Source organism: Bremerella sp. TYQ1 (genome assembly GCF_020150455.1).
Lineage (GTDB): Bacteria > Planctomycetota > Planctomycetia > Pirellulales > Pirellulaceae > Bremerella > Bremerella volcania_A.
This window is the reverse complement of the sequence record NZ_CP083740.1, coordinates 4613185-4670855: the sequence shown is the minus strand read 5'-3', so window position 1 is coordinate 4670855 and position 57671 is coordinate 4613185. Positions and strand designations below refer to the sequence as shown.

Genomic DNA, 57671 nt, shown 5'->3' with positions numbered 1-57671 from the left:
TCAAGTTGAAGACTGCCTCGCGAACGCGTTCTTTCATCGGCCGAGTCCGGATATCGCCGGAGTATTCGATCTTCTTGTTCTTCAGCTGCCCACCAATAATCCGCATAGGGGCATCGACGCCTGCTTGGGGTTGCGCGGCAGGACGACGAGCGGGTTTCTTTTTGGCGGGGCGACGTTTGGCCATGAAAGTCCGATGAATCGGGGGAAAGACGCGAATGAAAGAAGTGTTTATAGTAGCATGGTCCTTCCACTTGCGCACCCCCACCTGAGCTTCTGGGATGAATGACGAGCAACGTGCCGCGATCGAGCGTTGGCGAAAACGACAGATCTACTGCGTTGCCGCGGGCAATCTCGCGGCGATCATGTTCCTGATGGGCATCGCCCTGGGAAGCCGAATCTTGCTGGGAATCGGGGCGGTCGTGTTCCTGGGTTGCCTGGGCGGCATCTTCGTGGGGGGCTTTTTCGCTTCGCAGGCAGCCAAATCGTCTTCGTCGTAGATGCTTGCATACGATCTCGTTACGCGCCAGAATGCATGCAGCCAAACGTTGAAGGTCTTCTTTTCTCAGGGCGGTTCTCCCATGTTGCGACTGGTAACTTGTCTTTCGTTGTTGACGCTGATGCTCGGCTGTGTCGAGCCGATCGAAGACACTCCGATCGAACCGAACAATCCCCCGGCTGAAACCACTCCAGCAAATAACCGGCCCAGCGAAACAGAACCGGCGCCTTCCCCGACGGAAGAAATGCCAGCCGAGCAGCCCGCCGAAGAACCTCCCCAGACGGAAGAGCCCAAGAGCAGCGAACCGAAGAAGGGGCTCATTCACCAAACGACCGATGAAGTCGTCGATGCCAAAGAGTGGCTTCAAAAGCCTGGCATTGAAGCTCGCGACGGTAAGATCGAAGGGGTCGATCCCTTCAGCCAAGCCGCCTCGGGGTATTTCACTCTCGCGGCGAAAGCGAGCACGCTTGGTCTGCAGCAGCAGATTCAGCACTACAAAGCACTCAACGGAAAGAACCCCAGCTACGACGAGTTCATGAAGATGATGCGTGATAATCGCATCGAGTTTGCCAAGCTGCGGTGGTACGAAATTTATGGTTATCACGAAGATACCGGCAACATCGTCGTGCTGATCGACACCGTGGCCAAAGAAGAAGGGCCCTAGTCGACAGACTTCGCGTGAGCCCTGGGTGGTGCCGCTTTTGACAACGGAACCGCTCAGGATGAGTGACCACTCGTTGAGAAGTCCGCTTCTTTCCTTCTCTATTATTCGCATCGCATACCGAGCCTGGTCGGTGCTGCATACCTCCTCTTTCGAGGCGTGCATTTCGCTTTGCACAAAAGCGGGAAAATTCTTTCGGCGTCTGCTCGATTCGTGAACTAGGTTTTCAATAGCAACTCATCCTTGCTCTCTTATGCATTGAATAAGACGCGGGATTCGTTGCGATGGAACCTAATCTGATTCACTATTCCGCGGTGATTCCGCACCCTAGAAGAGGCCCTCGCCATGTGGCGAAAGCGTCGCAATTCGCGCCAGGTATCAATCTTTTCGCACAACCGAAACGGGAAGCGAACCGGCGCTACGATTGTGGAAACAGCTCTCGTGATGCCGGTTTTTTTCATGTTCGTCTTCGCGATCATCGAGTTTGGCCATGCCACGATGATCAACAACGTGCTGAAGAACGCCACGCGCACCGCGGCTCGCTGGGGCTCGGCAACGGGGGCAACGACCCAGGAAGTGGAACAGTATGCCAGGGACCGCATGGGTGGCGCTGTCGATCCGTCGATGGTCACCGTTCTGATTAAAGATGCCAGTCAGTTCGACGATGGAGGCGACGCGCCCACATCGTCGGAAGACTTTCAAAATATGCCGGACATCGAGCTTTCCGATGCCGAACCGCGACAGCTTTTTATGGTTCGTGCTTCGATTCCGTACGGCAATGTATCGCTGATTCCGCAGCCATGGCTCAAGAACGTACTGCTCAGCGGCGAGACTTTTACTCGTCACGAATAAGCGACCTGATTTCGCTTGGCTGCCCTCGGGCAGAGCATGACGCGAGCGTTGGCAACTTACGCACCTCGGTGTGCTTTATAAAATCCTTTTCCCAATACAGTGCTATGAACCTCTTTCGACGACGCACGCGGAACGACCGACGTGGTAGTGCCACGGTGGAATTCGCCGTGATCGCTCCGGTTTTCCTGACGCTCATTCTGGGAATGTTGGAAGCGAGCCGCATGTTTGAAACATACGGTCAGCTGGCCCAAGTGGCTCGCGATGGGGCTCGCCTGGGAGCGATGGATCGCGCCGACTGGGTTGCCAACGGAATCGACTCGAACGACAAAATTATCTCGGACATCCGCAACAGCTTAGAAGCTTCCGGCTACGACCCGGAGAAGCTGCAAATCTATATCGAACCGGCTGGCCAGCCGGGGGAAACGTTTAACTTGGACGATCCCGCAAACGACCTCGACTTATTTCAGGTCCGTATCGCAGTGCCTGTATCACAGGTAGCAGCGATGCCGGTACCGAGCGAATTGGACTACGATCTTTCGACCGCCGTAACGTTCCGCAATACGAAGTCGACGATCGTACAGTAGCCCGATTCTTTCTTTTCCAAGTTTTCCCTTAACGTTCCAGGGCGACGGTTCGCCGTCGGCACTCCCCCGCAGGATCAGAGAGAAGTAGAACCATGGCCAGCACTCGCAATTCATCCCCTCATGTCCTTCAGCCTCGACGCGGTGTTTTCATCGTGCTGGCGGCTTTTGTCATGATCGTTCTGTTCGCTTTCCTTTCGCTCGGTCTCGACTCGGGGCTCATCGCGATGGAGCAAACGCGACTGCAAAACGCCGTCGACGCGGCTGCGTTGGCAGCTTCGCAAGAGATCACTTCGGCGGTGCAAAACGCCAGCGACGGAGGCGACCCGAACTCGATTTCGTTGGCGCATGCCAAAGAGATGGCCGTTGATGTGGCCAATCGAAACGGTGTGTACGTGAACCCTGATCGCGATGTGATCTTCGGCAAGCGAACCTACAACGAAGGAACCGGTAAGTGGGACATTACCTGGAACGAAGGGCCGTTCAACGTTGTCAAAGTGGAAGCCCACCGCGACCAGCCTGACATGAGTGCTCGCGATAGCAAATTGCCGTTAGCCTTCGGCTGGGCCGTTGGCACGCCAACGATTGACTTGAAAGCGGAAGCGATTGCGTTTGTTGAAGCTCGTGACATGGTCGTCGTGCTCGACTTCTCTGGCTCGATGAACGACGACAGCCGCTACAGCTCGATCAATCGACTCGGCCAAGATGCGATCGAAGCGAACATGGTCGACATCTTCAATTCCATGAACCCCAATGTGGGCGACCTTTCGTTTGATCAAGAGTATCTGACGATTGTGGGTGAACCGCCATCGCGCGGTAGTGAACCACAAATTGAAGTGACCTTCAAGGATCGCGAGATCTACGTTGAATCGACTAAGGACCTTTCCAATGTCGTGCTCGAATTCGACAACGGCCACCACTATAAATATGACGGTCTGTCAGGCCGAAGTCACACGTTCCGGGGAACTGGAAGCTACAACGGTCGAAAGATTGTCGGCTGCTGGGTGAAGTCGGGACGAAACGCTAGTGGTGATGGACCAGGCTACGGCGAACGTTTCCGGGACACCAACGAAGCCGTTAAAGAAGCATTTGGTTTAGACAAAGTCAGCTATCCTTATCGCCGCGGAAGCTGGGACGAGTACATCAACTATTGCCGGAACAACGTCGCCAGCAACAGTGGCAACCGACAGAAGTACGGCAAGCAGAACTTCGTCGACTACGTGCTGTCCAACCGTTATCACAACTATGAAACGGAAGACTTGTGGAAAGCTCCGCATTATCCGTTCCACGCGGTGAAGAATGGTTTCTCGCTGTTCCTCGACTTCCTGGAAGATCTCGACTTCGGCGATGAAGTCGGTATCGTCTCGTACGACGAATCGTCGCGTGTCGAGCATACGCTGAACGACGGCAACGCCTACGCCAGTTTGAACGGTAACTTGATTTCAGACGATTACGATTCGCTCGATACCATTCAGCGTCATAAGCAAGCCGGCCATTACGGAAGCTACACGGCGATTGGCTTTGGTGTGGAAGAAGCGAACGAACTGCTGATCGATCATGCTCGTCACGGGGCTCGCCCGACAATCGTGCTGATGACCGACGGGAACGCCAACCGCTACAAAAGTGGCTGGAGCCTGCCGCGTGACTGGGACTGGGACGACTACACCGACTACGACGGTGACGGGCGAGCCGATTACTCGACCAACGACCGCTCGAAGCAGTACGCCATTTGGGAAGCAGTCGAAGCCCACAAACGGGGCGTGACCATCCATACGATGAGTGTGGGTGCCAATGCTGACCGCAGCGTGATGACTGCCATCGCTAATGCGTGCGGAGGCATTCACATCAGCGTGCCTGGCGGATCGACCATTGCCGAGTTGGAATCGCAGATGCTGTCGGCATTCCAGCAAATTGCTGCCAAAGTCCCACCACCGCAGTTGGTGTATGACTTGAGTCAGGCCCAAGAGTAAATCATCGCGAGACACCACGACGTGTCCTGCAAGGTGGTTGTCGCCAAGGTTCTTCCTTGCGGCAACCACCTTGTGTTATTTCTTGTCGGCGCGATTGTCCGTTAAGATGAAAGGGACCGATCTCGAACCCTTTTCAGCCCCGATCAAGAGAAGCAGCACGTATGTCTCCCACGGACGACTCGATCCCTATCCAGCACAGCGAGAACTTCCCAGTCAAACCACCGGTCAGTTGGGTGATGTTTTCTCGTTGGCCAGAGGATGGCGACCATTGGATACATCCGGACGATCGCCATAAAGCCGAAGGCCTCATTCCCAGCGACTTCATCTTTCGACGCGAAGTCACCGACGACGACTGGTACCTGATCAGCTACGGCGACGTTCATATGAAGACGCGACCGGTAATGGTCGAAGAACTTCCCGAGCCGAAGTTCAAAATGGGTGAAATCGTCGAACTGGCCCATCAGTTTGATGTCGACAAAATGACCACCGCGACGATCTATGCGGTACGGTGGAGCGACTACCACCAAGAGCCGAACTACTACGTCACTCGCGGCAATCTAAAGAGCCAGAATGCTTACCTGGCTAAAGACTTGAAGCCCTTCGAACCACCGCAGGGCTTCCACGCGATGCACGAATACGAACCGTAAGAATTTCGTGCCTCTTGGGTGGTCCCGGTTCTCAAACAGGGTCCACCCGTTTCGATTTGATCGATCTCACCTATCGAGCCGTTGCCCCTGGGGCGGCGGCCAATGGTCCGGCGCCAGCTTCGGTCACACTGAACGTCGCCCAAACCGGCAAGTGATCGGAGACGTCCAATGCTTGCTCTTCGGTCAGCTTGAACGCGGCCATTAAATCGAGCACGCCAGCCTGGCCGGTGAACTCGGTCGTACGACGTTGATCGAAGACGATGTTGTCGTAGCTCTTTGTCTTCCGCGTGTTTGTCGGCGTGCCTTGGACGGTGGCGACGATCCCAGGAATTTGACCGAGCATGCCCATCTTCGTGTAGTCGACGTTCAAGTCACCTAGCAGAATCACATCGTCTTCGTTCGGATTCGCCTGTCGAACGACTTCAAACACTTCCGCCAAAGCGTCCAGTTCCTCGTCCGTTTCATCCGGATCGGTATGGATGTTGATCAGCGTAAAAGTAAACGGCTGCACGCCTGGTATGGTGCGGACATAGAACGACGCGACATGCGGCTCGCGATGCAGCAAGTCGTGCGGATCGTTGATCGTGAAATCGCTCTTCTCGACGAAGCCGATCTTCTCGGTGTTGTACAGAAAGACATACTGCTCGGTGCTGCTGGTACGTCCCAGTCGTGGTCCCACAAGTGAAGCCCACTTCGAGCCGTCGGCGTTGATCATCTCGAGCCAACGTGGAATGACGTCCTGCTCTTTGCTGCGAAGCTCTTGCACGGCGACAACATCAAACGATTTGACCACCTGGGTCAGCGTCTGCATGACATCCGGCTTGCCCATCTTCGATTGGCCAAAGACTTGAATGTTGAAACTCGCAACGCGAATCGAACTTCCTGGCTGCAGATCGCCTGGCTGAAAATTACCCGGCAGTGCAGCCCCAGGCTGAGCGGTCGACGTGGCCTGTGTCTGCGGACTTTCCGGCAGCTGTTCGAGGACTTGCTCGACATTACAGCCGGTAGCAGCAAAGAGACCTACCAGAAACGCCAGCGATGAAAATAGGAATGCACGCACGAGAAGCCTCCTTGCCATGTGCGGTATCGATTCGCGACAAGCACCGAACCATCCTTAGTCCGGGCCTGGGTATTGAGCGGGGCAACCTTAGCGAAACGTGTGCCCCACTTCCAGGTCAGTCGCTGGCAAGAAAGCAGAAAAGAGCTACCAACGCCCAAGAAACTGCTGATCACCGTGATAGCAGACCAAATTACACATGGATCAAACCAACGTGTGAAAGCTTCAGGAAAGCTTTGCCAAAGCCTTCGATGCCAGCCGAGCCGTGCGAGGGTTATCGCTTTGCGATGCTTTTTCGAGCGTGCTCTTGGTTTCTGCATCGGCCGATCCGATCTGCCCGATTGCCCAGATCGCACGATTCCGAACTTCCTCTGGCGTTGCCGATTGATCAATCAGTTTGGCCAGTGGCTTCGCTGCGGATATTGCATCCGCTTCCAAACGCCCGATCAATGTCACCGCCCAATAGGCAGTCATCTCGTTGCTATTGGAAAGTTCGAGCAGTGCTTCGAGTTCTTCCGCGGCCGGAGGACCGAGTTCTTCCAATGCGGCCTGGCTCCACTCGCGAACTTGCTCGTCGGCGTCGCCACAGCATCGGCAAAGCGGCACGACGGCGGGCTTCGCAATATCCGGATCTTTGGCACAAGCCTCTGCAGCTTGGCGGCGTTCCTCAGAATTCAAGGCCGTGAGGGCTTGGATTGCCTGCGAAGCTTCCATACATTTCTTCCTTTAGATGAGCTGAGATGGACTTAAGGGCAGATAAGGTTCATAAAGTTAGGAATTAGACAAATTCGCGCTGCCACGACCACCCACCTGGGGTAGAATACTTATTGAAGGGGCACTCGGTCTCTCTTACGAGGGATCCAAGTATCAGCGAAACCAACCGCAGCGCGCGGAGTTAAGTAGCCAACTATGAGTTCCCACTCCCTCGAACATTCGACACCATCCGCCGACGATTCGGAAGAGCCCGTCGTATCCGACGCCGTCGAGAACGAGGCTTCCAAGCTACCACCCCCCAGCGGCCAAGCCCAGGCCGATTTGTGGCGATACATCGACCATCTGGAGCATTGGCGACAGTCAATTGGATTTGAAATCCACGATGGTTTAACGCAGCAAATTACCGCCGCGCTGTTGTTTCTCGAATCTTACGAGAGCGAAAAGCCAGATAAGACGTCGCTCGAGCGATGCCGGGCCATTCTCGAAGAAGCACTTGCCGAGTCGCGCAGACTGATCCAAGGCCTGAATCCAAAGAAGCTGGACGAAGAAGGGATGGAGGCCGCTCTGCGTGACTTCCTCTCGTTACCGTCTCTTTCCATAGCTTCGGTCGAGCTTGATATCGCGGATGAACTGCCCGGACTTGCCCCTTGGCAGCGTTCGAGTTTGTTTCGCTTTGTTCAAGAGTCCATCACCAACGCCAGAAAGCATAGTGAAGCGACCGAGATTCGCGTTTCGCTTCACCCGCACGGCAATCGGCTCGTCGCCAAGGTGCAAGATAACGGCGTCGGCTTCGACTTAGAGTCAATCGAATTCGCCGGGCACGGACTGCAAGGGCTCAAGCAGAAGGCGGAACTTCTCGAAGCAGAGCTTTCGATCCACAGCACGCCAGGGGAGGGGACGACGCTCGAACTTTCGGTCCCCACAAAGCCGACGAACATTAAGAAACCGTGAAGCGCATTGCCGCCTGTCGAGTGATACTCAACAATCCTAAATAACTGGCCAGTCTCCAGAGTGGATTGTAACGGCACCAACATGGCATTCACCTTTGTTCTGGGTCTCGCCGCCCTATTCCAAGTGGTCGCAGTGCTTCTCGCACTTCGGCTGAACACGATATACCGTCGTCGGTATGCGTGGCTCTTCATTTCCGGAGCCGGCATCTTGATGACGCTGTGGATCGGGGCTGGACTATTCGAGACAATTCAAGATCCGCCGGGCCAAGTCGTCTGGGAACCGACACTCTGGGTTCAAACCTTGGCGACGCTTCTTACTGCGATTCTCTTCTTCTCTGGAATCGCCACTATCGAACCGTTGTTCAAAGAGAACGAAGCGGCGAGGGCTCTGCTGGCCACCGAAAACGCCATGCTCAATCGCGAAGTGCAGCATAGCCGCGAAGAGATGCAGCTCGCGCAGCGCGTTCAAGCGAACTTGCTCCCCAAACATGCGCCAGACTTTCCAGGACTCGACATTGCGTTTCTTTCACGTCCTGCCGAGTGGACTAGTGGCGATTACTTTGACTTCGTCCAGATCGATGAAGATACCCTGATTGTGACGGTCGCCGATGTGTGCGGCCATGGTCTTGGCCCCGCACTTTTGATGACGACATCGCGTTCGTACTTTCGTGGTATCGCACGGACACGAAAGGAGTGCCAGCCGATCGTTAACACGTGGAACCACGCCATTGCCGAAGACATCGAAGCCGGCGACTTCATGACCGCATTGGTCGTCCGACTCGACTTGGCACAAAAACGGATCGAGTATCTCGGCGCCGGTCAAAACGGCTTGCTTATTCAACCCGATGGATCGCACGAAGAACTAGAGCGCAGCGGGCCACCGCTGGGCGTGCTGGATGATTTTCAATATCCCGGTCCGCAAGCGTTGCCGCTTGAATCGGGACAAATCTTGGTGCTATGCACCGACGGTATTCACGAGACGATGGGGCATGATGAAACGCAATTCGGCACGCAGCGAATTGCCGATCTCATTTCCCAACACCGCGATCGCAATGCGGCGGAACTGGTCGAGAAGCTGGCCGCCGAAGTCCGTTCCTTTGCCGCCGATCCTCGCCCGCAGGATGATTTAACCGCGGTAGTCATCAAAATCAAATAACACGCGGTCTACTTCAACACTTCCAGCAAGTTGCTGAAGTTATCGGTCCACGGCTTGGCATAAACCATGTGCGGTCCCAGCTTCGTCGTGGCCGTCTGCATCGTATCGTCTGCGAGGAACTGCCGATTCTTCGAGGCGATAATCCACTGCGAGCCTGTCTGCTGCGTCGCCGCATCGGGTTCGGTCGTAATGTAGAGCGCCGGCAGATCGAACTCTTCGCACGTTCCCAAAACGACCGGCCGCAAATCCAAGTGTTTGTTGCTGACATGAATGGCCAGCACCCCATCTTCGGTCAAATGCCGCTGATAAATCTGGAACGCCTCGCGAGTCAAAAGATGAGTCGGAATGGCGTCGCCACTGAACGCATCGAGCACCAGCACATCGAAACGTTGTTCTGGCTCACGTTCAAGCGATAAGCGAGCATCTCCCAACACCAAGTCGTAGTCTGCTTCGCAGTCTGCGAGAAACGTGAAGTGCTCTTCCGCCATCTCGACGACATCGTCGTTGATCTCGTAGAAGCGGAAGTAATCGCCAGGCTTGCCGTAGGTTGCCAGCGTTCCTGCCCCGAGACCGACCACGCCGACACGCTTGCCTTCTGCTTGTGGCAAGCGAGCCATTGTCAGCCCGACGCCCGTGTTGCGTGCGTAATAAGACGTCGGTGTCCGACGTTTCTCGGGAGCCTGATACTGAAAGCCATGCATGATTCGGCCGTGATACATGGCCAAGATCGGATCCCCATTTTCTGTCGGCACTTCGCCGATACTCAACACGCCATAAAAGTTGCGTTGCGATTCCAAGTAGTCGGATCGGAAGCCGCGGAGTTGTCCGGACAGGGTAGCCAATACGGCGAAGAACATCAGGCTCATCGACCAAAGCGGGATCGAACCGAAATGCTTTTCGATAGCTCGCAAGCTGACAAACAACGCCAATCCCAAAGCCACGATCAAGCTTAACGGCATTTCGTAATACTGCGAAAAGATCAGTGGACAGCCGAGCGAGACAAACATGCCTCCCAACGCACCACCGCCAGAAATCATCAGATAGAACAGCGTCAGATGTTTCGGCGCTGGCTTCAAACGAACCAGTTCGCCATGGCAAATCATGCAGACAAAGAACATCGCGCCAAAGTAGGACACCGCCACCCAGGCAATATCCAGCATTCCACCGAACAGTTCCAGCACGCTGATCAACACGATACTGCCGATCGCCATCCAGCCGATCCAACTGCGGCGATACCAACCTTCGCCATCAAAGCAGAAGATAAACGTCAGTAGGTACAAGCTTAACGGAACGACCCACAGGAACGGCACGACGGCCATGTCTTGGCAAACGTGGTTGGTTGTCGCCAACAGCATCACGCACGCAAATGCCGGCAGGACCAGCCACGCCGCGAGTGTCCGCCAACTTGGCATCGAACTTTCGTCGGCTTCGGTTTTAGGTTCGTCATTTACCTCGGCTGCGACCGAGGAACGCTGGTTACGAACAATCGCCACGGCAATCGGAATGAGCAGCAATGCGAAACCAGCATAGCCAAAACTCCAGGCGACCGACTGCGTCGGCAACGTCCAGTTGGGTTCGACGACAAAGGGATACGTCAAAAGAGCGGCCAGCGAGCCGATGTTCGACAATGCGTACAGTCGGTAGGGAATCTTCCCTGGAGCAAGCTCACTGAACCAATGCTGCAGCAATGGACCATTCGCGGCGAGCAGGAAATAAGGAAGCCCCAAATGCGAAACCAACAGCAGCAAGATATAGCCCGGCGGCCAAACGTCGGCGGACGGCTTCCAGTTTTCGCCTGGGGCGATCGGCATCAGCAGCAGTGCCGCGACCATCAGTCCGGCGTGAATGACTCCTTGCCATCGACGTGGACAACACGTTGCTAGCAGATGGGCGTACAAGTAGCCTGCAAACAGCACCACTTGAAAGAACAGCATGCAGGTCGTCCAAACGGTAGGACTTCCGCCAAACCAGGGAAGAATGGTCTTGCTGATCAGGGGCTGCACCTGAAACAGCAGAAATGCACTCCACAAAATGGCCAAAGGCAGTATCCACCCTTGAATCAGCTGGTTTTTGTAGTTCGACACGAAAGAAGTTCCTGCGGAGGGAACGTGACTCGTAAAAGGTGCTGGCCCGGAATCCCGGCGCGCAAAACGGCGTGCAAGCATAGGTCACGAAAAAGGCATCTTTGCGCCTATTAATACCTTCCCCACAGGAAGCGTGGTCAAAATCCTGTTAATGCAAGATTAGATCCCACTAACCGATGCGCAACGGAATTTCCCAGAATTCTTTCTGTTTTAATCGCTCTAAGCCGAATGATTGTTCTTGGAGATCCAGAGAACATTCCATTAGAATCCTACGTATAGCCTTATCCTTTTCTGCTAGTCTTCTGCTCGTGGGTTGTGCCTCGATTACGCGAGTAGAAACGGTTCCTTAGGGAGTATGTTTCGGCCAGATGCCTCGGCGATCGAGCTAGTTAGCTGATTCCTGTAAGGTTCACCAAGAGTCTGTTTTGCCTCATGACTCGCGATTGACCTCTTCTCGAATCTAATTATTCCTACTGCTTCTTCTCTGCTGGTAACTCTGCGCCCCTACGTGCTTCTGCATGACAGGGAGATTGTCGTGTATGCAACTGCTTCAGTTGAAGCGGATGTGATGAGCGTGCTGCGCCAGTTCGCAGATGCTTATGCAAGCCGCGACAAGGGAAGACTGCTAGGGCTGTTTTGTTCCGATCGAGACGCCGTGGTCCTGGGAAGTGGATCCGACGAATGCAATGTCGGTGCCGCTGCCATTTGGAGCCAGGTGCGACGAGATTGGGAACAAACTGACACCCTTCGGATGCGTTTTGGGTGGAGAAGTGTTTCGACGATGGGTCAGGTCGCCTGGCTCGCCACGGACTGCTATCTCTACGTTCAAGCCGGATACCGAAAAGCAGAGGTTCCCTTGCGAATTACAGCCGTCATGATCCAGAATCACCACGGTTGGCAAATTGCTCAGCTTCATTATTCTTCGCCCGTTATGGTCGATTCCGAAGCTGATACTTGTTTGGAATAGCAACCTATCTGACTCAATTTATATTTTTTGAAGCCTATCCCAGCTAATCCAAACTCAAAAAAGCCCCCAGGTTTCCACCTGGGGGCTTTTTCCATTCTTGGCATTATCCGATATAATATGAGGCTTGGCTTGTGTTAGCCTTGCCGATAGTGGCTTACCCGGAAGCGAAGCATGCGGAGGCAGCTTCCGTTTCGGGCACGAACCGACGAAAGCATTGGAATGCTACGTACCTTTCTACGATCCAAAATTCACCGCGCGACCGTAACCCAGGCCGACCTGGACTACGTGGGTAGCATCACGATCGATTCCAACTTGCTGGAAGCGGCTCAGATTTTGCCGCACGAGCAAGTCGACGTCTTGAACGTGACCAACGGCCAGCGTTTGACAACGTATGCCATCCCAGGCGAAGCAGGCTCCGGCGTCATCGGCATCAACGGTGCCGCCGCTCACCTGGTTACGCCGGGCGACTTGGTCATCATTGTCTGCTACGCCCAATACACCGAAAAAGAGATCGCCGATCACCAACCACGGGTGATTCTTGTCGACGAAGCGAATCGCATGACCGACTGTATTGTCGAGTCGGATTCGATGAACTCTTCGGTCTAGCCGCACTACTGTGTGGTCTTCCACATCATAAATGCGCTATTCTCAGCGCATGCGATCGGCTGCCATTTGCCGATGATCCACCCTAGCGTCGGGGGCATTGGCAGTCGAAGTCGGGATACAAGGGCAGCGTTGTCCTGTCTTCTTGAAAGCCATCGTGTAGCGCACCAATGCGCCGCCGAGACCCGGAAACGCAGTTGTGTTCGAGAGTGCATCTTTGGGCGGGGCAGCCATAGCAAAGGTGGCAGCGCGGCTCTCGAAGCAGCTGCGTTTTTTTATGCGCTTCATCACGTCACCCAATCGACTACGTGATTCCCTACCCGCTTATCGGTTCGCCGCAGAATACCCTTGGGAGGGGCAAAAGAGAGTTGCGGTAAAACCGCAAGTAAGCCAAATTATTTTTATTGATTGGCGAACGGGCAGCTCGCCAGTTAATTCCTAACGGCACCGCGACTGAGCGATGCCGCTCGCCGAACCCGCATTCGGCGAATGGAAACAGGGGGCGCAAGACGCGTCGACACCAGCGACATGATGTCGCTTATTTTCTCAAAGGTTCTTACGAGAGCCGCCACGGAGTCGGTCCGGCGTTCATACGATACCACGCGTTTCGTATCCACTTGGGGCAGAGCGTCAGACCGGCTCTTTTTATGCGCGTCGCTCTGGTGCTAGCACCGCTTCTTCCGGTGATTTTCCCGCTTTTCAGCCGCCGCCGAAAAATCTTTTCGCGCTTTGACCTGACGTGTCAGACAGGTCGCGATAACTACTACTGCCCAAGGGCGACCAAGATAATCAGAACCCTAAAACAATACACGGAAGGAACCCTGACTATGGCTAAGTACTATGTTGAATCGGGATCGTTGAAGCTTGTCATCGACGCCGCAGACGCACGCCGAGCCGCTTTGTGGGCTGTTCACCGTGCTTTGGAACATATTCTCCCAAATGAAGAAGAGGAGCTCGACGTGGACAATCTACCGGAAGTTGAACCTGTCGGAACGATGGTTTTGGGTGACGCGATCCGCTTGAGCGAACGCGGCTTCGAAAACAACGATACCGTCCAGTTCGAGACGCTTGATGTCGTCGCCGAATGGAGCCAGCTGATGTCGGCACTCTCGAACATGGAGAACGACTTGAAAATGGCCTAACGCCGTTTAGCTCGCAGTAGGAACGAGTTCCCCATGCAGCACTGCTTCGACGATCTTGTCCGCCGAGATCCCCTCCAATTCCAGCAGCTGCTGCGTCGTTCCACTGCGAGGACGGACCGAGACACACAACGACTGAATAGGTGTCGATTGGTCCGCCAACGCACTCGCGACTGCTTCGCCGATTCCGCCAGCGGCGAAGTGGTCTTCGACCGTCACCAGGCGGTGCGTCTCTAGCGCCGCCTTTCTTAGCGTCACCGTATCGAGTGGATGGACTGAATAAAGGTCGATCACACGCGTCAAGATTCCCTTTTCTTTGAGTGTATCGTGTGCCTTCATACATTCGTGAAGAGTCACGCCAGCACCGATCAACGTTATGCGGTCGTTCTCTGACTGACGCAAAATCTTCGAGCCACCCATCGGAAAAGCTTCATCCGGGCCATATAAGACCGGCAATTTGCCTCGCGTTGTTCGTAGATAAGCCATACCGTTGAACGCCGCCATCTCTTCCACCAGGCGTTCCGTCGCGACCGCATCGCTGGGGTACAGCACCGCGCAGCCCATGATCGAACGAAACATGGCCAAGTCTTCCAGACCCATTTGGGAAGGACCATCTTCGCCGATCTCGACGCCGGCATGCGAGCCAATGAACTTAATGTTTGGGTCGGAGTACCGGGCCATGCGGATCTGATCGTACGCACGTGTGAAGAATGCCGCGAATGTCGACACGAATGGAATCTTGCTACGCAGGGCCATCCCAAGTGCTGTCCCCACCATGTTTTGCTCGGCAATGAACATCTCGAAAAAACGTTCCGGGTATTTCTCTTGGAAGAACTCCGCACGCGTCGAATTCGAGACTTCGCCATCCAGAGCCACCATTCGCGAATACTTGTCGCCCAATCGAGCCACTGCGTTACCGTAGGCGGTACGCGTCGCTTCTTCCGATCCGATCTCATAATCAAAGTGGCTTTGATGACCATTCTCTACCTCCGGAAACGAAGCTTCCTGCGGCTTCAAAACTTCTCCACGCAGGTCATTTGGAACCTCCGGAAAAGCTCGTAACGCTTCGGTCAGCTTATCATCGTCCAGTGCTTTGCCGTGCCAACCATCCTCGTTCTCCAGGAAAGAGACCCCTTTTCCCTTCACCGTTTTGGCGATGATCATCGTCGGTGCATCTTCGCTTTTCGCCGCTTGCTTATAAGCCTCGCTGAGCTGGCCAATGTTATGCCCTTCCGGTACGACGATCGTTTTCCAACCGAACGCTTTGGCACGTTGCTCGTAGGTTTCCAGATCGTACCCCTGCATCGTCGGCCCACGCTGACCGAGTCGATTGACGTCGAGCACGCCCACCAAGTTATTCAGTTTGTAATGACTGGCCAATTCCATCGCTTCCCACTGCGAGCCTTCCGCCATTTCGCTATCTCCCAGCAAGACAAACGTGCGGTAGGGTAGCTCGTCGAGATACTTGGCATTCATCGCCATGCCGACACCGACCGAAAGCCCTTGCCCCAGCGATCCGGTCGCCGCTTCGGTGTAAGGAAATCGCGATGTTGGATGACCTTCCAGGAGACTATCGAAATCGCGATACGTCATCAGGTCGTCTTCATCGAGAACGCCGGCCGCACACCACAGCGAATAGAAAAGAGGAGACGCATGCCCCTTGGAGAAGATCAACCGATCGTTATTGCAATGCTTCGGATTCGTTAAGTCGTACCGAAAGTTCCCGTCGAACATCAACGCGACCATCAACTCTACGGCGGAAAGCGAAGACGTTGGGTGGCCGGACCCAGCTTTATGCGTGCAACTGAGGATCCACTTACGAATATGAACGGAAAGCTGCTTCAGCTGTTCAACATTATGCGAAGACATGGCATCATCCTTCTCAGAAGGGGACCAACGGACATAGTTTCCCACGTCCCGATTCCGCAACTGGCATGCCGGTGGTGCCGATTCCCCCCGCTCATCGCAGCGTCAGTCGGTCTCTGGCAGCAGCGGCACGAAGCGTACGCCGCCGAAATCGTCTTCTACGTAACGATCTGCGGCAATCTTGCGAATTCGGATCAGCTTCTGAGAATCTTGTGCGGCGCCAATCGGAATGACCATTCGACCGCCGATCGCTAACTGTTCAAACAGGGCGCTCGGCACCCGATCGCCTCCGGCCGCGACCGCGATGGCATCGTAGGGCGCCTCTTCTTCCCAGCCTTTCATACCGTCGCCGAAGCGAACTTTGACGTTGTCTACAGGTAGCTTACGTAGCGTTTCCGACGCGGTAATCGCCAGATCGCCAACTCGTTCGACGGAGACCACATCGCGGGCAAGTTGTCCTAATACCGCGGCGGCGTAGCCACTGCCGGTGCCAATTTCGAGGACGCGATCCGAGGGCTTTAACTCGAGTACCTGGGCCATCAGCGCGACGACAAGCGGCTGCGAGATGGTTTGCTTGTGCGAAAGCGGCAACGCCGAGTCGGCATACGCATCGTCTTGATACGCTTCCAGCACAAATGCTTCGCGAGGGATCGCCGCCATCGCGGCCAGCACTTTCTCATCAGAGATCCCTCGTTCCCGCAACTGGGAAAGCATTATCTGGCGTTGTTGGTCGAGATCCATGGTGCGACTCCGCAGGCAGTACCAGTGACACCGACGTTTCGGATGCCATCTTTCATACTCTTGAAGTGTCGCGCAAATGTGCCGACGAAGCAAATCCCCTGACCATATAGAGTGGCCGGGGATTAGTGATCGAGGATGAACTCGTTGCTGTTAAGAAGTGCCCACCAGATATCTTGCAGGGCAGCCGCTTCGTTGTTGCGGACCTTTAAGATCTCGCCGATCGCGGCAGACTCTTTCTTGGTCGGACGGCGCGACAGGGCCGCGAGGAACAAGTGGTCGATCTTCGCTTGAGCCGACATCTTGGAAGCGGTCACCTTCTTCAGAACCGCGGCCTGAGCATCGGTGGCTTGCTTCATCAGCCCGCCATTCATCAGCAGCAGCGATTGGGTAATGCCGCCATCGAGTGCCGATGTTTCGCTGTCTTCGTCATCGCCCATCTTCTGGTTAACCTGGCCGAGCCAGCTGTGACGATCTTGCACCGAAGCCAAGATCGATCCTCGTTCTTCCGAAGGCGTTTTGGCAAGCATCTGCAGCGAGTGGAACAGCTGCTCCGCTTCCATCTGTCGAGCATAATACCGAGCAAACAATTGCCGGCCGCCATCCGGATTGTCGGCCAGGTTTTCGTCGATCTGGCGGCTCGACAGTCCATAAGGCTGCGAAAGGGTAATCCAACGCATCAAGCGACGAAGATCGAAGTTTGATTCGGCGAAGTGCTGCGACAGTTGATCGAGCAGCTCGGGATGCGAAGCTGGATTGTGCGGTCCCATGTCATCGACCGGCTGCGTGAAACCAACGCCGAAGAAATGCTGCCACATGCGGTTGACGGTCGCTTTGGGGAACTGATCCGAGTTCACAATCAGCTGGGCCAATTCCTGTCGGCGATCGACTTCGGTCACTTTGCCTGACTGAGGGATCGTCGTGCCGTCAACAAACTGCGGGAAGGCGACTTTCATCAAGCCGTTTGGCTGTTCGTAATAGACTTCGCCCGAATCGGAGTCGCGGCTCTTGGTAAAGTCCTGGTCAAAGAGCGCCAGCTGCCCCGACTGGCGATCTTTGGCCAGTTTCGTTTGTCGGAAGAAGGCATTCAGCCCCCAGAATTGCTGCTGGCTCCATCCCGTGGTCGGATGATTGTGGCACTCAGCACACTGTAGCTGCTGTCCTAGAAACGCCGAACAAGTCTTCGCCGTGGCTAACTTCGCGTCCCCTTCGACCATACTGACCAGGAAGTTGGTCGCAGGGTTGAAGCTTTCGCTGCCGGGGCTGGTCGTTCCAGATGCCGTCAACAAGTCTTGCACCAGCAAGTTGTATGGCGTGTTGCTCTCGAACTGTTTCGCCAAGTAGCCTTCCAGCGCGGAACGATTGATCGGGCTGTCGTCGCTCATTCCGCCGGCGCGGCCGACTAAGATGTTCGCGAACCGAGCACTCCAAAACGAAGCGAACTCCGCTTCATACTTTTCGCCGCTCAAGATCTGATCGACCAGCCATTCGCGTTTGTTATCGCGACGTTGGCTGACAAAGTGATTGATCTCTTCGACCGTAGGAATACGACCGAGCAGTTGCAAATAGGTCCGACGAACGAACTCGTTATCGGTTGCTTCGGGGGAAGGCTTAACGTTCTCAGCATCCCACACAGCGGCAATCGCGTTGTTGATTTCCCCAACGACTTGTTCGTCGGAAAGCTGCAAGCTATCTCGCGTCCGAGGCTTAATAAAGCGGGGAGCCGTCTTTTCGGCAAGTGCCGCAGGATCGACTGCTTCGATTGGCGATGCCATTTGCGGTTTCGGCTCTGGCATCGCCTGCGGAGGAGGAATCGGCCCATCAGAGTTGGGACTGTCGTTGGAAGCCAACTGTGGATCGGTATCTTGAGCATCGCCGTTTTCAACATCACGGCCGGGTGCTTTGTCGTCGCGGGCGCCAGCCGACGGGTGGTGGTCCCCGTCGGCGGCGAGCGGCATGCCTTGCCCTGGCAAAAACTGCTGATATCCGATGTAGGCCACGCCGCCCAAAATCACCAGCAAACAAAGGCTGAGGGCGATCGACCCGATCGAGGCGAACAATCGCTGGCGCTGGCGACGACGTTTGGCCTCGCTTGGCTTTTTGGAAGGAACATCATCTTCCGCAGCGAAACATTCAGGAGCGGTCTGCGTAACTGCCGCTGACACCATCGATAGAGGTGCTTTCCCTTGCCCATTGATAGGCTTGCTGCTGGAAGACTGGCGCTGCTGATGCGCCTTCACAATGCGCGCGGTAAGATCCGGCATCTGCTCGCTGCCAAGCAGTTCCTCTAAAAGAGGATCGATGATCGGATCTTCGTGGTTCATGATTCGTCTTTGAGTTTATGCTCGATGCATTCGCGAAGCTGCTGCTTGGCTCTTTGCATCAGGTTCTTCGCTCCGTGCTCGCCGATCTCCAGTGCGTCGGCGATCTCGGTGCGTGACTTGCGATCGGAAAATCGCATCTCCAAAGCCATCCTGGCCCGGTCGGTCAGCCCCTCGAGGCATTCCCGCAGAAAGTCCAAAAGCTCTTCTGGCTCCCCTTTATCGGAGGCAACCCAGAACTGCTCGATGTTCTCGACCCCTTGAACTTGGGCATTGCGGCCCTGTTTTCGGCGTCGATCAATCAGCAGATTACGAGCCACTGTCCGAAGAAACCCCCTCGTAGCGGCATCGGTCAGCTGCTCGAACGGCTTTTCCAGGACCTTCAAAAAAGTTTCCTGGGTCAAATCCTCCGCTTCCTGAGGCGAACAACCCCAGGATCGCAAATATCGCCAGACGCTAAGTTGATGTGCAGCAACAAGTTGCGCAATATCAACCGCAGGCGATTCGTGTTGCGGAAGGTCTTTCATCTAAAGAAAACGACACCTGACGGGGGAAAGTACTCACAAACGTGTGTCAGTAAAGAGGATTCGTGATGCCCCTTAGTAACTGTTCCAGTCTATCTCGAAATGTCGAGAAAAGTCGGATCCGTGCTTATTGATCGGTCGCTTAATTTCGCTTTCGTACTCCCTCGATCGACGGTCTTTTCGTACCTGAAAGTTGGACTCGCGCGGTGCTGGCAACCAATGGCTGCGGCTGATAGCACGACGAAACTTGAGCAATTTTTGTCGTTCCGAGGCATTTCCCGGCAAATTGTCTTTGATTGACCTTGTTGCAAATCAGCGATCCAACGACATTGTCCCGGCGCTTTTCCGACCCCCTTCGGCCAGGATGGCTGAACGTGAAAAGCAACGGACCGCACGACCCCGCTGGTCCACGTGAACCCCGATGCTCCACGAAGGAGCACTGAACGATTTCGCTCCAAGGAGGGATGCGATGAAAGCGGTTACCTCGCTGTTACTATTGCTCGCGCTTTCGGCACCATTGGCCGCGGCCGACACGGTTCTCTACTGCTTCACTGCCGACTGGTGCACTTACTGCCACCAGATGAAGCCGGTCATCGGTCGTCTGCAACAAGCAGGCTTTCCGGTCCAAGTCATCAACCGAGATCAGCAACCGCAAATGGCTCAGCAGATGGGCGTTCGCGGACTGCCTTACTTTGCCCTCGTCTCGAACAATCAGATCGTCGACACCGTGGAAGGGGCCACGTCGTTCGATCGACTCGCCAAGATGTTCCACGCGGCGAAACCTCAGATGAACCTCGCCCAAGCGGCACCGCAGCTCAACGCAGCCACCGGAATCGCACGCGGCCAATCGCCACAGGCATCGATGGCCATGGCTCAACAAAACGTGCAGCCAGCCGTTTTTGGTCAGTCGATGCCGCAGATGATGCCACAGTCCGCTCCCCAAAGCGGAGGCGACATCCATGCTCAAGCGATGCAGGCCAGCGTGAAGCTGAAAATCACCGACCCCGACGGTCACTCGTACGGCAGCGGCACGGTTGTGCATACACAAGAGAACGAAGCGCTCGTGCTGACATGTGCTCACTTGTTCCGCGACTCCAAAGGGCAAGGACCACTGGAAGTGATTACGTTTCAGGATTCCGAATCAGGCACCACCGTTCCTGGCAAAGTGCTCGTCTTCGATCTTGATCGTGACGTTGCCCTCGTAGCAATTCACACAACGTCGCCGATTACTCCCATGCAGATCGCCGCCCCTAGTCACGCGGTTCAAGTCGGACAACAAGCCTTCAGCGTCGGCTGCGATAACGGCGGGCCTCGGAACCTTTATCAAACGCGAATCAACAGTGTGAACCGCTATGTCGGCCCGGAAAACGTTCAAGCGGCTGGGGCTCCTTCGGTTGGCCGAAGCGGTGGCGGACTATTCAGCCCTGACGGTCAATTGATTGGTGTTTGCAATGCCGCCGACGACGAAGACGACGAAGGCATCTACGCCGCGATCCCCACGATCTATACCGTGCTGAAGCAAGCGAAACTGGCTCACTTGTTCCAAAACCAAAACGCCGCCCCGGTTCAATTGGCTTCCGCTTCGCAGCCGATGCCAACGCAAACCGCAGAAACGCAGCGTAACAACCCACAGCCGATGCGATCGATGTCGGAAGTTCCTCCTAGCAACTTCCCCTCGAATCCGGCTGCCCGTTCGATGCCCAGCATGCCATCGGCAGCGACGGCAAGTCGTAGCAACGTCGACAACATGCAAGGGCTCAGCGACGTCGAGCGAGAAATGCTGCACTATTTGCGTGGCCAGAAGGATGGCGCCGAGGTTACCGTCGTGCTTCGCTCGAAGGATAATCCGACCGCTCAGCCGGCCGTATTCACGCTGCCAGGCAATCCTTCCGACGAATTCGTGCGACAAGCGTCGCAGTCCAACGGCCGACCTGGCCCCGTTATGCGAGGCCAAAGCCGCTAACAGCCTGCCCATCCTGGGGATTTCTGTCACAGTCGTAACGGTTTTGATGGTTTAACAGTTTTCACCATCAATTCTTGCCAAGCCATTGTCTTCGCCGATGCGAACCGCACGGGGAAGAAACGTATGCTTCACTAGCGGGGAGGACTTTCCTCCCGCCGAATTTCGAAGCTTTAGGGGTTGGTGGTTAGACCGTGATTGTCTTTCTGCTTTTTTCGATCATTAATCTTGCCGTTGGCTTTGCCGCCGCGGTCATGCTGGGGTATGGCCCTAAGCCATGGTACGCGTTGTTCTTGCCTTCGCGCGGAGACAATGTCGTTCAGATTGATCTGATTGAAAACGAAGAAGAAGCAAAGCCGGAGCCTGAAAAAGCTCCTTCGCCACCTCCTGCACCGTCCGCTCCGAAAGCGGTCAGCCAGCCGTTCCCTGAAATGAACGAGCCGGAAGACCTGCCGGAAGAGGAACCGGTTCCACAGCCGCCGATCGCAGAAGAACCAACGCCGGAACCGGTGGCGGAAGAAACGATCGAAGAAGCTCCTGCCGAACCAGAACCGGTGATGGAAGAACCTGTCGCCGAGGAAGAACCAACAGCGGAAGAGCAAGAACCGGAAGAAGCCGCGAAACCATCTCCGGCAGATTTCTTTGCCGAAGAAGAGAACGAAGTCGAAGACTACCTCTCCGGTCGCAAGCAGCAGCCGGAAGTTCCGGAAGAGCCTGTCGCCGAGGAAGAGTCGCCGTCGGAACTCGCTTCGATGGATGATATCGAGTCGATGCTTGCCGCGTCGGAAGCCGATTCCAGCGATGAAACACCGGTCGCTGAAACGCCCGCCGAAGAAGCCGCCGCGGAAAGTGTTTCGGACGAAGAGGAATCGACCGAAGACAAACCGCTAAGCCAGGACGACATCGCGGCGTTATTCGGTTAATCGATTCCGTACGGTCGACTACCGGAAGATTTCCTTCTCGTGGAAATCGCCCTCGGGACTCATCCCTTTCTTGAGTGCCTCGCGCATCAAGTCTTCTCCTTCGCCACGCAGTGCGAACACCGGAAAGCCAGGACTGACGTACTCGTTCCAGTACCGCTCGTAGATCTCGACGGTCTCTTTGTTCTTCGCCAAGACGTTCGGCACGGCATGCACCATCACCGTTTTGTCTTGCGTCTTCTCGAAGTATTGCCCCAATACTTTCGGTAACATTCTCGACAACCAGTTCGTACGGACGAACTTCAGTTTCCGCGGAATGATGTATCGCGGTCGATTGAGTGGTCCTAACGCTTCGTGCAGCGCCGTAACAAACGTGCGGCTATCGTCGTCGCTCGCATCTTCCAATAGGACACGCACATATCCGCCGGCACGCGACTTTGACACGACCTCAGGTGCCGACTTCAACAGATCGAGTTCAACCATCGTCCGTGCGATTGCTTCGCCGATTGCTTGGACAAGCGATTCGCTCGACCACGGTTCTTTCGATCCGGCGAAGGGTGGAAAGCCTCCTTCTTCACGCGGCGATCCTTTGATCCGCATTTCCAGCGTATGATTCGGATTCCCTTCGTACGGCGTACCGATCTGCCATAAGTCGCGTGTCTCGCGGCGAAGCGTCACGCGACCAAGCATGTCACGATTCAACTCGCGGACCGAACCTTCCAACAGTTCCGGGCGAAGGTCGGTCAAAGCGGGATGAACGTGGCCCACCCCTTTCTCGATCACCGCGTCGTCGGTCACGCCAAAGATGTTTTGATGCTTTTTGATGAACCGCGCGTAATCGTCCAGGCCTTTGCTGAATTCGGGAGCGAGACAAACGACATCCCAGTTGTCGGCCAGTTTCTCAGGGACTTGCGGATCTAAACGGAACGATCGCCCCCGCAGCTGACGAACGGTCATACTTGTGGTGACGGTCGTCAAGTCGATCAGCACGTTAATCTTGTTCGCGTCCCAGCCTTCTCCCAAAAGCCCGCGCGTTCCGACAAGGCACTTCGTCAAACCTCGCTGGAACAAGTCGGTGATCATTTCAACATACACGCGCGGGCACCAATCGCGGCCGCTGCCTGAGACGACATGAAAGCCAACTTCCTGCTCGAACGTCAGCGTCGCATCGTAACCTGCGTTGGCGAGCCACTCTTTCGCCGCCGAAGCGAACTGGGGCGATAGATCGTCGTCGACCAGCACGCTCGATCCGGTGACAAGTACCGGGTTCAGTTCGTCCAGCTTCGAGTCGCTGACTAATACGCGGAACGCCGCGATCGCTCCGCCTGCTTCACTGCTGAGCAAGTGCTCGACCTCGGAAATGGTAGCGGATGTTTTCTCGAAGTCGGTCACCACGACCGCTCGAATCGCATCGCCGAGTGCTGCCATTTCGGCTGTCAGAATTGGAGCCAAAGCTTTCGCTTTTTCGCTGGAATAAGCCAAGACCCGGCCGACCGGCGAAGCACATGCCTGGCAACCGGTTTCGGTAATCTGCACACCTAACATGCGAAGTCCGGCGATCACTTTTTCCGCCAATGCTCGGTCCTCTGCATTGGCCGATCTTCGCAGGGCATGCCGCACGTACCGATCGAGCACCGGGATAACGACCGGAATCTGCGGGACTTCTTCCAGCGGTACTTCGATCACGACCGGAGGAACTTCTTCGGGAAGCTTAACGTTTCGCGTTTGCAGAAAGACCCGAGCCGCATCGGCAAACTCAGGGTCGCGACGATGAAAGGAAGACCACGTCTTGAACGTACTCGTCGCATGCTGTCGCGTCTCAAGCGTTTGCGCAAGCCATGGCACCAGTGAGGGAACACGCGGCGCATCATCAACGGTGGCTGTTTCCGGAGGGGAAGAGGAGGGCGCCGGGAGCGTTGGCTCCGGCTGCTTAGGTTCCTTTGCCTCGTTTAACTCGGCAACCGAAATCAAATCGTCAAACGGGTTCTCTTCTTCATAAACCGCTTCGGTCCCGCCAACGTGCTGAAGCTGCAGTTCGTCCTCTTCGACTTCGTGCACTTCGTCATTACCGTTCGCGGTGATGCCGTTCGCAGCATCGTTCTTCTCGACCGTCGTCGCTTCTTGCGAGCTGTCGTCGGAAGGCTTATCGCAGACGTCCTGCAGAATCTCTTGCAAGTGATCGTCGGCTTGAGCGATGAACCGCAACTCCGCTTCCGACGGACGCACGAAGTAGACGAGGTCTTGATACGGTGCCAAAAACCCGTCTCGCACCACCGCCGGCACCGGCACATCGTGATCGATCGGACCGAGGAACTGCTGGTACCGCTCGAAGTCAGCCGGAATCTTTCCATCCCCATCAGGCGGCGTCGCCGTCAGCCCAACGACAATAGGATCGTCGAGATACTGCATCGCATCAGAAAGAACGCGGCCCCAATGTCCGACCAGGTGATGGCATTCGTCGAGAATCAACATCCCCACGCCGGCATCTCGAAGACGCTGCCAGGTCTTCAAACAGGACTGATGAAGCATCTCGAACGATTCGCCGGCGAGACCTGCTTCGTCGCGAACACTTTTGCGATACGCAGACAGGCGTTCGTCGTAGTAATCGCGGTTATGCTTCTTGAGGTCGCGAATCCAAACCTTCGCTTCCGCTGGATCTTGGGCCTGACCTTTGGAGATGAGTCGATCTTCCCACAACGACATCGCCGCGTGATCAAGTCCTTCATCCCCCCGACGCGGCAATGTGACCGCTTGATACGTGAGCGACGTCAGCAGTTGCGGCTCGTTGGGATCGGTACTGACGAGCATCGACATCGGACGATCGGTTTCAAAAAGATCGGTCCGCGCCGCCCACTGCGATTGAATGGCCGAGTTCGGGCTGAGCACCAACGCCGGTCGCTTGATCATCTCGGCCCACAGATAAAGCCCCACGACCGTCTTCCCCGACCCTGGCGGCGCGACAATATGCAGTTGCCGTTCGCCGCGAGCCAACTGCTGCTGTGCGACCTCTTTCACTTGAACCTGAGAAGGGCGCAGCTGGCCGCGGAATTTAATCGTGGGAAACGAATCGCCTTGCGTCATGTCGCTTTCAGCCCAAGATGAGAAACAGAGTTGACTGTGGCTATTCTCATTCGTTTGGCTGTGAAGTTGAAGAGGGGTTGCGTCGTTCTTTTGTTACGCAGGGTCCGCTAGGCGGACGCGGTAGTATAGTGAAAAGCTAAAGAGAAACGCTGCGTCCGCGGAGCGGACCCTACAGTTCTTTGGTCAAGTAGAGTCTGCCAGTTCGCCATGGATCGGCTTGGCGATTTCGATTTGATCGAGACAGAACACCCACAAGCTGGAGTCTGGTTCCTTCAGTGATTTCAGGATGGCCTGAAACTCCTTGAGCGAGCAGTCGTCTGGTTTTGTCCAGGGAACCATGCGGCGATTGTTGCAGATGACGATTGCTTCGTGCTTACGGGAAGAGTTCCAGTGGTCATCGATCGTTGCCGGGCTGTCGAAGAGCGTACCGTTGCCGGTGACGGCGACAAACGGAGTGAGCCCTTCGGCGTTTGCCTGATTACCGTACCGAGGTTCGTAGCAGTCAGGAATTTGAGCGATCAGCGGAGCATTGGTCGGACTGTCCCAGGGCTGCGATTGATCGTACTGCTGCAGCAAACCACTCTCTTCCATAAAAGGCAAAATAAGGACGCGCCAAGACGTTGATGGCATTCCAAACTCGTCGACCGTATAGACCGGAGGAAACGCACCGTGGGCAAACTCATATTCGAGAAGAGCCTGACGAATTTTGTGCATCCGGCCGCATTGCGTCATATCGATTGCTTGCTCTCGGGCATCTATCATGGAACGCCCAAGCCAACCAAGAAATGCACAAACCAAGCCGATGGCAGCGATCGCGATCATCAACCCTTGCAGGGAAAACCTGCCCCGCGGCCTATTCGCGTTCATTTAGTCACCCTGACCGATCGTCGTCATCGGCGCCAGCATCGTTTTGTCGGCCTGGGTAAAGAAACGGACTGAGCCGTCGGTCATCAAGATGTTCGCCCCGTTGAAGTAGCCCGCGTCGAGGTCGCCAGCGAGAAACGCTTGTGGCGAAATATCGACCGGTTGGTTCCACGGCACTGGGCTGGTCGTGTCTTCGACGACGGCTAACGTATTGGATGTGCCGTCAACGATATCGCGGATGCGGACTGCTTTTTCGGAATTGATCGCCGTATTCGGACCAACCACGGCCAGGTAACTGGTCATCTCAGGGGCGGCGTTGTTTCGAATCGGAGCACTTTGGTACGCCAACGGCGTCTCTTGGCAAACGGCCAAATTGTGCGGGCTGTCCCACGGCTGGTCGAAGTCGTATTGATCGTACATCAACTGCTCTTCCAAGAATGGAAGGATCAGCACACGCCACGAGTGCATCGGACGGCCCCCTTCGTCCGCAATGAAAGCGGGCGGAAACGAACCGTACGTATCGTGATAGTTATGCAGGGCCAGACCGATCATCTTCATGTTGTTGGTCGATTCCATTCGCTCGGCTGCAATGCGTGCTTGGCCAAACGCAGGAATCAAGACGACCGCGGCCAGGCCGGCACATACGACCCCCATCACGGCCAGAATAACGACGATTACCAGCACAACAACTTTGGCATTGCCACGACGAGGGACTTGCATGACGAGGTTCCTGATGAGAAATCGAAGGGGACGAGTTATTCGCAGGCAGCGAAGCAATCTTGCGACGTCGAAGAGATCTATTCCGATGTTCGCGACAACATGTCGCCTACTTCCGGCTTGTCGCTATTCTGCAGAAACCGCACCGATGCGTCCCCCATTAAGACGTTCACGCCTTGGTAATTGTTATCGTCGAAGTCCTGTTTTAGGAAGACGTCCGGCGCGACATCGATCGGCTCGCTCCAATAGACCTCCTGGCCTGGCAATTCGACCACGCAGATCGTATTGGAAATGCCATTGGTCACATCCCGAAAGGCGGCGGCATTCTCCGTCGTGATCATCGTGTCGGGCCCGGCAAGCGCCACGATCGGTGTCATGCCTGACTCGACATCATCATCCGACGCGAAGCTGGTGTACATGTAGGGCTCGAGCATCTTGGCCAATTCCAAATTTTGCGGACTGTCCCAGGGCTGGCTAAAATCGTAACGGTCGTACGCCGCCCCTTGTTCCATGAACGGCAGAATCAGCACGCGCCAGGAGTGCATCGGCTTGCCATCTTCATCCGGGATGTAAGCCGGCGGAAGCGTGCCGAAGGTGTCGTGATAATTATGCAGCGCGAGGCCGATCTGCTTCAGGTTATTTTGCGAGTTGGCTCGCCGGGCTGCCAATCGAGCCTGAACCAATGCCGGGAAGGCAAGCGCCATCACCCCAGCACATAGCAACCCTAACACTCCCAAGACAATCATGATAACAATGATGACGACCTTGACATTTCCACGACGCGACCACGACATGCTGACATTCCTTGCGGCAGTAGAGAGGGAGAGGTAAGCGGGCTACTCGCTGGCGGCGTTCTGTTCGGCAACGACATCCAGCGCGAAGTACTTCCGAAGTTCGTCCTGGTCTTCCTTCGAGACCAACACGCCGCTACCACTTCCCAGCAGCAGCGGATAAACGGGCAACTCATTCTGGTTGATCGGAGCCCCCCGAATCAACACAAAAGGGCTCACATCGCCCGGTTTCGTCCAAATCGTCGCGTGATGATAGTCGTGGACTACCAACGGGGCTTTGCCGCGAACATTCGGGAAATCGTCCAACGACTGTCCTTCCTGTGGTCGCATCAACGTTCGTGTTCCGTCACGATCGACAACGGCTAAGCATGCGGTCGTGCCAGGTTCCGCTTCGGAATCGACCCACCGGCTTTCGTATTCGTACGGCATGAACTGGGCCAATGGCCGATTCGTTTCGCTATCCCACGGTTCATCCAGATTAAATTGCTCGTACAAATTCTTCTGGTCCAATTGCGGTAGGATCAGCACGCGCCACGAATAGAGCGGCTTCCCATCGGCGTCGGTCACCACGGCCGGAGGCAACGTCCCATGCTCGTCGTGATAGGCATTCAGCGCGTCGCCGATGGTAAGCAGCTTGTGCATCGCCTCGGAATACGGTCGTCGAGATGGCATGTTGACCGCCGGAAGCAGCAGCCCTAGCAGAATCAGAATGATAAAGACGACGACAACCACTTCGACCGGCGAAAGCCCCCACCACCATTTCCGATCGTCCGACGGTAATGGCTTGGGGAGCGGACTATCGAAGGGGTTCGGTTCGCTCATTACGTTTCATCCGGAGTGATTTTGTCGTCGCAGTACAGATACGGAATCACTTCGCTGGCATCCTCCACGCAGATCCAATAGACCGAACCATCGGATCGCAAAATCGGATAGCCACGCTGCCCCTTGATTTCGATGGTCGGACGCACCAACAGTTCTTGCGGGCTAACATCGTACGGCTTCGTCCAGATGCCTGCCTTCTGCGGAAAATCGACTACCACTCCAGTTTCGTTCGTACCGTCGGTCACCTCGCTTAACGGCCTGCCGACGTAGGGACGCATCACAGTGCGTTCGTCCTGAGTATCGACAATTGCCAGGTAGGGCGTCTTCCCGACGTTCGCCCTATGATCGAGATAGGGGCTCTCGAAGAAGTACGGCATCTCCGCCACTAACGGCAAGTTCGTCTCGCTATCCCACGGCTGCGACAAGTCGAACTTCTCGTACAACGGCTGGTACTCGGTGAACGGCAAGATCAACACACGCCACGAATAAAGCGGCTTCCCATCGGCATCGGTCACGACCGCCGGAGGAAATGTGCCGTACACATCGTGATAGTTCAGCAGCGCGAGACCGACCATCTTCAGGTGGTTCTGCGTCAACATCCGCCGAGCCGGTGTGACGCCAGACCTCGGGAACGGCAACAGCAGCATGACCAACACAAAGACAATCCCGGCGATCACCAACATCTCAACGATCGTTGGCTTCCACACCCACTTCCCATCCGGCTCCGCACCACGCTCGCTCGGACTATCAAACGGATTGGCTTCGTTCATCATGGTTCCTCCGGAAGACGGCCATCACCGCAGTCGACAACACCGACCAATACGCCTCGATCTTTTTGGCCCACAAAGCGAATCGAACCGTCGGCCATGAGTAATTGAATTCCTTTTAGCTCGTTATCGTCGATCGGTGTTAACGCCAGCAACTCGAAAGGATCGATATCTTCCGGCTTTGTCCACTCCACCAGGCGGCTCGGGGCGCCGATCACCACCGCCGAGTTCGACGTTCCATCGGTGACTTCCACAAACTTGCGCCCCGTGGTTGGCCGAAGGACGCTATGCCCGTGACGGACATCGACAATGGCTCGATAGGGAGTTTTCCCCTCGGCCTCTTGAGAGTAAGGATGAAACGGGCCTGCGTAGACCTCTGGTATTTGCTCGATCAACGCTCGGTTGTGTTCACTGGACCACGGCTCTTCCAAGTGAAACGCCTCGTACAAGTTGGTTTGCTCCAAAAATGGAAGCAAAACAACTCGCCATGAATAAAGGGGCTTACCATCGGCATCGGTCACCATTGCCGGCGGAAGGGTGCCGTAAGTATCGTGATAGTTATGCAGCGCGAGACCGATTTGCTTGAGGTTATTCCGGGAAGCCACGCGGCGAGAAAAGTCACGAGGATGGCCGCCATCGGGAAGCAGCAACCCAATGACACACGCCAATACCAGCAGCACTAAGATCGACGTCACGAGCAAGCTTTTGTTTCGCTGCCAAAAGTTCAACTTGTCAGATGATGTTTCTCGATTCATTTTTTGGCAACCTTGCCGTCATCAGCGTACAGCATCGGTTGAATCTCTTCGGCCGTCGGGTCGATAAACATTTGGACCGATCCATCGGCGAACGCGACAAGGAACGACTTGCTTGACCATTCGCCGTGATCGATCGTCTTCAGGTATTGGGACGGGGTGATGTCTTCTGGCTTCGTCCAGACGACGGGATCGGTCAGATCTTCCACCACCATCATCGTCTGGCTTTGGCCATCTTTGAATTGGTTCATCCGCATTCGCTGGCCAGGCTGCCCCCACGCGGTGCTCCACTCGGAACTGTCAGGCGTGATGGCTTTGTAGGGCGTTTTGCCTTCGCGGGCACTGCCACGGTCGTATGGCGACGCAAAAATATCTGGCATTTGCTCGATCAACGGCAAGTTCTCGGGGCTGTCCCACGGTTTGGTGAGATCAAACTTCTCCAGCAAATCAGGGCGATCAAATTCTGGGAGCAGAAGAACCCGCCACGATAAAAGCGGATTCCCCGCTTCATCCACAATCGCCACCGGCGGCATACGATAACGTGGATCAGAATTTGCCTTCAATTGAATGGCCAAGCCAACCTGCTTTAAGTTGTTCATCGAAGAAGCACGACGCGATGCTCCGCCATGCCCGCCGAGAGTTGGCATGAAGAACCCACCACACAAGAGGATCAGCGCCACGATTCCCATGACCGCCGTCAAAATCCGCCACAACTCCCGCCAATTGTCTTCGTAGGTAGGTTCCGGATTCGGCACGAGAGGTTTCGGCTCGGTCATGAGTGGTCACCGCTGGAATGAAGAGAGTTGCGTAGGGTCCGCTGTGCGGACGCGGCAATGTGGCGTGAAGCAGGCACTAAACCTGACGCCAACACGATCGGTCAAATGCCCAGGGAAACCATCTTGGTCGTGGGTCTACAGCCGCGTCCCCACAGCGGACCCTACCAATGGATTGTCTCGTGCAGCTACAACGCGTGCAACGAATCGGCAAGGACCTGCGTTAGCGATCGGTCACGTACTCGTCAAATTCGACGACTATCCCATCGTTGCGTTCCACCATGGCCTGAAGCTCGGCGGCGGGAATTTCGCGAAACGCAAACACGTTGCTGTCGATCATCGCCACATGAAGCAGCGTGTCAGCGTTCTCGCCACTGTATCGCTCCAGAAACTGCTCCAACGTCAAGTCGATCGGCTCGCTCCACGTGACGGGGTTCTCGTAGTCGGCGACGACCATGATCGTGTTGGCCGTTCCATCAGTTGTCGCCGCGAAACTGAGATTGCGGTTCGCAGGAAAAATCGTTCGCTCACCTACCACGACAACAAACGGGGTCTTTCCGCCAGAGCAATCGCTCAGTGGTGACTTGAACAGTTCCGGAGTCCGCTTGGAAAGAGGAAAGTTCTTTTCGCTGTCCCACGCTTCGTTGAAGTCGTACGCATCAACGCCCTGTTCCTTACTCTGTTGCGAGATCAACATCGCTCGCCATGACGTCCGCGGGGTCCCATCGTCGCTGTCGTATCGAGACGCGGGAAACTTTCGATAAGTGTCGTGATAGTTGTGCAGAGCCACGGCGACGTTATGCAACTGCTGGGCGGCGCGCTCGTTTCGGATCCGCAGCCAAGGGATCGCCACGAGAAAGACGAGTCCCGCCACCAACAGGGGCGTTACCACGAAAGCAAAAATCCAACCGGCCAGGCATCCCTTCCGTGGGTACGCTGACTGGGAAGCGTTGTCGTTCATGGCGGCTCACACAAATGGATCAACGGGGAACAGGCAGTGCAAAAATGCCATCAAGCTGGTGATAGCATGCATGGGGAATTAGCGTAACCCCCGTCAGGGTCAACGGCAAGCAAATCGAGTGTTTCCTGCCAGATTTCACTAACCCTGAACGACTCAACACCTTTCAAGTTGCACGACGGGGAAGACCATGCCGGTCGTTCGGCGTCACAACCGCTACACTCCGCTCGACTGCACCGACTGCGATAAGAAATCTAATTGGCAAAGGGGTATCAATCATCTTTGGGTCTGCGGCATTCGATAACAGTACCACCTGGGCAAGGTGGGGATCTTCCCAGGTGGTTAAGGTTTGCGAACATCGTGAGTGAACAAGACGCACGTTCACGAACGATAGTTCAGTTGAGAGTCCGACTCTCTTACCAAAGTGTGATGGTACGGCAAGAATCCAGGGAACGCTTCTCCTCTGGACTTGGGCTAAGTTCTGATGGCCCTTTCTTGTACGACCGAAGGCTCTTGGTAAGAAAGCCGGACTTTCAACGTTTCTTGGCGGATAGTTTCCAAAGTTCATTGAGAAACGGTACGCCTGCCGATCCTCTGGGTGCCATGCTCATGTCGGCATGGGCATGTCTTCCAAGAAGAGAAAGCCCCCAGTCCAAACGCACGCTCCCATCGCTTTCCAGTCCCCTCGCCGCAAACCGTTCTATGCCAACAACTTCCCCGAAATGTATCTCTTTCACAGGGGTGGCGCTATAATGGTTAGAACGTTCCCGATGCCTGCCCTGCGTCCTGCCTGGTGGCCTGTTGATGGCTTCTTCCGACCCTGCGAATCCTGAATTGACCGATGGTGAGATCCTCTCGGCCGTATTGGCTGGAGATGCGGATCAGTATGCCGTCGTGGTGAAACGGTACCGTCGAGCGCTGCTGAATCTCGCTTACAGCTATCTGGGCGACTCGCAGCTGGCCGAAGACGCCGTCCAAGAGGCGTTCCTCAACAGCTTCAAATGGCTGCACACGTACGACTCGCGATACAGCTTTCGCACATGGCTCTGGCGGATCTTGCTGAACGTCTGCCATCGACTGCGTGAGAAAGGGAAGAAGCTGCCGGTCACATCGACAACGTTGCAAGCCGGCCGCAGCGAGGAAGCGACTTCACCGCTGGAGACGGAAGTCCCCTGCAATGCGTTGTCCCGCTTGATCGACAGCGAACGCCGAGATCAGGTATTGAAGCTGCTCGACAAGTTAACGCCGATCCAAGCCGAAGCGATTCGCCTGCGGTTTTTCGGCGAGATGAAATTTCAGGAAATCGCCGACGCCCAGGGGATCGGGCTTCCAGCGGCCAAGGCTCGCGTTCGCAATGGATTGCTTCAGTTGGCCAAATTGATCCAGAACACGTGCCACGAACTTTCCGAGGAAAACGTTCGATGATCCAATCGCACCATCTTCCAACTTGCGACGACGTGTTCGACGTGCTCACGCGCGGGCGATTCCCGACGGGTAATCACGAAACCGACTTGCCTGTTGAACGTCATCTGACCGTTTGCCATAGCTGCCGTGAATTGGCCGAAGCACTACGTCCCGCAACCGACATGTTAGCTACGGGGCAAACCGATACGGCGGATGAAGATTTTTCATTGCCGGTCTTCCTGTCCGGTGATAGCACGCCCAGCAGTCGCTGCATCTCCGATCAGCATGAACGACCAACGTCCGACATTATCGACGCCGTGCGAGGGCCGCTGATTGCATTGGCCCTTTGTTTGATGATCATGCTGGCAGTCAGTGGAAGCTGGCACGACGGCGCGAACGATAGCAACCGCGTCGCCCCGACCGGAAATCGATTGGCTTCCGATGGCGATAGCAATGCTTTGAACTTCGGTCCCTGGGCAGCCGAACGACCTGTCTGCACGCTGGCCTCGCTGGAACTGGCTCAGCAAAACAACGAAGCCGATGGCAAGCTGCTACTGCATCTTTCCGGGCAGCAATTCACCAAAGTTCACTGCTGCTGCCAATGCCATCACGCCGACTCCGATCACGAAGATCATACCGATCCCGTTTCGCTGGAAGGCCCGCAGCTTCTCGCCCTCGTCAATCGCTGCCAACACTGCCACACCGAGTAAGCCGCAATCGGCAAACTTGGCACCGAGCGAACGATCTTGCTAGCCCGAAAAAGGGTGGTCCGGGTTTGTAAACCCGGATGGCCGAAGGCCACAAGAGGCAGATAAGACCCGGCTTGATCTCTGGTGGCTGCCACAAATCAATTCTTACTCAAACGATCCGCCTCTTGTCGGCTACGCCGATCCGGGCTTACAACCCCGGACCACCCGGCGAGGCTTGCGGAAAGTACCCAGCGCGTACGTTTAGCGCCGCATGATTTCTATCCAGAGAGAGCCGCAGAGCGACTAAGAACCGGTCGGGCGATAGGCCGGAGCCGGGGCAGGCTTCAAGCGTCGCTTGAGCCACGAGAGCGTCATTCCGCCGCACATGCCCAGCGTGGCACCGACGACCAAACCGCCTGACTGCCAAATCAGGTTGCTACCCAGCAGCACAGCCACGGCCGATCCAACAGCCAAGCCAAGGCCGGAGCCGATATAAAAACCAAGCTGAACCGCCTGTTTGACTTGGTTCTTCGAAGCGGAGATAGATTGGGAGCGAGGGTCGATCACGTGCGACGTCTTGCCTGATACTTAAAGTCTGTTCCGGGGGGAGATATTGCTATCGTTTCGTAAGAATAGCAATTGAGCCAAGGGGAATCAAACCCGATTCGGCCTTGGCTCATTAAATCTTAACGCCCTAAGCGTATAAAACGGAAGAAATAGGGCGTATTTTTATCACACAAAGCAAACTATTCTGCTTGGTCGCCATCGGCAGCCGGCAGGTTCATCACAGGGTGAGCGGTACCATGGGCGACGACCGCATCGTCTTCGTTCACGCCAGCGGCAACGTGCCCTTCATCGTTCAGGAAGTACTGCTTCATCGATTTCGGCAGGTCTTCCAAGCTGATGAACTCGACGTGACCGTCGTCGAAAAGGATATTGAAACGGCCATCTTCGTGCCCTTGCGGGGCGATCTCGCCATCGTTTACCCGGACAATATCCGCAGCGACAGGGTAGAGCGAACGTCCTCGCATCAGCGGAGCCTTGAGCGTCCCATTATGCAGGTTACCCAGGTTGTAACTGTAAACGTTACCTAAACCATCTTGCAGCTTCGCAACTTGCGGCTCTGGGACGGTCAGCAGTTCTTCGACCGTCGGTAGATGGGCGTCTTCGCCGAGTATTTTGTTCTTTTCGGCACAGCGAACGACTTCAGGATGGCGAATGAAACCGTCGTTAATCAGGCGAGGAGCATAAGCGCCTGCGACCGAAAGAGGCCCAGTCGTGGCGATTGCCGGATAGCGTTTCTCGGCATTGCCGGTCGCAAATTCCTGCAGAGCCATTCCAACCTGGCGGAGATTGTTTTCGCATTGCAGTCGCGTGGCGAGCATTCGAGAGCTGGCCAGCGCGGGGAAGAAAATCGCCACCGCTGCCACGCAGGCACCCAGGGCGACCATCATATCCATTAATGTGAAGTTCGGATTGCCTCCGCCGATCGAGTCAAACGCATGTGGCGACTTCGGTTGCGGCGCAGCGGCATCTTCCGGGGGAGTTGGGTCGAGGATTTCCGCGAACAAGTTGGGACTATCCAACATCGCACACGTTCGCGAAGCAAGTCCGGCCGGTGGGGCAGCCTCGTCGAGGCCATCGGACATCAAGTTCAGGTGGGTTCGAAGTTGATCTAATTCTTCCGCAGCGCGAGGGTCTTCAGCAATTTGCCGTTCGACCGAGGCGTGCTCGTTTTCATCCAGGGCCCCCATCAGGTAGCCCAACCAATGCTCACGCGTCATCGTCATCTGGGGTATAAACTTCGTTCCAAGCTTCGGTAAGTTTTTGCACGGCAGTGTGCAATCGACTTTTAACGGTACCGACCGGAATCTCCAAGATGTCCGCGGCTTCGCGGTACTTCAAACCTTGGTAGTAGACCAACACGACGGCGGTCTTCAACGATTCGGGCAGTTGTTGAACGGCATCACGCATGACGCGTTGTCGTTCTAAATCGTCCATCTGCGACATCGGCCCCGGCTCGGCACTGACCAGCAAATCGACCAGGGACCCAGTCTCTTGCTGTTCGTTACCGTTGCCAGCGCGATCCAAGCTGACCATCTTGTGGCGCTTCGTCTTACGCTGAGCGTCGATCGCTTGATTCGTGGCAATCGTGTACAGCCAAGGGCGGAAACGACGTCCTTCCTCGAAGGTATCGCACTTCAGGTGCACTTGCAGAAAGGCAGCCTGAAACACATCCTCCGCCATTTCGGGGTCCCCCAAGTACCGTCGCAGATAGTTGAACAGTTCGCGTTCGTAACGCTGAACCAACTTCTGGAAGTACTCTCGATTCCCCGAATCTCTGTACGCCAACAGCAAATCCTCGTCGGATTTGGGTTGAACGAGCGATGGGTCGGAATAACTCGACGTCATTTCAAGTGTGGCAGTTGTCATTTTCTACGAAGGTTCCCAGCAATGGTTCGAAATCCGTTTCCTGATGGGAGCAATCTTCACACAAACCTCTGAAAAGGCTTGCCGAAGGTGCCTTCCGACCATCGCCGCGATCCGTATTCTACCACGCTGGCACTCCTAGCGGAGCTTTGCGTGGGGGAGATGGTCGAGAATTGACAGCCCCATGACAGGCTCATAAACTCGATCAACCCCTAATGCAACGCCCGTGCCGAAAGAGGAAAAATGAACCAGAACAAATACAAATGGGCCGTTGCAGGCGACGTTAACGCCTTCTTTGGCTTGATGTTAGATAACATTGCCGACTTGTTGCTAACAATCGGCTTGCTAGCGGCGGTCTTTGACTTTCCTACAACGTTCGCCATCGGACACATGGTCCCGGGAACGGCAATTGGAGTGCTTGTAGGCGACCTGATTTTCTTCTGGATGGCCCTGAGTCTGGCGAAAAGGAGTGGTCGTAACGATATAACTGCCATGCCTTTAGGTCTCGATACACCGAGTACCTTTGGAATGGTGTTTTTCGTTTTGGGGCCGTCGTTTGCCTTTGGAACCCAAGAATTACAACTGACAGCAGATGAGGCTGCTATCCGTACGTGGCATATTGGCATTTGGTCCATTGTCTTGTCCGGAATTTTCAAATCCTTTTTTGCGTTCAGCTCAAGTTGGATCCGCAAAGTCATTCCTCGCGCCGGCCTTCTCGGTTCGCTAGCGGCGATCGCGTTGGTGCTCATTAGCTTCCTGCCGTTCATCGAAGCGTTGCACTTTCCGATCGTCGGTATGACGGCCCTTTCGATCGTGCTAATCACGCTTGTCGCCCATATCCGGCTTCCCTTCAAAATCCCTGGGGCCGCCGCGGCACTGATCGTCAGTGGGGCCATTTACTACGCGATGCATGGACTGGGCATTCTCGGAGCGACGCCGGAAGCGATCAACTTTCATCCCGCCGATGCACTCTTACCTACCGACTGGCTGGCCGTCTTTCGCTTCGAGTGGCTCACTCAGGCCAAGTTCCTCGAAGCGGCTCAATACCTGCCGATCGTCATCCCCTTTGCATTGGCCACTGTGATTGGTGGGATCGACTGCGTCGAAAGTGCTGCAGCCGCCGGCGACGAATACGACACCAATCGCATCATCGGAGCCGAAGCGATCGCGACGCTGGTCGCAGGGCTGTGTGGCGGCGTCATTCAAACGACACCGTACATTGGGCATCCAGCGTACAAAGCGATGGGAGGCCGCGCGGCGTACACGTTAGCTACCGCCATCTTCGTCGGCGGGGCAGGCGTGTTCGGCTACTTCGGCTTTCTGTATTGGCTTATTCCCAAACCGACCGTCTTTCCAATCCTCGTATTCATCGGGCTCGAGATCACCTCGCAAAGCTTCCAAGCGACACCCAAGAGGCATTATCCGGCCGTTTCGATTGCCTGCATTCCAGCCCTTGCGGCATTGGTGCTGATCTATATCGGCGACCTCCAAGGCAACTACACCGGGCTTTCGTTTCAGATGGAAGCTGCCATGGTCGAGCAGCAAGATGCTGAGACGCAGCGGTGGCAGAAACTAGTCGACCAAGGGCATCTCGACGAGGAAGGCCTTAGTCAGTTGACCGAAAACCGCGAAGACTTGGGCGGCATGATCCAAACGCTTCGCAGCCATAGCTTCGGCGACATGCAAACGCCTCCCGACGCGGAAGGGCATTCCCACGCGACCGGACTCGCGGTGAAGCTGCAAACGCTACGTATGCTGGCCGGCGGCTTCATCCTGACAAGCATGCTGTGGGCCGCCATTCTGGCATTCATCATCGATCGTCGCCTTTACACAGCGGCCGTGTTTGCCCTCGTTTGTGGGGCGTTCAGTTTGTTCGGGGTGATTCACTCGCCATTTCCCAGTGGTAAGCTGGTGCTAGGATGGAACAACGTCGACATGCCGGCCGCAGCGGCAGGGCAGGGACCTATCTATATGATGTGGGCCTATGTCTGCGTGACCGTTGTCCTGTTGGTGTGCGGTCTTTGGCAGCACACCTCGCCCCCACGTGAAGTCCCCGACCACGAACCAGAAAGCTAGATCGATGCTCGAACGCATTCTTGAACCCGAAGTAATGGACACACCGCAAGAGGCTATGACCTACGACGACATGGACCATCATGCCGTCAACGATGCGTTCGTGACCGATCTGATCGCGTTCCTGAATGTGCATCCCGATAGGGAAGCGGAGATGATCGACATTTTGGACGTCGGCACCGGCACCGCACGCATTCCCATTCTCTTGGCCGATCGCCTCCCGCAGTGTCGAATTATGGGAGCTGATGCTTCGATCGCGATGCTCGACGTCGCCAAGATCAACATCGATATCGCCGGCCTGCTCGATCGCGTTCAGTTAGCACGACTCGACGCGAAGCAAACCGACTACGAAGATGGCTTCTTCACCGGCGTGATGTCGAACACCATCGTGCATCACATTCCCGAACCGCTGGCGGTGCTGAAAGAAAGCGTCCGCCTGGCCGCACCTGGCGGGTGGCTCTTCTTCCGCGATCTTTATCGCCCCGAGTCGAAAGAGGAACTCGATCATCTGGTCAGTACCTATTGCGGCGAAGAAACCGAAGAGGCACAAAAGCTGTTCGCCGAATCGCTGCACGCTGCTTTGTCTTTGGAAGAAATCCGCGAGATGGTTTCTTCGCTCGGCTTTGAACCGGAAACGGTTCAGATGACGTCCGACCGTCACTGGACGTGGGCTGCCCGCAAGCCGGAATAATCGGCACATCCGGCAACTTGAACGCAGGTCGCAAGAATGTTGCGCAATTTGAACGCGCAAAGTCTATGCGAGCCATTCAATTTACAACTACGATCCAATGCGTAGTGCGCGGGTTTTGCGGTCCTCTCAGGTAACTTCGTCTCACCGTTGGCTTTCGATGCGGAAGCGGTGTGAACGAAGCCTTTCCTTGATTTCCCAGCGGGTGAAATCGAACGGATCGCGTTGCGCCCTCTTACGACGGAATTGCCATGGCGACCGATTGTTCGGCTCACAATATCGCACTCAGCACCGCGTCACCTGCTGGTGATTCGGTCGACGCGCAGGTAGAAGTCATCCACGACATCGACCCGGGCGACTCGCTGTTTGTCGAATGGCAACGACTCGCCGGCGACACGGTCTTCCACTCGCCGCGCTGGCTGCTTCCGTGGTGGAACCATTATCAGCGGCCTGGCGATCGCTTGAACGTGATCACCGTTCGCGATGCCGATGGCTGGTTGATTGGCCTGGCTCCGTTTTACCTTCGCACGTCGTGGCGAAGTGGCCGACAACTGCACTTCCTTGGTTCCGGCGAAGTCTGTAGCGACTATCTCACCCTGCTAACAAAGCGTGGGGAAGAATCGCTGGTCGTTCGTGCCCTCGCGCAACACTTGTGCGATCAGTCGAACGAAATCGATCGAATCTTCCTCGAAGGCGTTGCGGCCGAAGATGACGTGATGCGGCAGTTTTACGAGCAGATGGCTCAGCATCAGTTCGCGGCGCATCGCCTTCCGGCACTGGAAAGCTATTGCTTAGAGCTTCCTGCCGCCTGGGAAAATTGGATCTCGCAGCTTTCCAAATCGCGTCGAAACCGCGTCCGACAACTTTGGCGGAAACAGTTCGATACGAATCTGGCGACCGTGCATGTGGCGGACGAATCGAACTTGAAACAGGCCTTTTCCATTCTGGTAGAACTGCATCAGAAGCGACGCAACCAGATGCGTCAGCCAGGCTGCTTCGCGTCGCAGCAGTTCCACGACTTCCTGTGGGAGGCGGCTCAACAGCTTCAAGAGTCGAATCAATTGCGTCTGCAATGGATCGAGCTCGAAGGACGCCCGGTCGCCGTTGAAATGGATTTCGAGCAGCAAAACGCGTTGCTGCATTACTGTTCCGGCATCGAGATCGACTGCGAACATGCCCGGCCAGGCTGGCTCGGTATTACGGCCGCCATTCGTCATGCCATCGAATCGGGCAAAACTCACTTCGATTTTTTGCGCGGCGACGAAGGGTACAAAAGCCATTGGCGTGGCAAACCGGTCGCCATGGTGAATCTTGATTTCATCGCTCCAACGTTCCGCGGCCGAAGCCATGCTCAACTGCGTGAAGGGATCGCTCAGCTGAAGCAGTGCGCGAAACGTGTTTTGGGGAAGGCCTCAAAATCGGAACAAACGGGCGCCGATTCATCGGACGGTGACTAATCGCTCGAAGAAAGGGAAGGGCACGGCAGCTAGCACCTTTCCCTGCGAGACGATGGCAATGAAACAAAAGGCCTGGGCGATCCATTTCATATACGCCGGTATCTTCCTGCTGGTCGCCGGCGGACAGATGTACGCGGTCGAATCGTACGAGCTGACCCCGTCCGCGACGAAGTTCCTCGCCCACAATGTTGGTCCCGGCCCAGAGACGACCCGCGGCGCGATCAATCACTTCATGGTCAACAGCGGCGCCGAGATCCGCGAAACGATCCGCCCGCCTGGTTGGATCGCTTGGGCCGCGCTGAGTGCGGGAGCAGTGATGGCCGTTCATGGCAGCTTGCTGGTCGCCCGAAAGAACTGACGCAGGACGCTCATTTGTCCAAGAGTCAATCCAGAAAATAACGCCGCCTGCAGTACCCTTAATCTCGCAGCTTCTCGCTCGCGCCCTCTTCGCACTAAATTGTAACGAAGTATTGTACAAGTGTACAACAAAAACACTTCGAGTGATGTTCATCCCTGTGCGGATGTTACGCGAGTTCTCAACGTAAAAGCAGCTTTTCCGAGCGAAAAATTACGGCACGCATTCCAACATGCATCTTTCGTGCACTGTTGTCCAGGGGCAACGTTTATACTAAAGGGAGAGGCCAACTTGATCCCCTAGGCACGCGGATTTTCACGATGAAGCTCACCCCGGAAGACCTCGCAAAGCAGCATACCGACGAAGCCATCGCGGCCCGAATCGCTGGCCCTCCGGTCGGAGATTACGCCGGCGATTTCGTCCTCGGCGGAGTCGACGGAACGATCACCACATTCGCCATTGTCGCTGGCGTCGCAGGAGCCAACTACGGCGTCACGGTAGCGATGGTCCTGGGAATTGCGAACCTTCTGGCCGATGGTTTCAGCATGGCGATCAGCAATTACCTGAAGGCCCGCAGCGATCAGATGCAGCTGAAAAAGTACCGTCAAATCGAGAACATTCATATCAAAGAAGTCCCCGATCGCGAGCAGGAAGAGATCCGCCAGATCTTTGCCGCGAAAGGGTTTGAAGGGGAACTGCTCGAGCAAGTTGTCGATACGATTTGCGAAGACCGCCGCCGCTGGGTCGATACGATGCTGGTCGAAGAATGGGGCTTAAGACTCCAGCCTCCGACGCCCTGGAAATCAGGCCTGGTCACGTTCGCCGGGTTCGTTCTAGCAGGCTCGATTCCTTTGCTTCCGCTGCCGCTGATCTTGCTGGGATTCACGTCCGATACGATCTTCCGGATCAGTGCCATCCTGACCGTCATCGCGTTTGCACTGATCGGCGTCTTTCGTGCCAAAGTCGTTCAAGAAGGGGCAATCGCTTCGGTGCTCGAAACGGTCCTGACCGGAGGCTTCGCTGCGGCAATTGCGTACGGCGTCGGCATCTTGCTGCAGTGGCTGGTTAGCTCGTCCGGGGTAGGGTAGTCGGCCGACGAAGATCGATTTTGCCGCAATCGGAGGAACTATTTGCCAATCCCCTTGCCGCCGGCGAAAATGTAAAGATGACCAATTGGTTTCGATCCAGCTTTGCGCGGACCACCTCCTGTCGTTTCTTCGTTGAAAACACCGCCGCTGGATAAGCCGTCACGGCTTCGTCGTTTTCCTTGTTTTTTGGACTCGATTTGCGGCGATTTTCGAGAACGAACAGTTCGTGAAATTCGTAACAAAGGTAGAGACCAAGAGTTCGACGAAACACTGAAATCAATTGCCCCATGGAGAAGGAGTCGAGCCATGAATTTCAAACGTATTCTCTTTCCGACCGACTTTTCCCACTGCGGTGACGCCGCGTTGCATCTGGCAACCGCATTGGCGCGTGACAGCGGGGGAACGATTGTGGTCGCCCACGTCGAGGAACCGCCCACGGTCTATGGCACCGGCGAGATGTACTACGGCATGCTCGATCCGTCGCCGGACGACTTGAAGAAGATGCTTCATGAAGTAAAGCCGAGCGACGCGAGTGTCCCCGTCGAGTACCGATTAGTGACCGGCGATCCATCCACCGCCGTTGTTCGCTTGGCCGAAGACGAGAACATCGACCTCATTGTCCTTGGTACCCATGGCCGCACCGGCCTTTTACATATGCTGATCGGCAGCACCGCTGAATCGATCGTCCGTCATGCGAAGTGTCCCGTGCTGACATTCAAGCAACCGTCCGACACGGGTTAGTTTTCATATCCCATCTTAAAGCCCCCGAAGGGGAAGGAGGTGTGCGATGACCGACAATAGCTATCTGACAGGAGGGAATCGGCCCTTCTACCTTCACTTCACCTTTGAACACGAAGGGCTCGCGTGTGCGATCCACGATCTGCAACGGAGCCTGCAAGACACGTCGAAGTCGATCACAACGACCGAGCTTTCACGTCGACTTTCGCAACTTCGCCAGCTGATGACGAAGCACTTTCAGGAAGAAGAAGGGGGCTGCTTCGACGAGATCTGTGCCCAGCATCCGCACATGTGCTCGGCCACACGGCAGATGGAAACGGCTCATCGAATGTTGCTCGCTTACATCGATCGTCTGACGCGGGAACTCGACGGAAGTGGGGTCACCGCCCAGTGGAAAGTTCACTTCCATGATTTCGCTGCCGAAATGAAAAAGCACGAGCAGGAAGAGCTGGCGTTTGTTCGCCGCGGCCTGCATTTGATGGATGAAGACGAATGACTGTTGCACGCCGCAACGGTCGGCTAACATAAGTCGCAGCAACGAAGTAACTAGTTCCTGCGCACCATGAAAGGGAAGCTGCCATGACTTGGATCTCGAAACCTCCGGTTGTCGTTCCTTATGACTTTTCCGAAGACTCGAAGGAAGGAGTCGATATGGCCGTTTCCTTGCTGGGATCAAGCGAGGGAGTCCACCTGATTCATGTCCTCGGCGAGCTTTCCCCCGCCGATCCCGGCGAAGTCTGGCACACCGTCGACGAGAACACGCGCACTCATCACGCCACCCAGGCCATTCGCAAAGAACTGTCCGACGAAAAGTACAAAGACCTGAAGATTACCATCGCCTTTGGCGACCCTGGCGAACAGATCTGTCACTACGCCGAACAAGTGCAAGCCAACTCGATCCTGATCCCATCGCACGGTCGATCCTCGATCATGCGTGTGCTCGTCGGTTCGGTGGCAGACCGTGTGATCCGCCTGGCCCATTGCCCTGTGATCGTGCTGAAGAAGCCTCGCAAGAAGTAAGCAGGTACCCTCGGAAACAAAGCCTGAGACGGGCGTTATCACTTCGATAACAAACCAAGTGGCCTGCCGTAGAGTTACCCCAGACCGCTTTTTCTTGAAATTCACTATCTCTATAAATGCCAACATCTTAGCGATTTCCTGCTAAGTCTTTCTAACGTTTTGGCATCCCTGCTGCCTTTAGTCCTAGCGTTGCCAGCAAGTCATCGCTGGCACTTAACCAAAGGACAACGAGTTACCAAACTCACACGTAAATTCGGGGTATGAATCATGTTGACGAAGACTTTGCTTTGGAGCGGAATTTTAGGAACGGCACTCTTCTCGATGGCTTCCACGGCGGAAGCTGGCCACTGGGCACATCGTCATCGCCTGGTCGATGACATCGAACACTTGCATCACGCCACCGAGGACTTCTATCGGGAAGCTCGTTACCACGAAGGGTTCTCGCGTCTGTCCCGAGAAGCAAAGGCTTTGCTACGAGAAGTCGATCACTTCTGCGATACGGCTCGTCGCGGTGGAAGTCTTTCCCACCTGCGTCATGACTTCGAGGAAGTTTCGCGTGAGATGCGACACGTGCAGACCGAATTCCGCCGAGCCTGGCACGGTTGCCATCGACCAGATCGTCACGTGCTGAGCAGTTGGGCTGACGTCGAACGTGCGTTCGACCGAATCTACTTCGACTTGTACGAAAGTCACTGCGGTTACATCCAATACCACTGCAGCGTCGGCCATGTTCATCACGGCCACGGTTCCATCCACGATCACCGCTACCGACCAGGACATGGCTACCACCAGCCACGTCCGCGTCCTTACCCACAGCCAGGCATCAGCTTTGGCAGCCACAAAGGCAAAATCAGCGTGCAGATCGGCGGTGGTGCCCCTCCTTGGGCCCACATGCTGAAAGCCGCGATGAAATAGTCGAGGGTGTACTCGACGGAAAGGCGTGCGATAGCCTGTCGCACGCCTTTCATTTTTTCTTGGCTCCGCGGACAACTCGTTCTTAGAATGAAAGAAACCTCGGAATTTGTCGCCCCATGACCCAAGGCTAATTCGATGCGACGCGCAACAATCTCGTTTCTGCTGCTTCCTATCCTGGGTGTTCTTTGTGCGGAAGTAATGGGCCAGAACGTTTTCATTCGCCGCGGCAACATGGCCGCCGACGCGTTGGTACTGGAGCATAAAGCAAAGAAGCTTGCTTCGTACGATACTCAGATGCAAACCCTTAACGCGGCATTGAAAGACTTGGCCAACGAATCGGAGAAGTTTACGCGGCTGGCTCAACGGCAAGGCAGCTACTATGCCCTACAGCATGCGTTCGATCCGGTCATCCAGCGGTACAAAGTTGTTGAGTACACCATCAATAACGCATCCGACTGGAAGCAGGGCAATCCGCGAATGCAAGACTGGCGAAACTTACAAGACGCCTTCGATCAAGTGTATATCGACCTGTACGGGTATGACCTGCTCGATCCGTACTTTGGCCGTCACCCAGATTTTGCTGCGGTTCCGGTCCGTCCGCAAATCCCGTTACCCGTTTTGCATGCCGAAGAACCAGGCTGGTCGGTCCGCCGCTATGAATCGTACGAAGTGCAGCCTCCGGTAGTGGAATCGCGCCCGGTGAAAATTCGCCCAGCTGGTCGTCCGCGGCAGTTTTAGAAAGCCTTGTTCCCTCAAGAAACGAACAATGGCCGCGTCGTTAGTGACGCGGCCATTTTCAGCTGTCTTGCTTGGCAAACCGATCGCGGCTTAGCGACCATGTCGCCAGTGGTGGACGCGACGGACGTTGTTGCCGTACACGTGACCGAAGCGGTTAGGTCGTTCCAGGATGTTCATCGAACGCACGTGGGAGCGATACTGCGATCGCGTCATACCATCGACGTTGGTTGCCTGAAAACCGAACCAGATTGCGGCCACGAGGGCCAAGCTGCAGAGGATGTTCTTTCGTGCTGTGGGAGCCATTGTAAAACCTTTCTTTCTATCGATCTTGTCCAGAGACGCGAAAGTGTAGCTCAACGATCGCGTATCGGGGGCGAGCTCATCCCATTTTTCCAGAACTCGCCATTCACGCTAGACCGCCCACACTGCAAAATCGATACCAATAGCATCCAATACCAGCTTATTCGGTGTCTAGACGGGCCAACTCGGGGGAAATGGCCTCTAATTCCATTCGTAGAAAGCGTTTCACCTGATTAGTTGTCTTCATTTCGACCACCTTCTGGACGACTCGCTCAGCATGCTCGACCGTTGTCAGAATGGCCAACTCCTTGATGGTGGGGATAAACGCAGGGCTCATGCTGAAGCTACGCAGTCCCATCCCCAGAAGCAGGAGAAACGCCCGAGGCTGACCAGCCATTTCGCCACATAGAGTAACCGGTTTGCCGGCGTTGTTGCACGCCTCGATAACGTTCTTAAGCGTCATAACCACGGCGGGTGAAAGTGGCTGACACAAGCCGCTGACTTTGGGATTGTCGCGATCGGCAGCGGTCAGATACTGCACTAAATCGTTCGACCCAATCGAGACAAAATCGACCAGCTCTAACAAGTGATGAATCGTCATGGCCGCGGCGGGGACTTCCAGCATCATCCCGACTTTGACTTTCCCTCGCGGCACGCCCCGTTCGTCGAGCGACTTCTCGGCTTTGCGAACAAGGTGATTCGCTTTCCGCATCTCTTCGACGTTGGTGATCATCGGGAAGAGCATATTCACTTCCCCTTCCTTCCCGTCCGGCAGATCAGCGGCACAGCGCATGATGGCCCTCAGCTGCGAAAGGAAGAACTCGGGGTGCTCGAACGAAAGCCGAATGCTTCGCCAACCCATGAACGGATTGGCCTCGTTATGGTTGTGCCCGAGATAGGCAACAGTTTTATCACCACCGATATCAAGCGTACGAATCGTCACATAATGATGCGGCGTCTTCTGCAAGATTTCCTTATAAACTTCGTACTGTTCATCCTCGTCCGGGACATTCTCGTGCGTCAGATATAGGTACTCAGTGCGGTACAGTCCAACGCCAGCAGCCCCCATAGCCACGGCCGCTTCAACGTCTTTGACGTTGTTGATATTGGCCAGCAACTTCAGCGGCGTACCATCTCGCGTGACGGCCGGGTGATGGCGATTGGCAGCCAGCTGATCTTTAAGATGAAAGAACTCCCGCTCTAATTTGCGATAAGCGGCGAGCTCTTCCGCTTCAGGATTGATCGAGACAATCCCTTCGCTGCCATTCACAACGACCGTATCCCCGGTCTTCACTTTCCGGAGAATGCCACCGACGCCACTGACGGCGGGAATGCCGCGGCTTCGGGCAATCAGCGCCGCGTGACTGGTTTGGCTACCGGCCTGAGTCACGATCCCACGCACATCCGCTTCCCCCAAAGCAACCGCTTGCGACGGGAGAAGTTCATCGGCGATGACGATCAACGGCCCACTGAGCCCCGACTCTTCCGATTCGTCCAAGACATCCGAGAGATACGCACTCAATCGAACAACGACGTCACGAATGTCGTTGAGCCGCTCCTGCAGATACTCGTCCCCAGTCTTGGCGAACAGCGAAGTGTACTGCTCCATCAAACGGTGCAGTGCAGCCGAAGCAGTCAGATGCTCTTCTACGATCCAGTGACGAACTTTGTTGGTGAATGCCGGATCGCGCAGAATGGTTTGGTGCACGGCGAAGATGGCGGCTTCGCTTTTGCCGATCTGCTTTTCGACTTTGGACTGCAGTGCCGCTAAATCAACCGCGGTTCGTTCTCGGGCCTGTTCATAGCGCGCAAGCTCCTTTTGAACTTCGTGCTTTTCCAACCGCTTTCGATCAGGATTCACGAAGATCTCTAGAATGCAGTACGCCACCCCAATCGAAATGCCTGGGGAGACTGCTAGTCCTTTTTCCATTCCCGTCACGATGGCCTCTCTCTCGTAAGTCGCAGGGAAGGTCCGCCTAATCCTGCATTATAGCAGTCTGAGGACCAATGTGGGTCTTCACCACATTTAACCCAGCGGTAACGGAGCCCTATCCGCTGCTGAACCCGTAGACCTTTTCGGCCGTGCACCTGCTTTTACGCAGCTCGCCCCGAAAAAGATCCGTGGCATTATGTCACATCCCAGCGGGGTAGATCCACTCGCAATAGGGGCATCATTCCATAAAAAAAGACCACTGAAATCAGTGGTCCTTTGGTTTTCTTCGAGGCAAGTTCGACCGGCGATCTTACTTGTGGTTTTCGATCGCTCGCTTGAGAGCCGTACCCATGTCGGCTGGGCTTTCTGCGATTTCGACACCAGCGGAACGCAGGGCCGCGAATTTTTCGTCGGCCGTTCCCTTACCGCCACTGATGATCGCACCGGCGTGACCCATTCGCTTGCCTGGAGGGGCCGTACGACCGGCGATGAATGCGGCAACAGGCTTGGTGACGTTTTCCTTGATGTAAGCAGCCGCTTCTTCTTCGGCCGTACCACCAATTTCGCCCATCATCATGATCGCTTCAGTGTCGCCATCGTTCTGGAACATTTCCAGCAGGTCGATAAACGAAGTCCCAACGATCGGGTCACCACCCAAACCAACGCAAGTCGATTGGCCGAGACCGAGATTGGTCAGCTGCCAAACGGCTTCGTACGTCAGCGTACCGCTACGGCTCATCACGCCGACGGGACCCTTCTTATGAATGTAGCCGGGCATGATGCCGATCTTGCATTCTTCCGGAGTGATCACACCAGGGCAGTTTGGACCGATCAGGACCGACTTGCTCTTCTTGACGGTTTCGTAAACGGGAACCATGTCGAGGACAGGCACGCCTTCGGTGATCGCACAGATCACGTCGATGCCGGCGTCGATCGCTTCCAGAATGGCATCGGCGGTGAACGGAGGCGGCACGAAAATCATCGTGGCGTTCGCCCCGGTTTCCTTCACCGCTTCTTCGACCGTATCCCAAACCGGCAGCCCTTCGACCGTTTGGCCACCTTTGCCAGGCGTGACACCACCGACCATCTTGGTGCCGTATTCCTTGCAGCCCTTGGTGTGGAACTCACCGACTTTACCGGTGATGCCCTGACAAATGACCTTGGTCTCTTTGTTGACTAGGATGCTCATGATTAGTTTTCAGTTTTCGGTGTTCAGTTTTCAGTGAAGAGCGGGATGGCTCTCGATCTGTTTAGTCGCCTCCGACAAGCGAAGGCAATTTTTGAGGTCTTCAGTTTTCGGAAGTTCGTCCCAACGCGTCAGCTTTTGTCTTGCTGAACACTGAAAACTGAAAACGTCCTTGTTAGGCTACTGTCGCGACGACTTTCTTCGCGGCGTCGGTCAGGCCGTCACCGATAATGATGTCAATTCCGGAATCGGCGAGCATCTTGCGGCCTTCTTCCACTTCGGTACCTTCCAGGCGAACCACCAACGGCACATTGAAGTCGAGCTTCTTGTACGCTTCCAACAACGCTCCAGCGATCGTCGTGCAACGCATGATTCCGCCGAAGATGTTGACCAGGACGGCCTTCACGTTTTTGTCGTCCAGCAGAATACTGAACGCTTCGGTGACTTGATCGACGTTGGCACCGCCGCCGACGTCCAGGAAGTTGGCCGGTTCGCCGCCGTGCAGCTTGATGATGTCCATGGTGCTCATCGCGAGACCGGCACCGTTGACCAAGCAACCGATGTTGCCATCCAACTTCACATAGCTAAGGCCCGTGTTGCCGGCACGAACTTCCGCCGGCTCTTCTTCGGAAAGGTCACGCAACTCGGCGATGTCCTTGTGGCGGAACATGGCGTTCTCGTCGAACGTCATCTTGCAGTCCAAGGCGATCATGCCACCGTCGCCGGTGATGACCAGCGGGTTGATTTCGGCCAACGCACAGTCGGTTTCCGAATAGACTTTGCAAAGTCCCTTGATGAACTTTTCGGCACTTCGAACGGCCGAGCCTTCGATGCCGAGCTTCTTACAAAGCTTACGAACCTGATAGCTTTGCGGGCCCAGTTTCGGGTCGAAGTGTTCTTTGAAGATCTTTTCTGGCGTTTCGGCGGCGACTTCTTCGATCTCGGTACCACCTTCGCTCGACATCATCAGAACCGGCAGCTTAGCGGCTCGGTCGAGCACGATGCCGAGATACAGTTCGCGAGCGATGTCGCAGCCTTCTTCGACCAACACTTGGTTGACTTGCTTGCCTTCTGGGCCGGTCTGAATGGTGACCAGTTCTTTACCCAAGAGGCCCTTGGCAACGGCTGCGGCTTCGTCAGCCGACTTGACCAACTGCACGCCACGCTGGTCGGCGTTGTCTTTCACGGTCCCTTTACCGCGACCACCGGCGTGGATCTGAGCTTTCACCACGGCGATCTTGCCACCTAGTTCGGTGTAAGCGGCACTCGCTTCTTCGGGAGTCTTGGCAACGATGCTACGAGGTACAGCAACCCCGGCTTGGCGAAGGATTTCTTTCGCCTGGAACTCATGAATCTTCATCGACTTCTTCCAGATGGAATTAGCAACGGTCGAGCAGGAAAAGCCGGATTATACGACTTCGCGAAAATGAGGGTCAACCGGAGGGGAAGCGTCAATTGGTCGCAGTCATGGCTCGCCAAGCCCCGATTGGCAGCAAGAGATTAGGCCAACTAATACCGAAATATGCGCTTGCAGTAGTGCGAAGTAGATGACTGCACCAGAACTGATAGATGCGTAAGATTCCTAAGCGAATCGGGCGGGAATAAGAATTTTTAGAAAAGACGCATTCGCTGCTGTCAGAGATCTGCTCTGTCCACTTTGCCAAAATGGCCTGCGCTGTTGTCGCGCAAGCCACCTGACACTTGGGATCTTAGACAGACGGGTAATGGCCAGCTTCCTCCAGACCGAGCTTCTTCATCTTCTTGTAGAGCGTCGTGCGATTGATGCCTAATTGATCGGCCGTTTCATTGCGGTTCCAGCCGTTCGATTCCAGCACTTCACGAATGATCTGGCGTTCCGGACCTTCCAAGGCTTCTTTGAGCGTGGTGCCGGTGCTGCGGCTGACGCTAACAGGCGCACCGGAAGCAATCGACGAAGGCATATCGTCTGGCGTGATCTCTTCGTTCTTGCTCAGCAAGACCGCACGTTCGACAACGTTCTGCAACTCTCGCACGTTGCCTGGCCACTTGTATCGCTGCATTGCAGCCACCGCTTCGCTCGAAAAACCTTGCACGCGACGGCCAGTGTCTTGGCAAACTTCGGCCAGGAAGTGATCTGCCAAACGTGGAATATCGGAAATGCGTTCGCGAAGAGGCGGCAGCTCTAAGTTGATAACGTTCACGCGATAGAACAAGTCTTGGCGGAACTCACCACGATCGACGAGGTTGGCCAGGTTTTCGTTGGTCGCCAAAACAACACGCGTGTCGACTGTTTCCGTTTCGGTGCCGCCGACAGGCTCGAACTGCAGCTCCTGTAACACGCGAAGCAGTTTAACTTGCATGCTCTGCGGAGCGGTGCCGATTTCGTCCAGGAAGATCGTTCCCTTATCGGCCGCTTTGAACTTACCAACTTTATTGCCGACAGCGCCGGTAAATGCTCCGGCCACGTGACCGAACAGTTCGCTCTCCAGCAAGTTTTCTGGCAGGGCCCCGCAAGCCACTTCAATGAACGGCTGGTCGCGACGGATACTGCGACGATGAATGGCTCGGGCCAGTAACGACTTACCGGTACCACTTTCCCCGGTAATCAGCACCGTCGCCCGTGTATCGGCAACGCTGTCGACCATATCGAAAATGCGAAGCATCCGATGGTCGTGCCCAATGATGTTCTCCAGACCGAAACGCAGATCGAGTTGCTGCTTGAGCTGTTGATTCTCCTGCATGACCTTCTGCTGCGAGAGGGCACGCTGGATCGCCATTTCCAGCTCTTCGTCGATCAACGGTTTCGTCAGCAGGTCGAACGCGCCCGCTCGAAGTGCCTCGATGCCCGTTTCGACCGTTCCATATCCCGTGATCATGATGACCGTAGTGCCGGGATGATGTGTGTGGCAATGACGCAACACATCGAAACCATCCTCATCTCCCAAACGGACGTCGGCGAGGATCAAGTCGTAGCGTCGGTCGTCGATCAGTGCGATCGCCTGATTCAGATTGGCGGCCTGATCCACGGCGTAACCGATTTCCCGCAGCCAACTTCCCATCGATTCCAGGACATGGCGGTCGTCGTCGATTAATAGAAGCTGTGCTTGGTTCATGGCCGGAATATCCAGGGAAATGGTGATGTTTATATCTCTCAATGGATGTCATCCGAACCAACGACAGGAATGCCATGTCGAGGTTTCTCCACATCCACAAGTTTATCTAGGTCACATATTCCCCCTGGTCAACACAATGAGGCATTTTCGCGACATCGGACATCGTTGATTGCGGAACAGCGGCAACCCGCAATTTCGGTTGCGCTGCAATCTGGCCCCTTAAAAGGGCAAAAAACCAGCGAACTACTATGTTTAGCGGGTGCGGAACTGCGCAAAAAGGGGCGCAACTCGGCTAACCACACTGGAAATGCCTTTCGAGGGGGTTAATATGGGGGCAAGGCAGCGCCGATAAACGCAAGGTTATCGCGGATATGCAGTTAGTGAGTTTTTAGGTATTTCAAAAAAAATGTCTTGGCTCGCAACGGGTGGGGAATACTGCTCCGAGAAGCCGCCCATAACATCCACGCTCGTACCAATTGAGAGGTCCCTATGTCCATTAACGTGTTGGTTGTCGACGACCATGAAGTCGTCCGCAGCGGCCTGGCGTGCCTGTTCCGAGGCACCGACATCCAAGTTGTCGGGGAAGCCGTCGACGGCAACGACGCCATTGAAAAGACTTTGCAGCACAAGCCTGACGTTGTGCTGATGGATATCCGAATGCCGGAAATGGACGGTCTGGCTGCCCTGGAAAAGCTTCAAGCAGACTCTCCCGGCACTCCCGTCGTGATGCTTAGCACTTACGATAACCCAACGTATGTCGCTCGCGGCGTTGCGTTAGGGGCCGTCGATTACGTTCTTAAGGGCTCCCCCCGCGAACAAATCGTCGGTGCGATCCACAATGCAGCTAATGGTGGCATGCAGCAGGAAGGCGGCATCATGTCTCGCGTTAAGGGCACGATGGCCAAACGTCACGACGCGAAGAACAGCGAATTCCCGCTGACGAATCGCGAAATGCAAGTGCTGCGTCACTTGGCTCTCGGTTTAAGCAATCGTGAAATCGGCCGATCGCTGAGCATCAGTATCGAAACGGTTAAAGAACACGTTCAAAACATCCTTCGCAAGATTGATGTTACCGATCGAACCCAAGCCGCCGTTTGGGCTGTTCGCCAAGGGCTTGTCTAAACGCCGCGTTCGATTGTCGACCAAACGTACAGTTGCCTCGCATTTAGCTGCGAGGCTTTTTTGTGCGCCGACTGATTTTTGCGATGACAGAATTTCTGGACGACGCACAGATCGCGCGATAAGTTGCGATTCTCCCCCATCGCTTTTGCTTCCTCACCCTGGGACCTGCCGCCATGCTTCGTCGCTCGATCGTTGCTGCCCTGTTCGTACTTATTGCTACTTGCGTTGATGCGGAAGAGCCCTGGAAACGGCACACCATCGACAACAGTTCGCGTGGAGCTGACGGAGTACGTCCTCGCGATGTCAACGCTGACGGCCTTCCTGATCTTTGTACCGGCTGGGAAGAGGGAGGTGTTGTCCGTGTCTATCTTCACCCCGGCCATGCAAGTGTCCGCGAAGCTTGGCCAGCGGTGACTGTCGGTGACTTCCCTAATGTAGAAGACGCCGTGTTTGCCGATCTGAACGAAGATGGAGCGTTCGACGTTGTGATCTCGTGCGAAGGGAAGCAACGCACGACCTTCGTCGCTTGGGCTCCTGTAAAATCAGAAGACTATTTGAATCCCGAAGCTTGGCGAACCGATCCTCTCGTCGACGGGCAGTGTGCTAAGTGGATGTTCGCGCTGCCATGGCCGGGGAAGGATGGTTCGGAAACCGATATCATCAACGGCTCGAAGGGCGAGATGGGATCTGTCGGGCGATATGTCCGAAACCACGATAAATCAGGCAACTATTCGTGGTTCTGGGAGCAGATTGCCTATGCAGGCTGGATCATGTCGCTGGTCTCGGAAGACATCAACGGAGACGGACACGCGGACGTCTTACTGACGGAACGAAAAGGACGTAAAGATCCCTGGGATGATTCGTCCCCCTGCCTGGATAAGCCTGGGATCTATTGGATCGACATGGCCAATAATGAGAAGCCAGGCACGCCCCAATTAATCGGTGGCAGTGAACACGAAGTTATGTTCTTAGATGTCGCGGACATCGATCAGGACGGCGATCGTGACATTTTGACCGCCACACGTGACGCAGGCTTGTTGCTCTTTCTTCGTGACGGCACAAATCTGGCGTACGAGGAACAGGAAGTCCCACTTCCCGACAACGCGGGAACGGGCAAATCGGTTCGTGCGGTCGACGTCGACATGAACGGATCGCTGGACTTGGTATTCAGTTGCGAGAATGCCCAAAACAAGCATGGCGTCATGTGGCTAAAGCGGGAGAGGGACAAGTGGGTCGCTCATCCGATTAGCGGCGATCAAGAAGGAACCAAGTTCGATCTTCTCCAACTGATCGACTTGGATGGCGATGGCGATCTGGACGTTCTGACGTGTGAAGAACGAGAGAACTTAGGCGTCATTTGGTACGAGAACCCAACGCGTTAACGAATGCCGGGGATCTTCGGCAAGTTGATATCGTTGGACTGAATGCCAGAAACGTTGATCTCTTTACCGTCATCGATCTGGAATCGACGTGTCTCTGGCCAGTATTGAATCTTGCCGGCTTTCAATTCTTGCCGCGATCCACCAATGTGTTTTTGGTGAATCAATTGAGCCGCATTGCGACCGTTACCACTCATCGTCAGTAAATGCTTTTCCGTCGAGTAGCTGATACGATCGGCCCAAGCACTGTACATCTTTCCTTGAACTTCGCTGTTGCCCATTGCCAAAATCTCTGCGCCGCCGAGCGCCGAGTTTTCTGGGTGCTGTACCACGGTCAGGCGATCGCAACGAAGTGTGACATCCGTAGCATTCATCGCGGCCGGATTCTGCAAGCTAATTTCATCTTCCCAGTTTTTCACCGGCCCGTAAAAGGCTCGATCAACTTTGTGGAAGGTAACTTCCTTGCGATGAACGTTCCCGGAAACATGACTCACAAAATCGACCCGTAGGAAAGTCAGCTGCTTTTCGTTAGCCGGCTTTATCGGAGCCGCCTGGCCGGGGATCTGTCCTGAGGGACCGCCAAGCATAACCGTCTTGGCCGTGCCAGGTCCTTGAGCATGGATATCGCCGGTGACCTGATTGATAGCAAGCGTCTTTCCATCAAACTGGTCGACCGACTTAGTGATTCCTTCTTCTACGTTTCGATTCCAAAGCTGAACGCCGCCGGAACACTCCACTTGCTTGGCGCTCAGGGGTTTGGAATTCTGCGACTTGTTGGCAGCAGGATCGACGAAGTTGATTGGCCGATCGAGTGTAATCGTTAGTCGAGCCGTATCGAGCTGACTTCGCCGTCCTTTAATTCGCACAGCTCGGTCAAACGTGATTTGATCGTGCTGAGCTTGGAGACTGCCTTGCCATTGAACGTTGAAGAACTCAGACGTCGCCAACTTACGACCTTGGAAATCGCGATCGAGAGGAAACTCGAGCGTCCCCGGTCCTTCCGTCCAAACACGTCCCTGCAATTGATTCACGAGTAAGCGACCGCTTCGCATGATCAAGCCGCGGCCGGAAACGGTTGCCGGCTCGCCGGTGACATGGATCTCGGCATTCTGGTCGGAAGCATTTAACAGCTGCACGACATTGCCACGAACCATAAAGGGATCGATCAGGCCTTCTCCTTCTGGCATCTCAGCCATTTGAACCTGGCCAGAGATTTGTGCCGAATCGAGATAAGACTTCTCGCCATCAAAGCGGACGACCAGCTGAATCGTCTCGCCCGAAAGTCGAAAGCGTGTCGGCTTCTCTTCTGGCGTATCTTCTGGTTTCGCTGATGGCTGTGAAGGGGGCTGAGGGCTAGGATTGCCTACGTTCTGCACAGGCGGCATTGGTGCGGGATTCGTTGGCTCGGCCGGTAACTTGCCTGGCTCGTTGGCTTGGGCGACTTGAGGTTCGTCAAACTGGAACCAGGTTTTAATCTCGTTGGTTCGTCCGACAAGCTGCGGCGTGTCGATCGCAACTCGTCCCATCCCATGTAACCGGCTGGGAATCAGCTTTTGTTTTTTCTCGCCGGGAGGTGTTACGTCTTGAAGGAAGACATACAGCTTGTCTCCCGATATCTGCCCCTTCTTCTGCGTCGAGACGGTCGCGCCTCCTTCGACGGCAACGGCATATTCTCCGTTTTGTGGCTCGATACGAAACTGATCAGTCCACGCGAGTCGGCTGACCTCGGTCGGGTCTTTCTCGTTCAAGTTGCCTGTGAACATCCCTGGTCCAGCTGCCCAGACACGTCCCAAATGACTAGCGTTATCCCCTAGTTCATACATCACGTGAGGTGACTCGCAGCGGTACTTATCCTTCGTCAGAATTGCTTTCGGATTACCTTTGATCTCGATCCGCTTCTTGATCAAATCGTAGATCAGCTGCTTTCCTTCGGCATGCGCCGCCACGCTGGTCGCGTCCAACGTGAACGGATTTCCGACGGCCACTAGTCGCTGCATTTTTAGCTTGGCCATCTTCTGCTGAGCGTCACCTTCAGGGACGGCTGCGACCGGTTCGCTATCCCCCTCGTCAGCAAGCTCTTTTTGGAAATAGACCTCCAGCAAGTCGGCTTCCAATGCGTCCGTCACGCCTGAGGCCACCAAGCGGCGGACTTGTACCTGATCGCGGAACGTAGCAACGCGATGAGAACCATCAAACACGAAGGGGCCTCGACAACGAATCTCGACGGGTGCCGAGGCGTACATTCGATTGGATTGCTCACGCATTCCTGGCATCTCGGCAGCGTTGCCAAGCAAGCCGCGGCCTTCGGTCGATAGCACAATTCGATCGACTTGCACCAACTCGAGCACCGAAAGCCCTGAGATGTTCGGTCCTTTTTTCTGACCGCCGCTGGGGCCTTCTTCAAACTGTGCAATCAGATGTCGGCCGTTCCCTTGATGCTTACCCATCAAGAACTGCACATCTTTTTTCGTTTCAATTCGGTTAGAGGCCAGCATCACGTCCGACGTGATCACGTCGAGTGGTTCATGCTGTCCGTCGGCACTTTTACGCGTGATCTGAACGTTGCCGAGCAGTTGGCCACCCATCAATTCGCCGATTTTGCCGAACGCGATATTCAATTCCGAGAACTGCAGGATGGCTCGCTCTGCATTGAGCACGACGACCGGCTTGTTCCACTTCTCCGGTTCCTGATCCGACTCGAAGGCGATAATCGTCAGGGGTTCAAGCTCAAGCTGGTTCTCTCCCACTTCGTGAAAGTCTTTCATCAAGAGCATGATATTGTTGCTCTCAAGGACTTTGGTCGAACCTAGCTGCCAGCTTCGCGGCGGGAAATAGAGGGCCAACTTCTGTTTCTGCTGACCGAGGAAGTCTGCCGCACTGAACGTGTTGGCGGGTTTTTCGATTTCTTTGATCGTCGGCTCGATCCACTGGACGACCGACATTTGATAACCAACGGCAATGGCTACCATCACGCCAAACGCGACCGCCACTCGAATCGATTGCCCGACGAGTGTTGGGGGTTGCCAGTTATCTTCCTGAATGGCGGTCGTCAATGTAACCTTCCGTGATCAGTAGGTCTGAATGATGTTATTCCAGACTTTCTTCGCCTTGAGGATCATCTCGATAACCTCGCGAAGGGCTCCTTTACCGCCGGGCGTCTGGGTGACGTAGTCGGCAGTTGCTTTCACTTCTTCAGCGGCATCCGCAACGGCGATGCCAAGTCCGGCCAGTCGAATCACGCCTAAGTCGATCAAATCGTCTCCGACGTAAGCTAACTGTTCTGGCTGCAGGTTGAACTTGCTAAGTACTTCCTCGGCCACTGTCGCTTTGTCG

At 55.4% G+C, this 57671-nt stretch carries 54 protein-coding genes (2 of these 54 only partly in view); 27 read left to right on the top strand and 27 right to left on the bottom strand.

Annotated features, from left to right (window positions below; all coding sequences use genetic code 11):
* On the bottom strand, positions 1-184 hold the 5' portion of the coding sequence (locus tag LA756_RS18920; RefSeq protein ID WP_224436293.1) for an RsmD family RNA methyltransferase. 482 nt of this gene lie to the left of the window's left edge; only the first 184 of its 666 coding nucleotides appear in the window; it begins with the start codon at positions 182-184; the stop codon falls past the left edge of the window.
* A 94-nt stretch (positions 185-278) separates the two neighbouring features.
* Here LA756_RS18920 and LA756_RS18915 point away from each other — a divergent pair, with 94 nt between their 5' ends.
* The 6 genes from LA756_RS18915 to LA756_RS18890 all read left to right on the top strand — a co-directional run bounded on the left by LA756_RS18915 (position 279) and on the right by LA756_RS18890 (position 5207).
* Positions 279-497 (top strand): hypothetical protein, encoded by a 219-nt coding sequence (locus LA756_RS18915; protein ID WP_224436292.1) that lies wholly within the window; start codon positions 279-281, stop codon positions 495-497.
* 81 nt (positions 498-578) lie between these two features.
* The gene (locus LA756_RS18910) at positions 579-1160 is read left to right on the top strand and encodes a hypothetical protein (RefSeq protein ID WP_224436291.1); all 582 of its coding nucleotides are present in this window, start codon (positions 579-581) and stop codon (positions 1158-1160) included.
* A gap of 342 nt (positions 1161-1502) precedes the next feature.
* Positions 1503-2009, top strand: a complete 507-nt coding sequence (locus tag LA756_RS18905; protein ID WP_224436290.1) for a TadE/TadG family type IV pilus assembly protein — start codon at positions 1503-1505, stop codon at positions 2007-2009.
* 104 nt (positions 2010-2113) lie between these two features.
* Entirely contained in the window at positions 2114-2593 is a 480-nt protein-coding gene (locus LA756_RS18900) for a TadE family protein (protein ID WP_224436289.1), read from the top strand.
* A gap of 92 nt (positions 2594-2685) precedes the next feature.
* Positions 2686-4560: a vWA domain-containing protein gene (locus LA756_RS18895; protein WP_224436288.1), complete on the top strand. Its 1875-nt coding sequence runs from the start codon at positions 2686-2688 to the stop codon at positions 4558-4560.
* Between the two features lie 161 nt (positions 4561-4721).
* Complete coding sequence (locus LA756_RS18890) at positions 4722-5207, top strand: hypothetical protein (RefSeq protein WP_224436287.1); 486 nt, start codon at positions 4722-4724, stop codon at positions 5205-5207.
* A 70-nt stretch (positions 5208-5277) separates the two neighbouring features.
* Here the strand turns inward: LA756_RS18890 and LA756_RS18885 are convergent, their stop codons facing one another.
* Together LA756_RS18885 and LA756_RS18880 are read right to left on the bottom strand one after the other, a co-directional pair.
* Complete coding sequence (locus LA756_RS18885) at positions 5278-6267, bottom strand: endonuclease/exonuclease/phosphatase family protein (RefSeq protein ID WP_224436286.1); 990 nt, start codon at positions 6265-6267, stop codon at positions 5278-5280.
* Positions 6268-6489: 222 nt separating this feature from the next.
* The gene (locus LA756_RS18880; protein WP_224436285.1) at positions 6490-6978 is read right to left on the bottom strand and encodes a HEAT repeat domain-containing protein; all 489 of its coding nucleotides are present in this window, start codon (positions 6976-6978) and stop codon (positions 6490-6492) included.
* 195 nt (positions 6979-7173) lie between these two features.
* On the opposite strand from LA756_RS18880, the gene LA756_RS18875 reads away from it, so the two are divergent.
* Entirely contained in the window at positions 7174-7929 is a 756-nt protein-coding gene (locus LA756_RS18875; RefSeq protein ID WP_224436284.1) for a sensor histidine kinase, read from the top strand.
* A gap of 81 nt (positions 7930-8010) precedes the next feature.
* Entirely contained in the window at positions 8011-9084 is a 1074-nt protein-coding gene (locus LA756_RS18870) for a PP2C family protein-serine/threonine phosphatase (protein ID WP_224436283.1), read from the top strand.
* Positions 9085-9092: 8 nt separating this feature from the next.
* On the opposite strand, the gene LA756_RS18865 is transcribed toward LA756_RS18870, so the two are convergent.
* Entirely contained in the window at positions 9093-11168 is a 2076-nt protein-coding gene (locus tag LA756_RS18865; protein WP_224436282.1) for a spermidine synthase, read from the bottom strand.
* 535 nt (positions 11169-11703) lie between these two features.
* Between LA756_RS18865 and LA756_RS18860 the strand changes: the two genes are divergently transcribed.
* The 3 genes from LA756_RS18860 to LA756_RS18850 all read left to right on the top strand — a co-directional run bounded on the left by LA756_RS18860 (position 11704) and on the right by LA756_RS18850 (position 13880).
* Positions 11704-12135 carry a nuclear transport factor 2 family protein gene (locus LA756_RS18860; protein ID WP_224436281.1) on the top strand — a complete coding sequence of 144 codons (432 nt, stop codon included), beginning with the start codon at positions 11704-11706 and terminating at the stop codon, positions 12133-12135.
* 219 nt (positions 12136-12354) lie between these two features.
* Entirely contained in the window at positions 12355-12741 is a 387-nt protein-coding gene (gene panD / locus LA756_RS18855; RefSeq protein ID WP_224436280.1) for an aspartate 1-decarboxylase, read from the top strand.
* 824 nt (positions 12742-13565) lie between these two features.
* Positions 13566-13880 carry a hypothetical protein gene (locus LA756_RS18850; protein ID WP_224436279.1) on the top strand — a complete coding sequence of 105 codons (315 nt, stop codon included), beginning with the start codon at positions 13566-13568 and terminating at the stop codon, positions 13878-13880.
* A 6-nt stretch (positions 13881-13886) separates the two neighbouring features.
* Here the strand turns inward: LA756_RS18850 and LA756_RS18845 are convergent, their stop codons facing one another.
* The 4 genes from LA756_RS18845 to LA756_RS18830 form a co-directional block, all read right to left on the bottom strand.
* Positions 13887-15746 (bottom strand): transketolase, encoded by a 1860-nt coding sequence (locus LA756_RS18845; RefSeq protein ID WP_224436278.1) that lies wholly within the window; start codon positions 15744-15746, stop codon positions 13887-13889.
* Between the two features lie 102 nt (positions 15747-15848).
* The gene (locus tag LA756_RS18840) at positions 15849-16484 is read right to left on the bottom strand and encodes a protein-L-isoaspartate(D-aspartate) O-methyltransferase (RefSeq protein WP_224436277.1); all 636 of its coding nucleotides are present in this window, start codon (positions 16482-16484) and stop codon (positions 15849-15851) included.
* 122 nt (positions 16485-16606) lie between these two features.
* A complete protein-coding gene (locus LA756_RS18835) occupies positions 16607-18805 on the bottom strand; it encodes a DUF1549 domain-containing protein (RefSeq protein WP_224436276.1) in 2199 nt (732 codons plus the stop codon).
* Complete coding sequence (locus tag LA756_RS18830; protein WP_224436275.1) at positions 18802-19329, bottom strand: RNA polymerase sigma factor; 528 nt, start codon at positions 19327-19329, stop codon at positions 18802-18804. The genes LA756_RS18835 and LA756_RS18830 overlap by 4 nt, the downstream gene beginning before the upstream one ends.
* Positions 19330-19795: 466 nt before the next feature.
* Here LA756_RS18830 and LA756_RS18825 point away from each other — a divergent pair, with 466 nt between their 5' ends.
* Together LA756_RS18825 and LA756_RS18820 are read left to right on the top strand one after the other, a co-directional pair.
* Complete coding sequence (locus LA756_RS18825) at positions 19796-21289, top strand: trypsin-like peptidase domain-containing protein (RefSeq protein ID WP_224436274.1); 1494 nt, start codon at positions 19796-19798, stop codon at positions 21287-21289.
* 191 nt (positions 21290-21480) lie between these two features.
* Entirely contained in the window at positions 21481-22209 is a 729-nt protein-coding gene (locus tag LA756_RS18820; RefSeq protein WP_224436273.1) for a hypothetical protein, read from the top strand.
* Positions 22210-22227: 18 nt separating this feature from the next.
* Here LA756_RS18820 and LA756_RS18815 read toward each other — a convergent pair whose 3' ends face one another.
* From LA756_RS18815 to LA756_RS18775, 9 genes are all read right to left on the bottom strand, one after another.
* Positions 22228-25287, bottom strand: coding sequence for a DEAD/DEAH box helicase (locus tag LA756_RS18815; protein WP_224436272.1), 3060 nt, complete (start codon positions 25285-25287; stop codon positions 22228-22230).
* Between the two features lie 183 nt (positions 25288-25470).
* Positions 25471-26109 (bottom strand): DUF1559 domain-containing protein, encoded by a 639-nt coding sequence (locus tag LA756_RS18810; protein ID WP_224436271.1) that lies wholly within the window; start codon positions 26107-26109, stop codon positions 25471-25473.
* 45 nt (positions 26110-26154) lie between these two features.
* Positions 26155-26871 carry a DUF1559 domain-containing protein gene (locus LA756_RS18805; protein ID WP_224436270.1) on the bottom strand — a complete coding sequence of 239 codons (717 nt, stop codon included), beginning with the start codon at positions 26869-26871 and terminating at the stop codon, positions 26155-26157.
* Positions 26872-26948: 77 nt separating this feature from the next.
* Positions 26949-27662, bottom strand: a complete 714-nt coding sequence (locus tag LA756_RS18800) for a DUF1559 domain-containing protein (protein WP_224436269.1) — start codon at positions 27660-27662, stop codon at positions 26949-26951.
* 42 nt (positions 27663-27704) lie between these two features.
* Positions 27705-28481, bottom strand: coding sequence for a DUF1559 domain-containing protein (locus LA756_RS18795; protein WP_224436268.1), 777 nt, complete (start codon positions 28479-28481; stop codon positions 27705-27707).
* Complete coding sequence (locus LA756_RS18790; RefSeq protein WP_224436267.1) at positions 28481-29254, bottom strand: DUF1559 domain-containing protein; 774 nt, start codon at positions 29252-29254, stop codon at positions 28481-28483. Before LA756_RS18790 ends, LA756_RS18795 begins: the two co-directional genes overlap by 1 nt.
* Complete coding sequence (locus LA756_RS18785; RefSeq protein ID WP_224436266.1) at positions 29251-30003, bottom strand: DUF1559 domain-containing protein; 753 nt, start codon at positions 30001-30003, stop codon at positions 29251-29253. The genes LA756_RS18790 and LA756_RS18785 overlap by 4 nt, the downstream gene beginning before the upstream one ends.
* Positions 30000-30776 (bottom strand): DUF1559 domain-containing protein, encoded by a 777-nt coding sequence (locus tag LA756_RS18780; protein WP_224436265.1) that lies wholly within the window; start codon positions 30774-30776, stop codon positions 30000-30002. Before LA756_RS18780 ends, LA756_RS18785 begins: the two co-directional genes overlap by 4 nt.
* Before the next feature lie 220 nt (positions 30777-30996).
* Positions 30997-31734 (bottom strand): DUF1559 domain-containing protein, encoded by a 738-nt coding sequence (locus LA756_RS18775; RefSeq protein WP_224436264.1) that lies wholly within the window; start codon positions 31732-31734, stop codon positions 30997-30999.
* An 801-nt stretch (positions 31735-32535) separates the two neighbouring features.
* Here LA756_RS18775 and LA756_RS18770 point away from each other — a divergent pair.
* Positions 32536-33156: an RNA polymerase sigma factor gene (locus LA756_RS18770; protein WP_224436263.1), complete on the top strand. Its 621-nt coding sequence runs from the start codon at positions 32536-32538 to the stop codon at positions 33154-33156.
* Positions 33153-33845, top strand: a complete 693-nt coding sequence (locus tag LA756_RS18765) for a hypothetical protein (protein ID WP_224436262.1) — start codon at positions 33153-33155, stop codon at positions 33843-33845. Before LA756_RS18770 ends, LA756_RS18765 begins: the two co-directional genes overlap by 4 nt.
* Positions 33846-34127: 282 nt before the next feature.
* Here LA756_RS18765 and LA756_RS18760 read toward each other — a convergent pair whose 3' ends face one another.
* The 3 genes from LA756_RS18760 to LA756_RS18750 form a co-directional block, all read right to left on the bottom strand.
* Entirely contained in the window at positions 34128-34391 is a 264-nt protein-coding gene (locus LA756_RS18760) for a hypothetical protein (RefSeq protein ID WP_224436261.1), read from the bottom strand.
* Between the two features lie 179 nt (positions 34392-34570).
* Entirely contained in the window at positions 34571-35614 is a 1044-nt protein-coding gene (locus tag LA756_RS18755; protein WP_224436260.1) for a hypothetical protein, read from the bottom strand.
* Positions 35598-36257 carry an RNA polymerase sigma factor gene (locus tag LA756_RS18750; protein WP_224436259.1) on the bottom strand — a complete coding sequence of 220 codons (660 nt, stop codon included), beginning with the start codon at positions 36255-36257 and terminating at the stop codon, positions 35598-35600. The genes LA756_RS18755 and LA756_RS18750 overlap by 17 nt, the downstream gene beginning before the upstream one ends.
* A 240-nt stretch (positions 36258-36497) precedes the next feature.
* Here LA756_RS18750 and LA756_RS18745 point away from each other — a divergent pair, with 240 nt between their 5' ends.
* The 10 genes from LA756_RS18745 to LA756_RS18700 all read left to right on the top strand — a co-directional run bounded on the left by LA756_RS18745 (position 36498) and on the right by LA756_RS18700 (position 45326).
* Complete coding sequence (locus LA756_RS18745; RefSeq protein ID WP_224436258.1) at positions 36498-38330, top strand: permease; 1833 nt, start codon at positions 36498-36500, stop codon at positions 38328-38330.
* Between the two features lie 4 nt (positions 38331-38334).
* Complete coding sequence (locus LA756_RS18740) at positions 38335-39018, top strand: class I SAM-dependent methyltransferase (RefSeq protein WP_224436257.1); 684 nt, start codon at positions 38335-38337, stop codon at positions 39016-39018.
* 248 nt (positions 39019-39266) lie between these two features.
* Entirely contained in the window at positions 39267-40472 is a 1206-nt protein-coding gene (locus LA756_RS18735) for a GNAT family N-acetyltransferase (RefSeq protein ID WP_224436256.1), read from the top strand.
* Positions 40473-40524: 52 nt separating this feature from the next.
* Positions 40525-40830 carry a hypothetical protein gene (locus LA756_RS18730; protein ID WP_224436255.1) on the top strand — a complete coding sequence of 102 codons (306 nt, stop codon included), beginning with the start codon at positions 40525-40527 and terminating at the stop codon, positions 40828-40830.
* Between the two features lie 317 nt (positions 40831-41147).
* Positions 41148-41915, top strand: a complete 768-nt coding sequence (locus tag LA756_RS18725; RefSeq protein WP_224436254.1) for a VIT1/CCC1 transporter family protein — start codon at positions 41148-41150, stop codon at positions 41913-41915.
* 306 nt (positions 41916-42221) lie between these two features.
* Positions 42222-42656, top strand: a complete 435-nt coding sequence (locus LA756_RS18720; RefSeq protein WP_224436253.1) for a universal stress protein — start codon at positions 42222-42224, stop codon at positions 42654-42656.
* A 46-nt stretch (positions 42657-42702) separates the two neighbouring features.
* On the top strand, positions 42703-43149 hold the full coding sequence (locus LA756_RS18715; RefSeq protein WP_224436252.1) for a hemerythrin domain-containing protein: 447 nt from the start codon (positions 42703-42705) through the stop codon (positions 43147-43149).
* A gap of 83 nt (positions 43150-43232) precedes the next feature.
* Positions 43233-43673: a universal stress protein gene (locus LA756_RS18710; protein ID WP_224436251.1), complete on the top strand. Its 441-nt coding sequence runs from the start codon at positions 43233-43235 to the stop codon at positions 43671-43673.
* A gap of 267 nt (positions 43674-43940) precedes the next feature.
* Positions 43941-44588: a hypothetical protein gene (locus LA756_RS18705; RefSeq protein ID WP_224436250.1), complete on the top strand. Its 648-nt coding sequence runs from the start codon at positions 43941-43943 to the stop codon at positions 44586-44588.
* Positions 44589-44723: 135 nt separating this feature from the next.
* A complete protein-coding gene (locus LA756_RS18700) occupies positions 44724-45326 on the top strand; it encodes a hypothetical protein (protein ID WP_224436249.1) in 603 nt (200 codons plus the stop codon).
* 90 nt (positions 45327-45416) lie between these two features.
* Here the strand turns inward: LA756_RS18700 and LA756_RS18695 are convergent, their stop codons facing one another.
* The 5 genes from LA756_RS18695 to LA756_RS18675 all read right to left on the bottom strand — a co-directional run bounded on the left by LA756_RS18695 (position 45417) and on the right by LA756_RS18675 (position 51837).
* Complete coding sequence (locus LA756_RS18695) at positions 45417-45629, bottom strand: hypothetical protein (RefSeq protein ID WP_224436248.1); 213 nt, start codon at positions 45627-45629, stop codon at positions 45417-45419.
* A gap of 157 nt (positions 45630-45786) precedes the next feature.
* Positions 45787-47556 (bottom strand): phosphoenolpyruvate--protein phosphotransferase, encoded by a 1770-nt coding sequence (ptsP, locus tag LA756_RS18690; protein ID WP_224440404.1) that lies wholly within the window; start codon positions 47554-47556, stop codon positions 45787-45789.
* A 313-nt stretch (positions 47557-47869) separates the two neighbouring features.
* Complete coding sequence (gene sucD / locus LA756_RS18685) at positions 47870-48748, bottom strand: succinate--CoA ligase subunit alpha (RefSeq protein ID WP_224436247.1); 879 nt, start codon at positions 48746-48748, stop codon at positions 47870-47872.
* A 172-nt stretch (positions 48749-48920) separates the two neighbouring features.
* A complete protein-coding gene (gene sucC, locus LA756_RS18680) occupies positions 48921-50105 on the bottom strand; it encodes an ADP-forming succinate--CoA ligase subunit beta (RefSeq protein WP_224436246.1) in 1185 nt (394 codons plus the stop codon).
* A gap of 349 nt (positions 50106-50454) precedes the next feature.
* On the bottom strand, positions 50455-51837 hold the full coding sequence (locus LA756_RS18675) for a sigma-54 dependent transcriptional regulator (protein ID WP_224436245.1): 1383 nt from the start codon (positions 51835-51837) through the stop codon (positions 50455-50457).
* A gap of 489 nt (positions 51838-52326) precedes the next feature.
* On the opposite strand from LA756_RS18675, the gene LA756_RS18670 reads away from it, so the two are divergent.
* Together LA756_RS18670 and LA756_RS18665 are read left to right on the top strand one after the other, a co-directional pair.
* Positions 52327-52959 (top strand): response regulator transcription factor, encoded by a 633-nt coding sequence (locus tag LA756_RS18670; protein WP_224436244.1) that lies wholly within the window; start codon positions 52327-52329, stop codon positions 52957-52959.
* Between the two features lie 173 nt (positions 52960-53132).
* The gene (locus tag LA756_RS18665; protein WP_224436243.1) at positions 53133-54341 is read left to right on the top strand and encodes a VCBS repeat-containing protein; all 1209 of its coding nucleotides are present in this window, start codon (positions 53133-53135) and stop codon (positions 54339-54341) included.
* Here the strand turns inward: LA756_RS18665 and LA756_RS18660 are convergent.
* Both LA756_RS18660 and LA756_RS18655 read right to left on the bottom strand, forming a co-directional pair.
* The gene (locus LA756_RS18660) at positions 54338-57391 is read right to left on the bottom strand and encodes a hypothetical protein (protein ID WP_224436242.1); all 3054 of its coding nucleotides are present in this window, start codon (positions 57389-57391) and stop codon (positions 54338-54340) included. The two genes, LA756_RS18665 and LA756_RS18660, sit on opposite strands and share 4 nt — an antisense overlap.
* Before the next feature lie 15 nt (positions 57392-57406).
* Positions 57407-57671, bottom strand: the 3' portion of a protein-coding gene (locus LA756_RS18655; RefSeq protein ID WP_224436241.1) for an HAD family hydrolase. The gene runs 251 nt beyond the window's last position; only the last 265 of its 516 coding nucleotides appear in the window; its start codon lies beyond the right edge, outside the window; it ends in the stop codon at positions 57407-57409.

Excerpts from the sequence above, each read along its gene's own strand:
- LA756_RS18915 (WP_224436292.1), top strand. The coding sequence starts at position 279 with ATGAATGACGAGCAACGTGCCGCGATCGAGCGTTGGCGAAAACGACAG.
- LA756_RS18910 (WP_224436291.1), top strand. The coding sequence starts at position 579 with ATGTTGCGACTGGTAACTTGTCTTTCGTTGTTGACGCTGATGCTCGGC.
- LA756_RS18905 (WP_224436290.1), top strand. The coding sequence starts at position 1,503 with ATGTGGCGAAAGCGTCGCAATTCGCGCCAGGTATCAATCTTTTCGCAC.
- LA756_RS18900 (WP_224436289.1), top strand. The coding sequence starts at position 2,114 with ATGAACCTCTTTCGACGACGCACGCGGAACGACCGACGTGGTAGTGCC.
- LA756_RS18895 (WP_224436288.1), top strand. The coding sequence starts at position 2,686 with ATGGCCAGCACTCGCAATTCATCCCCTCATGTCCTTCAGCCTCGACGC.
- LA756_RS18890 (WP_224436287.1), top strand. The coding sequence starts at position 4,722 with ATGTCTCCCACGGACGACTCGATCCCTATCCAGCACAGCGAGAACTTC.
- LA756_RS18880 (WP_224436285.1), bottom strand. The coding sequence starts at position 6,978 with ATGGAAGCTTCGCAGGCAATCCAAGCCCTCACGGCCTTGAATTCTGAG.
- LA756_RS18875 (WP_224436284.1), top strand. The coding sequence starts at position 7,174 with ATGAGTTCCCACTCCCTCGAACATTCGACACCATCCGCCGACGATTCG.
- LA756_RS18870 (WP_224436283.1), top strand. The coding sequence starts at position 8,011 with ATGGCATTCACCTTTGTTCTGGGTCTCGCCGCCCTATTCCAAGTGGTC.
- panD (WP_224436280.1), top strand. The coding sequence starts at position 12,355 with ATGCTACGTACCTTTCTACGATCCAAAATTCACCGCGCGACCGTAACC.
- LA756_RS18850 (WP_224436279.1), top strand. The coding sequence starts at position 13,566 with ATGGCTAAGTACTATGTTGAATCGGGATCGTTGAAGCTTGTCATCGAC.
- LA756_RS18845 (WP_224436278.1), bottom strand. The coding sequence starts at position 15,746 with ATGTCTTCGCATAATGTTGAACAGCTGAAGCAGCTTTCCGTTCATATT.
- LA756_RS18840 (WP_224436277.1), bottom strand. The coding sequence starts at position 16,484 with ATGGATCTCGACCAACAACGCCAGATAATGCTTTCCCAGTTGCGGGAA.
- LA756_RS18835 (WP_224436276.1), bottom strand. The coding sequence starts at position 18,805 with ATGAACCACGAAGATCCGATCATCGATCCTCTTTTAGAGGAACTGCTT.
- LA756_RS18830 (WP_224436275.1), bottom strand. The coding sequence starts at position 19,329 with ATGAAAGACCTTCCGCAACACGAATCGCCTGCGGTTGATATTGCGCAA.
- LA756_RS18825 (WP_224436274.1), top strand. The coding sequence starts at position 19,796 with ATGAAAGCGGTTACCTCGCTGTTACTATTGCTCGCGCTTTCGGCACCA.
- LA756_RS18815 (WP_224436272.1), bottom strand. The coding sequence starts at position 25,287 with ATGACGCAAGGCGATTCGTTTCCCACGATTAAATTCCGCGGCCAGCTG.
- LA756_RS18810 (WP_224436271.1), bottom strand. The coding sequence starts at position 26,109 with ATGATCGCGATCGCTGCCATCGGCTTGGTTTGTGCATTTCTTGGTTGG.
- LA756_RS18805 (WP_224436270.1), bottom strand. The coding sequence starts at position 26,871 with ATGCAAGTCCCTCGTCGTGGCAATGCCAAAGTTGTTGTGCTGGTAATC.
- LA756_RS18800 (WP_224436269.1), bottom strand. The coding sequence starts at position 27,662 with ATGTCGTGGTCGCGTCGTGGAAATGTCAAGGTCGTCATCATTGTTATC.
- LA756_RS18795 (WP_224436268.1), bottom strand. The coding sequence starts at position 28,481 with ATGAGCGAACCGAACCCCTTCGATAGTCCGCTCCCCAAGCCATTACCG.
- LA756_RS18790 (WP_224436267.1), bottom strand. The coding sequence starts at position 29,254 with ATGATGAACGAAGCCAATCCGTTTGATAGTCCGAGCGAGCGTGGTGCG.
- LA756_RS18785 (WP_224436266.1), bottom strand. The coding sequence starts at position 30,003 with ATGAATCGAGAAACATCATCTGACAAGTTGAACTTTTGGCAGCGAAAC.
- LA756_RS18780 (WP_224436265.1), bottom strand. The coding sequence starts at position 30,776 with ATGACCGAGCCGAAACCTCTCGTGCCGAATCCGGAACCTACCTACGAA.
- LA756_RS18775 (WP_224436264.1), bottom strand. The coding sequence starts at position 31,734 with ATGAACGACAACGCTTCCCAGTCAGCGTACCCACGGAAGGGATGCCTG.
- LA756_RS18770 (WP_224436263.1), top strand. The coding sequence starts at position 32,536 with ATGGCTTCTTCCGACCCTGCGAATCCTGAATTGACCGATGGTGAGATC.
- LA756_RS18765 (WP_224436262.1), top strand. The coding sequence starts at position 33,153 with ATGATCCAATCGCACCATCTTCCAACTTGCGACGACGTGTTCGACGTG.
- LA756_RS18755 (WP_224436260.1), bottom strand. The coding sequence starts at position 35,614 with ATGACGATGACGCGTGAGCATTGGTTGGGCTACCTGATGGGGGCCCTG.
- LA756_RS18750 (WP_224436259.1), bottom strand. The coding sequence starts at position 36,257 with ATGACAACTGCCACACTTGAAATGACGTCGAGTTATTCCGACCCATCG.
- LA756_RS18745 (WP_224436258.1), top strand. The coding sequence starts at position 36,498 with ATGAACCAGAACAAATACAAATGGGCCGTTGCAGGCGACGTTAACGCC.
- LA756_RS18740 (WP_224436257.1), top strand. The coding sequence starts at position 38,335 with ATGCTCGAACGCATTCTTGAACCCGAAGTAATGGACACACCGCAAGAG.
- LA756_RS18735 (WP_224436256.1), top strand. The coding sequence starts at position 39,267 with ATGGCGACCGATTGTTCGGCTCACAATATCGCACTCAGCACCGCGTCA.
- LA756_RS18730 (WP_224436255.1), top strand. The coding sequence starts at position 40,525 with ATGGCAATGAAACAAAAGGCCTGGGCGATCCATTTCATATACGCCGGT.
- LA756_RS18725 (WP_224436254.1), top strand. The coding sequence starts at position 41,148 with ATGAAGCTCACCCCGGAAGACCTCGCAAAGCAGCATACCGACGAAGCC.
- LA756_RS18720 (WP_224436253.1), top strand. The coding sequence starts at position 42,222 with ATGAATTTCAAACGTATTCTCTTTCCGACCGACTTTTCCCACTGCGGT.
- LA756_RS18715 (WP_224436252.1), top strand. The coding sequence starts at position 42,703 with ATGACCGACAATAGCTATCTGACAGGAGGGAATCGGCCCTTCTACCTT.
- LA756_RS18710 (WP_224436251.1), top strand. The coding sequence starts at position 43,233 with ATGACTTGGATCTCGAAACCTCCGGTTGTCGTTCCTTATGACTTTTCC.
- LA756_RS18705 (WP_224436250.1), top strand. The coding sequence starts at position 43,941 with ATGTTGACGAAGACTTTGCTTTGGAGCGGAATTTTAGGAACGGCACTC.
- LA756_RS18700 (WP_224436249.1), top strand. The coding sequence starts at position 44,724 with ATGCGACGCGCAACAATCTCGTTTCTGCTGCTTCCTATCCTGGGTGTT.
- LA756_RS18695 (WP_224436248.1), bottom strand. The coding sequence starts at position 45,629 with ATGGCTCCCACAGCACGAAAGAACATCCTCTGCAGCTTGGCCCTCGTG.
- ptsP (WP_224440404.1), bottom strand. The coding sequence starts at position 47,556 with ATGGAAAAAGGACTAGCAGTCTCCCCAGGCATTTCGATTGGGGTGGCG.
- sucD (WP_224436247.1), bottom strand. The coding sequence starts at position 48,748 with ATGAGCATCCTAGTCAACAAAGAGACCAAGGTCATTTGTCAGGGCATC.
- sucC (WP_224436246.1), bottom strand. The coding sequence starts at position 50,105 with ATGAAGATTCATGAGTTCCAGGCGAAAGAAATCCTTCGCCAAGCCGGG.
- LA756_RS18675 (WP_224436245.1), bottom strand. The coding sequence starts at position 51,837 with ATGAACCAAGCACAGCTTCTATTAATCGACGACGACCGCCATGTCCTG.
- LA756_RS18670 (WP_224436244.1), top strand. The coding sequence starts at position 52,327 with ATGTCCATTAACGTGTTGGTTGTCGACGACCATGAAGTCGTCCGCAGC.
- LA756_RS18665 (WP_224436243.1), top strand. The coding sequence starts at position 53,133 with ATGCTTCGTCGCTCGATCGTTGCTGCCCTGTTCGTACTTATTGCTACT.